The 57,671-nt window shown below is 35.0% G+C and carries 59 protein-coding genes and 1 pseudogene (2 of these 60 cut by a window edge); 30 read left to right on the forward strand and 30 right to left on the reverse strand.

The genetic code is table 11. The annotated features are described in order from the left end of the window. The 7 genes from PGH12_RS11955 to PGH12_RS11985 all read right to left on the reverse strand — a co-directional run. Positions 1 to 425, reverse strand: partial view of an RNA polymerase sigma factor gene (locus PGH12_RS11955; RefSeq protein ID WP_267596695.1) — the 5' portion only. Its footprint begins 136 nt before the window's first position; 425 of the gene's 561 nt are visible here — the first part of the coding sequence; it begins with the start codon at positions 423 to 425; its stop codon lies beyond the left edge, outside the window. Between the two features lie 170 nt (positions 426 to 595). Further along, positions 596 to 1,309: an ABC transporter ATP-binding protein gene (locus PGH12_RS11960; RefSeq protein ID WP_267596694.1), complete on the reverse strand. Its 714-nt coding sequence runs from the start codon at positions 1,307 to 1,309 to the stop codon at positions 596 to 598. A 4-nt stretch (positions 1,310 to 1,313) separates the two neighbouring features. Then, on the reverse strand, positions 1,314 to 2,780 hold the full coding sequence (locus tag PGH12_RS11965) for a DUF5687 family protein (protein WP_267596693.1): 1,467 nt from the start codon (positions 2,778 to 2,780) through the stop codon (positions 1,314 to 1,316). A gap of 323 nt (positions 2,781 to 3,103) precedes the next feature. Further along, positions 3,104 to 3,262: a bacteriocin-like protein gene (locus PGH12_RS11970; protein WP_267596692.1), complete on the reverse strand. Its 159-nt coding sequence runs from the start codon at positions 3,260 to 3,262 to the stop codon at positions 3,104 to 3,106. Between the two features lie 10 nt (positions 3,263 to 3,272). Then, complete coding sequence (locus PGH12_RS11975; RefSeq protein ID WP_267596691.1) at positions 3,273 to 3,419, reverse strand: bacteriocin-like protein; 147 nt, start codon at positions 3,417 to 3,419, stop codon at positions 3,273 to 3,275. Between the two features lie 33 nt (positions 3,420 to 3,452). Further along, positions 3,453 to 3,596 (reverse strand): bacteriocin-like protein, encoded by a 144-nt coding sequence (locus tag PGH12_RS11980; RefSeq protein WP_267596690.1) that lies wholly within the window; start codon positions 3,594 to 3,596, stop codon positions 3,453 to 3,455. A 100-nt stretch (positions 3,597 to 3,696) separates the two neighbouring features. Then, on the reverse strand, positions 3,697 to 5,199 hold the full coding sequence (locus tag PGH12_RS11985) for a vitamin K epoxide reductase family protein (protein WP_267596689.1): 1,503 nt from the start codon (positions 5,197 to 5,199) through the stop codon (positions 3,697 to 3,699). 162 nt (positions 5,200 to 5,361) lie between these two features. Here PGH12_RS11985 and PGH12_RS11990 point away from each other — a divergent pair, with 162 nt between their 5' ends. Next, positions 5,362 to 5,526, forward strand: a complete 165-nt coding sequence (locus PGH12_RS11990; RefSeq protein WP_267596688.1) for a bacteriocin-like protein — start codon at positions 5,362 to 5,364, stop codon at positions 5,524 to 5,526. A gap of 39 nt (positions 5,527 to 5,565) precedes the next feature. Here PGH12_RS11990 and PGH12_RS11995 read toward each other — a convergent pair whose 3' ends face one another. Further along, a complete protein-coding gene (locus PGH12_RS11995; protein WP_267596687.1) occupies positions 5,566 to 6,609 on the reverse strand; it encodes a PA0069 family radical SAM protein in 1,044 nt (347 codons plus the stop codon). 128 nt (positions 6,610 to 6,737) lie between these two features. After that, on the reverse strand, positions 6,738 to 6,929 hold the full coding sequence (locus PGH12_RS12000; RefSeq protein ID WP_267596686.1) for a hypothetical protein: 192 nt from the start codon (positions 6,927 to 6,929) through the stop codon (positions 6,738 to 6,740). 176 nt (positions 6,930 to 7,105) lie between these two features. Here PGH12_RS12000 and PGH12_RS12005 point away from each other — a divergent pair, with 176 nt between their 5' ends. Then, positions 7,106 to 7,459, forward strand: a complete 354-nt coding sequence (locus tag PGH12_RS12005; RefSeq protein WP_267596685.1) for a hypothetical protein — start codon at positions 7,106 to 7,108, stop codon at positions 7,457 to 7,459. Positions 7,460 to 7,486: 27 nt separating this feature from the next. Here the strand turns inward: PGH12_RS12005 and PGH12_RS12010 are convergent, their stop codons facing one another. From PGH12_RS12010 to PGH12_RS12020, 3 genes are read right to left on the reverse strand one after another with little or no spacing between them, the layout of a single operon-like run. Beyond that, positions 7,487 to 10,168, reverse strand: coding sequence for an AsmA family protein (locus tag PGH12_RS12010; protein WP_267596684.1), 2,682 nt, complete (start codon positions 10,166 to 10,168; stop codon positions 7,487 to 7,489). A 15-nt stretch (positions 10,169 to 10,183) separates the two neighbouring features. Beyond that, entirely contained in the window at positions 10,184 to 10,981 is a 798-nt protein-coding gene (locus tag PGH12_RS12015; RefSeq protein ID WP_267596683.1) for a DUF2797 domain-containing protein, read from the reverse strand. A gap of 36 nt (positions 10,982 to 11,017) precedes the next feature. Beyond that, positions 11,018 to 12,076, reverse strand: a complete 1,059-nt coding sequence (locus tag PGH12_RS12020) for a DUF389 domain-containing protein (protein ID WP_267596682.1) — start codon at positions 12,074 to 12,076, stop codon at positions 11,018 to 11,020. Between the two features lie 77 nt (positions 12,077 to 12,153). On the opposite strand from PGH12_RS12020, the gene PGH12_RS12025 reads away from it, so the two are divergent. The 7 genes from PGH12_RS12025 to msrA all read left to right on the forward strand — a co-directional run bounded on the left by PGH12_RS12025 (position 12,154) and on the right by msrA (position 22,223). After that, the gene (locus tag PGH12_RS12025; RefSeq protein WP_267596681.1) at positions 12,154 to 13,176 is read left to right on the forward strand and encodes a GDP-mannose 4,6-dehydratase; all 1,023 of its coding nucleotides are present in this window, start codon (positions 12,154 to 12,156) and stop codon (positions 13,174 to 13,176) included. Between the two features lie 138 nt (positions 13,177 to 13,314). Further along, on the forward strand, positions 13,315 to 13,536 hold the full coding sequence (locus PGH12_RS12030) for a DUF2795 domain-containing protein (protein WP_034709134.1): 222 nt from the start codon (positions 13,315 to 13,317) through the stop codon (positions 13,534 to 13,536). 113 nt (positions 13,537 to 13,649) lie between these two features. Continuing rightward, positions 13,650 to 16,721 carry a preprotein translocase subunit SecA gene (gene secA, locus PGH12_RS12035; protein WP_267596680.1) on the forward strand — a complete coding sequence of 1,024 codons (3,072 nt, stop codon included), beginning with the start codon at positions 13,650 to 13,652 and terminating at the stop codon, positions 16,719 to 16,721. A 153-nt stretch (positions 16,722 to 16,874) separates the two neighbouring features. Further along, entirely contained in the window at positions 16,875 to 19,034 is a 2,160-nt protein-coding gene (locus tag PGH12_RS12040; protein ID WP_267596679.1) for a TonB-dependent siderophore receptor, read from the forward strand. A 138-nt stretch (positions 19,035 to 19,172) separates the two neighbouring features. Beyond that, the gene (locus tag PGH12_RS12045) at positions 19,173 to 20,381 is read left to right on the forward strand and encodes a PepSY-associated TM helix domain-containing protein (RefSeq protein ID WP_267596678.1); all 1,209 of its coding nucleotides are present in this window, start codon (positions 19,173 to 19,175) and stop codon (positions 20,379 to 20,381) included. Positions 20,382 to 20,470: 89 nt separating this feature from the next. Beyond that, positions 20,471 to 21,439: an ROK family protein gene (locus tag PGH12_RS12050; RefSeq protein ID WP_267596677.1), complete on the forward strand. Its 969-nt coding sequence runs from the start codon at positions 20,471 to 20,473 to the stop codon at positions 21,437 to 21,439. 226 nt (positions 21,440 to 21,665) lie between these two features. Continuing rightward, the gene (gene msrA / locus PGH12_RS12055; RefSeq protein WP_267596676.1) at positions 21,666 to 22,223 is read left to right on the forward strand and encodes a peptide-methionine (S)-S-oxide reductase MsrA; all 558 of its coding nucleotides are present in this window, start codon (positions 21,666 to 21,668) and stop codon (positions 22,221 to 22,223) included. 35 nt (positions 22,224 to 22,258) lie between these two features. Here the strand turns inward: msrA and PGH12_RS12060 are convergent, their stop codons facing one another. Together PGH12_RS12060 and PGH12_RS12065 are read right to left on the reverse strand one after the other, a co-directional pair. Further along, a complete protein-coding gene (locus PGH12_RS12060; RefSeq protein WP_267596675.1) occupies positions 22,259 to 23,089 on the reverse strand; it encodes a hypothetical protein in 831 nt (276 codons plus the stop codon). 50 nt (positions 23,090 to 23,139) lie between these two features. Continuing rightward, positions 23,140 to 23,481 carry a hypothetical protein gene (locus PGH12_RS12065; protein WP_267596674.1) on the reverse strand — a complete coding sequence of 114 codons (342 nt, stop codon included), beginning with the start codon at positions 23,479 to 23,481 and terminating at the stop codon, positions 23,140 to 23,142. Between the two features lie 9 nt (positions 23,482 to 23,490). Here PGH12_RS12065 and PGH12_RS12070 point away from each other — a divergent pair, with 9 nt between their 5' ends. The 21 genes and pseudogenes from PGH12_RS12070 to PGH12_RS12165 all read left to right on the forward strand — a co-directional run bounded on the left by PGH12_RS12070 (position 23,491) and on the right by PGH12_RS12165 (position 39,962). Continuing rightward, positions 23,491 to 23,673, forward strand: a complete 183-nt coding sequence (locus tag PGH12_RS12070; RefSeq protein WP_267596673.1) for a hypothetical protein — start codon at positions 23,491 to 23,493, stop codon at positions 23,671 to 23,673. Positions 23,674 to 23,736: 63 nt separating this feature from the next. Beyond that, on the forward strand, positions 23,737 to 25,389 hold the full coding sequence (locus PGH12_RS12075; RefSeq protein ID WP_267596672.1) for a tetratricopeptide repeat-containing sensor histidine kinase: 1,653 nt from the start codon (positions 23,737 to 23,739) through the stop codon (positions 25,387 to 25,389). Beyond that, the gene (locus PGH12_RS12080; RefSeq protein WP_267596671.1) at positions 25,382 to 26,044 is read left to right on the forward strand and encodes a response regulator; all 663 of its coding nucleotides are present in this window, start codon (positions 25,382 to 25,384) and stop codon (positions 26,042 to 26,044) included. The genes PGH12_RS12075 and PGH12_RS12080 overlap by 8 nt, the downstream gene beginning before the upstream one ends. Before the next feature lie 362 nt (positions 26,045 to 26,406). Beyond that, complete coding sequence (locus PGH12_RS12085) at positions 26,407 to 26,742, forward strand: YegP family protein (RefSeq protein WP_267596670.1); 336 nt, start codon at positions 26,407 to 26,409, stop codon at positions 26,740 to 26,742. A 73-nt stretch (positions 26,743 to 26,815) separates the two neighbouring features. Continuing rightward, positions 26,816 to 27,142: pseudogene (locus PGH12_RS19155) on the forward strand (DUF6232 family protein). 26 nt (positions 27,143 to 27,168) lie between these two features. Then, positions 27,169 to 27,453, forward strand: a complete 285-nt coding sequence (locus tag PGH12_RS12090) for a hypothetical protein (RefSeq protein WP_267596669.1) — start codon at positions 27,169 to 27,171, stop codon at positions 27,451 to 27,453. Between the two features lie 38 nt (positions 27,454 to 27,491). Continuing rightward, a complete protein-coding gene (locus tag PGH12_RS12095; RefSeq protein WP_267596668.1) occupies positions 27,492 to 27,854 on the forward strand; it encodes a DUF6804 family protein in 363 nt (120 codons plus the stop codon). A 5-nt stretch (positions 27,855 to 27,859) separates the two neighbouring features. Further along, entirely contained in the window at positions 27,860 to 28,267 is a 408-nt protein-coding gene (locus PGH12_RS12100) for a hypothetical protein (protein ID WP_267596667.1), read from the forward strand. A 5-nt stretch (positions 28,268 to 28,272) separates the two neighbouring features. Next, positions 28,273 to 29,616, forward strand: a complete 1,344-nt coding sequence (locus PGH12_RS12105; RefSeq protein ID WP_267596666.1) for a beta-carotene 15,15'-monooxygenase — start codon at positions 28,273 to 28,275, stop codon at positions 29,614 to 29,616. A gap of 9 nt (positions 29,617 to 29,625) precedes the next feature. Continuing rightward, positions 29,626 to 30,516, forward strand: a complete 891-nt coding sequence (locus PGH12_RS12110) for a hypothetical protein (RefSeq protein WP_267596665.1) — start codon at positions 29,626 to 29,628, stop codon at positions 30,514 to 30,516. Positions 30,517 to 30,621: 105 nt separating this feature from the next. Next, positions 30,622 to 31,326, forward strand: a complete 705-nt coding sequence (locus PGH12_RS12115; protein ID WP_267596664.1) for a response regulator transcription factor — start codon at positions 30,622 to 30,624, stop codon at positions 31,324 to 31,326. Positions 31,327 to 31,329: 3 nt separating this feature from the next. Next, positions 31,330 to 32,739, forward strand: a complete 1,410-nt coding sequence (locus PGH12_RS12120; protein WP_267596663.1) for a sensor histidine kinase — start codon at positions 31,330 to 31,332, stop codon at positions 32,737 to 32,739. A gap of 131 nt (positions 32,740 to 32,870) precedes the next feature. Continuing rightward, complete coding sequence (locus tag PGH12_RS12125; protein ID WP_267596662.1) at positions 32,871 to 33,368, forward strand: hypothetical protein; 498 nt, start codon at positions 32,871 to 32,873, stop codon at positions 33,366 to 33,368. Between the two features lie 31 nt (positions 33,369 to 33,399). Beyond that, complete coding sequence (locus PGH12_RS12130; RefSeq protein ID WP_267596661.1) at positions 33,400 to 34,248, forward strand: YoaK family protein; 849 nt, start codon at positions 33,400 to 33,402, stop codon at positions 34,246 to 34,248. Between the two features lie 133 nt (positions 34,249 to 34,381). Further along, positions 34,382 to 34,585 carry a hypothetical protein gene (locus PGH12_RS12135; RefSeq protein WP_267596660.1) on the forward strand — a complete coding sequence of 68 codons (204 nt, stop codon included), beginning with the start codon at positions 34,382 to 34,384 and terminating at the stop codon, positions 34,583 to 34,585. 85 nt (positions 34,586 to 34,670) lie between these two features. Further along, on the forward strand, positions 34,671 to 36,449 hold the full coding sequence (mutL, locus tag PGH12_RS12140; RefSeq protein ID WP_267596659.1) for a DNA mismatch repair endonuclease MutL: 1,779 nt from the start codon (positions 34,671 to 34,673) through the stop codon (positions 36,447 to 36,449). Between the two features lie 4 nt (positions 36,450 to 36,453). Next, entirely contained in the window at positions 36,454 to 37,179 is a 726-nt protein-coding gene (locus PGH12_RS12145; RefSeq protein ID WP_267596658.1) for a rhomboid family intramembrane serine protease, read from the forward strand. Between the two features lie 6 nt (positions 37,180 to 37,185). Continuing rightward, positions 37,186 to 38,178, forward strand: coding sequence for an endonuclease/exonuclease/phosphatase family protein (locus PGH12_RS12150; protein WP_267596657.1), 993 nt, complete (start codon positions 37,186 to 37,188; stop codon positions 38,176 to 38,178). A 59-nt stretch (positions 38,179 to 38,237) separates the two neighbouring features. Further along, positions 38,238 to 39,221 (forward strand): endonuclease/exonuclease/phosphatase family protein, encoded by a 984-nt coding sequence (locus PGH12_RS12155; protein WP_267596656.1) that lies wholly within the window; start codon positions 38,238 to 38,240, stop codon positions 39,219 to 39,221. A 4-nt stretch (positions 39,222 to 39,225) separates the two neighbouring features. After that, entirely contained in the window at positions 39,226 to 39,567 is a 342-nt protein-coding gene (locus PGH12_RS12160; RefSeq protein WP_267596655.1) for a hypothetical protein, read from the forward strand. A gap of 20 nt (positions 39,568 to 39,587) precedes the next feature. Then, positions 39,588 to 39,962: a hypothetical protein gene (locus tag PGH12_RS12165; protein WP_267596654.1), complete on the forward strand. Its 375-nt coding sequence runs from the start codon at positions 39,588 to 39,590 to the stop codon at positions 39,960 to 39,962. 31 nt (positions 39,963 to 39,993) lie between these two features. On the opposite strand, the gene PGH12_RS12170 is transcribed toward PGH12_RS12165, so the two are convergent. The 16 genes from PGH12_RS12170 to PGH12_RS12245 all read right to left on the reverse strand — a co-directional run. Then, positions 39,994 to 41,511, reverse strand: a complete 1,518-nt coding sequence (locus tag PGH12_RS12170; protein ID WP_267596935.1) for a GH3 auxin-responsive promoter family protein — start codon at positions 41,509 to 41,511, stop codon at positions 39,994 to 39,996. A gap of 103 nt (positions 41,512 to 41,614) precedes the next feature. Next, on the reverse strand, positions 41,615 to 42,025 hold the full coding sequence (locus tag PGH12_RS12175; protein WP_267596653.1) for a BrxA/BrxB family bacilliredoxin: 411 nt from the start codon (positions 42,023 to 42,025) through the stop codon (positions 41,615 to 41,617). A 475-nt stretch (positions 42,026 to 42,500) separates the two neighbouring features. Then, positions 42,501 to 42,947 carry a GatB/YqeY domain-containing protein gene (locus PGH12_RS12180; RefSeq protein ID WP_267596652.1) on the reverse strand — a complete coding sequence of 149 codons (447 nt, stop codon included), beginning with the start codon at positions 42,945 to 42,947 and terminating at the stop codon, positions 42,501 to 42,503. A 95-nt stretch (positions 42,948 to 43,042) separates the two neighbouring features. Further along, positions 43,043 to 44,953, reverse strand: a complete 1,911-nt coding sequence (gene ftsZ / locus PGH12_RS12185) for a cell division protein FtsZ (protein WP_267596651.1) — start codon at positions 44,951 to 44,953, stop codon at positions 43,043 to 43,045. Between the two features lie 103 nt (positions 44,954 to 45,056). Beyond that, entirely contained in the window at positions 45,057 to 46,445 is a 1,389-nt protein-coding gene (ftsA, locus tag PGH12_RS12190) for a cell division protein FtsA (protein WP_267596650.1), read from the reverse strand. A 60-nt stretch (positions 46,446 to 46,505) separates the two neighbouring features. After that, entirely contained in the window at positions 46,506 to 47,477 is a 972-nt protein-coding gene (locus tag PGH12_RS12195) for a cell division protein FtsQ/DivIB (RefSeq protein WP_267596649.1), read from the reverse strand. A 40-nt stretch (positions 47,478 to 47,517) separates the two neighbouring features. After that, positions 47,518 to 47,829: a hypothetical protein gene (locus PGH12_RS12200; protein ID WP_267596648.1), complete on the reverse strand. Its 312-nt coding sequence runs from the start codon at positions 47,827 to 47,829 to the stop codon at positions 47,518 to 47,520. Between the two features lie 2 nt (positions 47,830 to 47,831). Continuing rightward, the gene (gene murC, locus PGH12_RS12205; protein WP_267596647.1) at positions 47,832 to 49,208 is read right to left on the reverse strand and encodes a UDP-N-acetylmuramate--L-alanine ligase; all 1,377 of its coding nucleotides are present in this window, start codon (positions 49,206 to 49,208) and stop codon (positions 47,832 to 47,834) included. A gap of 74 nt (positions 49,209 to 49,282) precedes the next feature. Next, a complete protein-coding gene (murG, locus tag PGH12_RS12210; RefSeq protein ID WP_267596646.1) occupies positions 49,283 to 50,383 on the reverse strand; it encodes an undecaprenyldiphospho-muramoylpentapeptide beta-N-acetylglucosaminyltransferase in 1,101 nt (366 codons plus the stop codon). Between the two features lie 9 nt (positions 50,384 to 50,392). Further along, on the reverse strand, positions 50,393 to 50,635 hold the full coding sequence (locus PGH12_RS12215; RefSeq protein ID WP_267596645.1) for a hypothetical protein: 243 nt from the start codon (positions 50,633 to 50,635) through the stop codon (positions 50,393 to 50,395). Positions 50,636 to 50,647: 12 nt separating this feature from the next. Continuing rightward, entirely contained in the window at positions 50,648 to 51,886 is a 1,239-nt protein-coding gene (locus PGH12_RS12220) for an FtsW/RodA/SpoVE family cell cycle protein (protein WP_267596644.1), read from the reverse strand. Between the two features lie 25 nt (positions 51,887 to 51,911). After that, positions 51,912 to 53,246, reverse strand: coding sequence for a UDP-N-acetylmuramoyl-L-alanine--D-glutamate ligase (gene murD, locus PGH12_RS12225; RefSeq protein ID WP_267596643.1), 1,335 nt, complete (start codon positions 53,244 to 53,246; stop codon positions 51,912 to 51,914). 55 nt (positions 53,247 to 53,301) lie between these two features. Next, positions 53,302 to 54,543, reverse strand: coding sequence for a phospho-N-acetylmuramoyl-pentapeptide-transferase (gene mraY / locus PGH12_RS12230; RefSeq protein ID WP_267596641.1), 1,242 nt, complete (start codon positions 54,541 to 54,543; stop codon positions 53,302 to 53,304). Positions 54,544 to 54,563: 20 nt separating this feature from the next. After that, a complete protein-coding gene (locus PGH12_RS12235; RefSeq protein ID WP_267596639.1) occupies positions 54,564 to 54,929 on the reverse strand; it encodes a hypothetical protein in 366 nt (121 codons plus the stop codon). 21 nt (positions 54,930 to 54,950) lie between these two features. After that, a complete protein-coding gene (locus PGH12_RS12240) occupies positions 54,951 to 56,411 on the reverse strand; it encodes a UDP-N-acetylmuramoyl-L-alanyl-D-glutamate--2,6-diaminopimelate ligase (RefSeq protein ID WP_267596637.1) in 1,461 nt (486 codons plus the stop codon). 18 nt (positions 56,412 to 56,429) lie between these two features. Beyond that, a protein-coding gene (locus tag PGH12_RS12245) for a penicillin-binding transpeptidase domain-containing protein (RefSeq protein WP_267596635.1) crosses the window boundary here: on the reverse strand, positions 56,430 to 57,671 show its 3' portion. It continues 750 nt past the right edge of the window; the window shows 1,242 of its 1,992 coding nt (coding positions 751-1,992); its start codon lies beyond the right edge, outside the window; the stop codon is at positions 56,430 to 56,432.

A 57,671-nucleotide genomic window follows, 5' to 3' on the forward strand; every position in this document is an offset into this window, starting at 1 on the left:
TCTTCAATCACATAAAGGTTAAAAACCATTCTGTAAGCATCCGGAAGCTGATCAAGAAGTTCCTGCGCATTAAAATCGAAAACAATCTGCTCTTCATAAATTTCTTCGAGAACAGAAGCATGAACGTCGTCGAGATAAAAAACTGTTTTGTGGCTTTTAATAAAATTGAGGCATTCGTTCACCACAATTTTTCTCGCCCAACCTTCAAAATTTCCTTCTCCGCGAAAGCTTTCGATATGTTTAAAAATTTTACAGAATGCTTTGATCACGCAATCTTCTGCCTGATAAATATCGCTGATGTAGCTTTTTGCCACACTCAGGAATTTCTTTACACTCTGATCATAAAAGATTTTCTGCGCAGCCGGATCCTGTTTTTTCAAACGACTTAGCAAATCTTCTTTTTTATTATTAAACAAAAGCTTCATGGTTATTCTGTTTCTACTATAAAGACAAGAAAAGTTTAAAAAAGTGACAAAATATTTTATTTTTCTATAAACAAATTGATAACTGACTGAAAATGAATATTAAAAATTTGAATTTAATTTAAAAAAAAATCCACTTCCTGATAAAGAAAATGGATTTTTTTTGATTTTTATTAAACCGGAACATTCACCTGATCGGCAAAGTATTGTTCCAGATCTCTCAATGTTTCAGGATTGGTTTTGATATCTTTTACCTGAAGACCTTTGTTGACAACAACAATTCGGTTGCAGACTTCTGTTGTATGGGCAAGATCATGACTTGAAATTAAGAATGTAACTCCACTTTGCTTTGATAATTCTTTAATTAAATTTTTAAGCTTGATTTGCGTGGAAGGATCGAGATTGGCAAATGGCTCATCCAAAATAACGATTTCAGGATTTCCGATGATAGCGCCTACAATTCCTACTTTTTTCTGATTTCCTTTGGACAAATCTCTTACATATTTTCCTGAGTTTACAATTTCACCATTAAAAAGATCATGAAACTGTTCTAGAAATTCATCTACAGAAGCTTTGTTTTGCCCTCTCAACTCACCAATAAAATAAAAATATTCTTCCGGAGTTAAATATCCGATCAGAAAAGTATCATCTACAAAAGCTGCAACTTTGGATTTCCAGGCTTCAGATTCGTTGACTTTGATTCCGTCTATGCTTACAAAACCTGTTGTTGGTTGTATTAAATCAAGCATTAAACTGAAAAGTGTGGTTTTTCCGGCTCCGTTGTTTCCTACCAAACCGAACGTTTCGCCTTTTGGAATTTCCAGATTTTCAATATTGAGAACGGTTGCGTTTCCGTACGTTTTAGATAAATTATTTATAGTAATCATTGTATTAATTTTTAGATTTAAATGCTTCTAATGTGCTGTACTTTTCACTTTTGTAGTGCTTTACAATCGTATCAAAAATTTTCTCTCTGAATAAAAATCCGATTAATCCCAGAATCGCAATACTGATAACGGCTTCTGTCATTCCGAAGAAATATTTGGTAATGCCAAACACTGCCATCGGCAAAAGCATTTTTGGAATTAATAATAAAAGACTTTTCAGATTAAAACTGTTTTTCTGTCCCATTACTTTTTCTTTTGAATTAAGATCAATCTGCGTTTTGTTGAATGCTCCCGACCACAAAGTGAACTGAGAATTGACACCAATATTATACAAACCTGCGGCGAAAAACGTAAAATAAGTTTCCCAACTTATGATCGCATAAAATAAAGCGACGACAATAGAAACGGCTGTCACAATATTCATGAGCCACCATTTTGCTTTTAGATATTCTTTGTAGGGAACATTTAAAGTCATCATTAACGGATAATAAGAACTGTCGAAGGACGGAACTCTCTGCCCAAATAAAAACTGAAAACCACCCGTTACAAATAATCCCATAAACATCATCATGTAAGGCGTGGTGTAAACTTTCGATGAAAACATGAGCAGACCATAAAAAATAAACATGAAACTCCCAATAATGATTCCTTTGGTTACTTTATTCCGACGCATCATTTTGATGTCGTTATTGATAAAACTACCGATAGCGCCATATTTATTGAGGAAGGCAATATTTTCTGTTTTTCCGATTGTTTTTTTATCTTCTAAACCTTTATCGAGATAAAATTCTTGTTTTACATGATTGTAGCAAATCTTCCACAATGCAGCAAATAAGGCAATTGCAAACAAGGTAAAATAAGGATTGTCATAAAAGGAATAAAACAATCTTTCAGAATAATCTAAAACAGGAACAATATCATAATATCCCAAACCTGCAATTGCTGCGATTACGATTCCTACTGCGATGGCAATATTTTCTTTATTGTTAAAAAGAATATTGATGAAATTATTAAGATAAAACAACAACGAAAGCGCAATCAGCCAGCATAAACTCCCTAGAATTCCAAAACCGCTGAACATACAAATAAGCGCAAAAGTAACGAAGAAAAAAGAATTCATCCAGCTAAATGGCGAAAGGAAAGTCTTGATTAACATATAATTGACCAGAGTTTTCTTAGGAATATTAAGCGTAAGAAAAGGCTTGATATTTTGCGTTGACATCTGCTGCATGAGATATTTAAGAATCAAATCTACAACCCACAAAATAATCATAAATCTGGATACTATTTTCACCGGATCCTGTTCCATTTCTTCTCTTACATAGAAAAATGCCAGAAAAGCCGCTCCTATACAATATGCTATAAAAGAGAGGATTCCGATGAACCGGAAGATCTTCATTGCCAGATTGATTCCGACAGAAGTGCCCCGAAAAAAACTTTTGATTTCTAACCTTAAGAACTTTAAAAACATCGTTATTTTTTTTATATTAGTCAATATAATAATGTTTTTGTTACAGAATTTGAGCGAAAACAGAGTATTGATGAGATTTTAATGCAATATCTTATCAGTTATACTAAAACAATGCTTCGAACTGGATAAGCTTAGTACATAAAAAAGCAGACGTGCTATAATAAATTGCACGTCTGCTTCTGTGATGATCCTTTTACGGAATTTGGCATAGTAATTAAGCAATTATTGAGAAATTTTAATGATCATAAATAAAAAAAATTGAAGATCATCACCAGAACAAAATTCTGAAATTACAAATTACTATATTTAGAAATATGTTTCCGTTACACATACTGCGGGCAAACTACTGCCGGACAGACAATTCTAGGACATCTTGGTCTGCCATCTGTAGGGCAGCAAGCCGTAGAGCAACCGATAAGCATTGGTCCTGATCCTAAAATATCTTTCATTTCGTTTCTTGCTAATTTTTTTAAATTTTTCATATTCTAAAATTTAAGATTCTACGGGACATGGTATGATACAAATAATATTCGGACATCTTTTAATTCCCGGAGGTGGGCAACATGCCTGAGAGCAACCTGCAGCTCCACCACTGATGTCTTTCATTTGATTTCTTGAGATTTTTTTTAAATTTTTCATAATACTGTAATTTAGTTTGATTTGATGATTAAATTATGGTTGGTTTCCGCCACCGCATCCGTCGTAAGCGGTGCATTTCCATTTTCCGTCGACCAGGCAAAGTTGTCCGCCTTTGCAGGTAAGACCGCCCTGGATCGTTTTCATTTCCTGTCGGTTGATTTTTTTTAAATTTCTCATAAAATTGAATTTGGTAATTCCTACTCTATTTTAAGCTTTTCGGATCCCGCTTTTATTAATTTAAAATTAATAAAATTTAATTAAATGAAAATAATCACCATTAAAAATCTTCATCTTCAATCAATTCACTGATAAAATAATGAATATCTTCACGATCATATTTATCCGGAAACTGGTAACCATTAATGATAAAGACGGGTGTGAAAGTAATTCCGGCAGAACTGTTTTCGGAAGTCATTTTTATAATATCGGTAAGATCTTCAGAATTTCCGCTCCCCGATTTTGTCCTGATTTCGCTTTCATCTTTGTTTTTAAACCAAATATCAACAGATTTTAGAAATTCTTTATGTGATTTATTTCTGTAAATACTCAAAAAATCTGACATGAGCTGCGTGTACTTTTCATCAGCTCTCTCGGAAGAATAATTAAATCTCATCTGAGCAGAAATTGCATCGGGATATTGCAGCAACAAATCTTCAATAATTTTATGAGCATCTTTACAAAACCCACAATAAGGATTCGAAACGACAGAGATGTGAAGTTTTGCATCTTTATTTCCTACAAAAAATGTCTGCTGATCTGTAAATGTGATTTTTTCCTGATCTAAAAGTTCCCGTTTAAACAGATCATAATTTCTTTTAAATCTTAAATTCTTTGCATTAGATTTTTTGAGTTCTTCTTTTTGATTCATCAGGTGATTTAGAAAAGCAACTGTAAAAAAAACTGAAATAAAAAGGATGAGACCTGTAAAGACAACCGGTGAATTTATTTCCCAACTGAAATAAAACGAGCTGATTGCAATCTGAGCAAGCAAAACCAAAATGATCACCAAGCAAACCCGGCAAAGCGATTTTTCAATAAAACTCTGAATGTAGATCGAATAAAAAATCACCATAATAGAAAGTATTGCTGCAATTCTCAAAACAAACTGAGACTGCGGAAAAAAGAGTCCGACGAATGAAATTCCCAAAAAATAAATTAAACTAAAATCCGAAAGTTTAAGTCCCAAAACATCAGTTTTATCGGAAGAAAAAATCTTTGAACATGAACTTTGAGAAGAACTATTGGCTGCACCTCCACAAATATTACTGACAACAGTAGATTCCTGTCCGAATTTTTGGTTAAATAGTTCTAACGAAATATAAACTCCTCCCAATGATAAGATGTTGAAAACACTTTCGTACCAAGTAAATTGAAGAAGTGAATAGAGAATAATAAGTCCAAAAACTAAGTAGATTACGGGCTTAAAATTGAAAAAAGATTTTGTTTTTATATTCTCAGTTTTCTCAAAAAGAAGCACAAAATCGCCGGAATTACCGTAAAGTTCTTCCTTATTAAGTGTTTTTACTTTATCAGAATAAATTGTAAAATCGCTACCTTTCTTTTTTACTAAAGAAAACGAATTATCTACCAATGCCATATATTCATCAGGCAATTCGTCCCAATATTCTTTATCTAATTCATAAGCATCATTTTTTAACCCTAAAAAATTGAGTGTATCACTGAAAGCCAAAGCCGACGGATAATTTGGATGAGAATTGAACTGGAAATAAAATTCCTGCTTGTCGAGTTTGAAGTGGTCTATGAGTTTATCGAAATTCATATTGATTTGGTGTGTGAATATTTGATGAAGATAATATTTTTTTCAATGTCCATCAAATTTCTACGAAAATTTAAGAACTTATAAAACTTAAATAAATTTAAAGATCACTTTACAAAATTTTAATTATCTTTACCATATCATCAAATTAAAAAACAAAGCATTATGAAAAATTTAAAGAAACTGAACAAAGAGCAGTTAAAGTCTATTACTGGAGCAGGAGGAATAAAAGGACTTCCAGAGCCGGATTTCTGCATGTATTACTGCAATGGCGTTGTCGTTTGTGCAACGTGCAGTAACGATTTTAAATGCCCGGATGATTCTCTGTAAAATTATCAGAAACCGCTCTTTACAGGAGCGGTTTTTTATTTAAAACAACCTCAACTGCTGTTCTCTGGTTCCGGTAAAGTTATCAACTGAAAGTTTGGGAAACTCTTTACCGTCGAAGTATTTTTTTCTTCCTATTTTAAAGGTGTTGTGTATCATTTCTGCGATATTTCCTTCCCCTTTCTGCCGATCAAAATATCTTTTTTCACCCAATTTACCGCCTCGCATCGATTTAATTAAATTTAAAACTTTCTGCGCTCTATCGGGGAAAGCATCTTCAATCCATTTTACGAAAACAGGTTCTACCGTATCATTTAGTCTCACCAAAGTGTATCCGAAGCTTTGTGCTCCCGCATCAGAGATTGATTTTAATATTGTAAGAGGCTCATCACTATTTAATCCGGGAATAATCGGAGCAACCATAACGTGAGTCGGGATGCCGTTTTCAGAGAGAATTTCTATTGCTTTCAGTTTATTTTTTGACGAACTTGTTCTTGGTTCCATTTTTCTGCGCAGATCTTCGTTAATCGTAGGAATACTTAATGACACAGAAACCAAATTCTGCTCAGCCAAAGGTTTTAAAATATCCAGATCTCTTAAGACTAGAGCATTTTTTGTCAGAATATTAACAGGATGTCTGTAATCAAGAAACATCTGGAGCAACTGTCTGGTAATTTCAAACTGTCTTTCGGCAGGCTGATAACAATCTGTGTTCCCTGAAAGCAAAATCGATTCCGGTTGGTAGCCTTTTTTTCTAAAGAATTTCTCTAATAATTCCGGCGCATTTTTCTTCACCATTATTTTTCTTTCGAAGTCTACTCCTGCGCTGTATCCCCAATATTCATGAGTTGGTCTTGCAAAACAATACGCGCATCCGTGCTCGCAACCTTGGTAAGGATTCATAGAATATTGCATCGGTAAATCTTCACTTTTCACTTGGTTGACAATAGTTTTCGAAAAAACTTCCGTAAAGGTGGTTTTTACATTTTCCAGATCCTCATCGTCCGGCTCAAAAGTAAACCTGTCGAAACGGTTGATAACATTTCGCTGAGCTCCCTGACCTTTAATGATATTATCGTTCTGCATGTACACTGTAAAATTATGAAGCTTTGGTTGGAAAATAATTAGTTTTAACACTAAAGTTCTCCACAAAAAAATCCGTCATCAAAATTATGATGCCGGATTTTTTTAAATTTAATTCTCTTATGACTTATTTATTTGAATGCATAGAACTCAATACCGTGATCATCATCATCGTATTTTTTATCAAAATGCCTGTGATGGTCAGAATAATAGTCGGTATATTTTCTATGTTTTTTACTTAATATTTTTTTTACGCTTAAAAAGCTAAGCACTGCCAAAAGACCTACTCCTCCTGCCAGTAAAACTCCTACCTCTTTTTTCATATTTAGTACAATTTTGTAAATAGATTAAGCAAATAGTATACCTTTTTGCAGTTGTGACATGCTAAATTTTGTTAATATAAAATAGTGTTCTGATGTCTTCAAATGAATGTAAAGAATCATTGTGGTTTGAAAATTGTACTAAATTTATTAACCTAAACCAATCAATAAATAATATTATGGAAAATCCGCACAACATCGACAGAATGACCACTCTAAGTCAGGTAATGGAAAGATTGAGAGAAAGAGGTATTCACAGAGAATTCAGAATGAACGAAGACCATGAAATGAAATATGAAGATTCTGAAAAAAATTATAAACCAGACGAATTGACGATTTTGAAAACGTACAGATTCGAAGGAGACAGCAATCCCGATGACAGCGCAGTACTTTATCTGATAGAGGATAACACAGGAAACAAAGGTATTCTCATCGACTCTTATGGCGCAGACAGCAACTATTCGGGGCAGGAATTTGATACATTCTTAAGAGAAATACCGATCAACGAAAGTGATGAATATAACTTCGATTAGACCACATTAAGATGTAAAAACCGAAACTTATTGAGCTTCGGTTTTTTCTTTTTTATTAAATACTTTTCTGAAAATCCCTTTTCTTTTTTCAGGTTTTTCAGACTTATTTTCTGACGGTGAAACCGATTTTGAAATATCTTTTTCTGCTTCATTTACAGATTTCTTAACATCTTTTACAGTAGCTTTCACTTCCTGTACAGATTCTTTTGTTTTTTCCACGGTCTTCTTAGCTTTATCCACATCAATACCGATTAAGGTTTTCTTTAGGCCGTCTTCAATTCCTTTCCAGAAGAGATTAAAGAATGATTTAGTAGGATCTCTTTCCACATCTTCAACTACAACTGACTCTGGAAATTTACCTGAATCAGATTTTACAAAAATATTTACAACAGCACTCAGAACTCCTTTTTTTTCCTTACTGTCTTTATCTAAAATTGAAACTTTCAAGTCTTTATGCTTAAGATTAAAAGTACCGCCAATTCCTTTGGGATTTCCTTTAAAATTAAAAAGCATTTCCTGAATCGTCCCAGTCGCAGTGACACTCATATACGGAACAACAAAAGCATTCAGCGCAACCGCCGGAATATTATTGAGCTTACCCGAGATTGTAAAATGATCACTCTGATCTGCTGTATTGAATCCCCAATTAACAGAAAGCGGAGAAGAATTCATAAACGTACAGTCTATTTTAATGTCAACCTTTGTTGGCTTGCCTTTCATTTTTGCAGAATTCAGGTTTTTTACATTCATATTAAAATTGGTGAACGTAAGTTTTCCCGGTCCGCTGCTTTTCGGTGTATCTTCTTCATATTCTAAAACCGAATTTTTTAGCTGAAGCAGATCAATAAACATCGGAATTTTAATATTTCTTAATAATCTGGAATACAACAATTTTTCTTTAGGATCATCCGCCGGAACTTTACTTCTGAAAATATTGGCATTTGCCGCGAGAAGTGTCATGTTTGTCGCATGAAAAAACTTACTTTCAGAGAAAAAATCCCAATTTCCATTTGCCGTTATTTTACTGACTTTCAGATCATACAGGTCGCTTTCTACAGGTATCATTTTAATAAACTGAGCTCTGGAAACGAGAGGCTTCATCGCAAACTGATTAATATCAATCTTACTGTTATCAACCTGCAAAGACGTTCCTGTCATGTTATAAAACTGTGTTTTGTAAGCGAAATTTTTTGACCTCAATTGATAATCTTTTACTTTTACCGCCAAACCTCCATTTCTCGCTTTTTCTTCTAATTGAATGTTTTCAACAGTTGCATCAAGATCTGTAAATTGTAATGGCTGATTGTTTGACGCGTAGATTAAATTTGAACTCGTAAGCTTTACATTTCTTATTAAAATAGGAAACTGAATCCCATTATAGTTTGATTTTTTATCAGATTTTATCGTTCCGGAAGTTATTTTGCCGTTAAACTGATCTATTAAAACATCTCTTACATCTAGATTTAGCTTTTTATCGATAATCTCCCATTTATTGATATTAAAAGCAATCTGATTAGCCTTCAAATCCATTGTAGTTTTGCCTGATCCCGATAGATTTGGAACAATCGACACTTCTCTGATGTCTCCTTTTTTTGGAGTAATGGCAATACTTTTAACTTTTATATCCTGATGATTAAAATACTCAATTTCCCTTCCCGAAAGACTGAAATCTTTGTATCGTAAAGGAATCATTTCTTTCGCAGTTTCTTTACTGAACTCAAGATTTTTAATATTTAAATTAACCTCTTTTGCAAACGCAAGTCTCTTCCCATCAGGCTTATTGACCTGTATTTTAGCTTTGCTTAATTTAATATTATCTAAATCAATTTCAAAATTAAATGGCTTTTTTACTTTATCCGGAACTGCATTTGTTGTATAAACCAGTAGATCCGGATTTTGAATGGTTGCATTTGCAAGTGAAACTTTATTCTTCGTCAGAACTATATCTTGAAAGTCCATCCGCTGAATATTAAACTGATAAAGCTGAGGTTTTTTAGGATATAATTTTTTAAACTGCTCAAAACCAACGATCGGCATGAGCTGAAAATTCTCCACAGACATCTGTCCGTTTTTCGTTGTTATCTTATTGATTTTTAACTGATAAACCTTATCGGGCTGAAAGAAAAAATCTTTTCCTTTGATGCTGTACTTATCAAAAACTACGGGAAGCTGATCTTCGACAGACTCTTCTGTCATCTGCAGATTTTCAACAAAAAGATCAAGACTTTTTACAGATAAAAATTTTTGCTTGGTATGCTTGAAAATATTGATTGTTCCATCATTAATTCTGATGTCATCAAATTTAACGGGATTCGGCTTCTTACCAGTTTTTTTATCCACTGGTTCTGCGAGAATGATATTGAGATTCGGTCTTGCCAGAAGCAAATCGTCTGAACTTATTATTTTATTAAAAACAGCATCGTAAATCCCGAATCGACTTATTTTCAGAGTATCAATCGTGCCTTGTAAACCAATAACTTTTATGTTTTGAGGATTTTTATTGTTGACGCTGATTCCGGTAGCAAAAATATTTCCTGTTCCAAGATCTACACTCAAAGACTTGTAAGAAACTTTATAGTCTGTGTTTTTTTTAATATAATCCGGAAGCTGGGTTTTGAGCCAGATATTGATTGCCAGATTTGCAATCAGAATAAGTCCGAAAAAGATTCCAAGACCTATTAAAAGCTTTTTAACCCAAGGTTTTTTCATGATTATATTTGAAATTTAATTTTTCACGTTCAACTCTATAACATATCCTTCATGTCCTCTCACATTCATGAAATTTCCGCCTTCGAAACTTAGATACTGACCTTTAATTCCTACAAGTCGGCCTGTAAATTCCGGTTTTTTATCTAATGTGAAAGAAGCAATTTTTCCAGGTTTTGAAAAAGGATAATCAAACTTCCACATATTTTCACCTTCAGAATAAAATTTCTGGAAATCTTCAGGAAAATATTCCTTTATTTTCTGTTGGAAATCTGCTAAATCCACATCATCTTCAAAATCATCCTGAAGCATTTTCCGCCAGTTTGTTTTATCGGCAAGATGTTCTTTAAGAGCAACTTCTATCATTCCGGCTTCGTAGCGATTTTCTGTTCGCGCAATCGGTAAAGCAAATGTTGCGCCCTGATCGATCCATCGGGTAGGAATTTGTGTATTTCTCGTTACGCCTACTTTCACATCGCCGGTATAAGCTAAATATACGGTATGTGGCTGCAATTGGATTTGCATTTCAACATCAAGGTCACGTTCGCCGATACCCAAATGAGCGGTAGAAAGCTCCGGACGAATAATCGTATCGCTGGCATACGGACTTTCAAAAAAACAGCTTTTACAAAAGCCCATACGATAAATCGTTTTATCTAAACCACAATTTACACATTGAAATCCTGTGTGTTTAATGCTCAGTTCTTTGCCTAAAAGCTCGTTCATATGAATTAAATCTCCTGAAAGATTCAGATAATATTGAATCGGCTGATCGTTGAAACTGGTCATTTTTAAAATTTGTCCTTGAAACTGCATGGGTGGTAACTTTTTAGTAAATATAAAATTTTAGAATCACTTATTATTATTTTTAGTCTTCATTCGCTGTATTTCCAGTTTTAATTCTGAAATCTGCGTTTGCATATCTTTCATTTTCGGAGATTCGGCATTTTGTTGGCTTGGAGAATACTGCCAAATAAGATGAATATCTTTTACAATGCTGTTATGTTGATCTAATCGACCTTTACTGATCGTTGCGCTGTCATTTAACAATGTGATCTTCAAATATTTTTCTCCGTTTTCTTCAAAAATTTCGTGGCTTATAATTGCCAGTTCCGGATGATTTTTCTTGATGGTTTTAATATAACTTTCAGATCTTTCATTAAACTTTTCTTTTTCCCACTTCTTTTTTGTCAGCAGAATGCTCGGAATAAGAATTAATGCAGAAATTAAACTGATAAAAAGAGACATTTTTTGGTTTTTGATCTTGTTTTTCTGAAGATAATATTTTTGATAGCCCAAAATGATGCTGAGAATCCAGGTGCCAACTGCGATAAAAAAACAGTTGATTAAATAAAAATAAAAACCTCCCCAGAAATACTCCCAATTGCCATTGGCAATCCCAAACCCTGCCGTACAAAGTGGCGGAATACAGGCGGTAGAAACGGCAACTCCCGCAATCACTTTAATTGCTTCTTTTCTTACAATGCCCAAAAACCAAGCAAAACCTCCTAATAGCGCAAGAAAGCAGTCGAAAATAGTAGCTGTTTTAAAACTTTCTAACTGCGCAGTTTCTGAGTGAAAAGGTGTGATTAAAAAATATAGTGCTGACGATGAAAGCGCAACTACAATCATTAAAGCCCAATTAACAATGCCCAAGCGCATCAAATGCCTGTTACCAATTGAAAAGCCGAATGCTGCACCCACGATTGGCCCCATCAAAGGAGAGATCAGCATTGCACCTATAACCGCGGCAGAGCTGTTAATATTAAGACCTACACATGCAATGCCCATTGAGATAACCAGCAGCCAAAGATTGTGCCCACGAAAGTAAATTCCTTCTTCAATTTCATTGAAAGTAAAATCTTCTTCCTCTTCTTTAGGCAACTCAAAAAGTTTCTGAAAACTAATCATCTATCTTATTTAAAAAAACAAAAGTATGAAAACAGCTTTCAACTATTATTAATAAATTTGTGGTCTAAAAAATACACATGATATATCTTGTTACAGGAGGAAGCGGATTTATAGGTTCTCATTTGGTAGAAAAATTATTGAAAGAAGGACATTCTGTCATAAACATTGACAATTTTGATGATTTCTACGATTATCAGGTTAAAATTCAAAATACTCTGGAATCGATTCAAAATAATATAGATTTTAAGTTTTCTAACAAGCAAAATGACATTGAAAATTTAGTTACCAATTCAAAATCAGAACATTATACATTACACTATCAGGATATTAGAGATAAAAAAGGTTTAGAAAAAATATTTGAAAATCATCAGATAGATTTGGTTATTCATTTAGCCGCACTTGCCGGAGTGAGACCATCTATTGAAAGACCTTTAGAATATGAAGAAGTCAACATTCGCGGAACGATGAATCTTTGGGAATTGTGTAATCAGTTTGGAATTAAAAAATTTATCTGCGCCTCATCATCAAGCGTTTACGGTAATAACGACAAAATTCCGTTTTCAGAAACCGATAATGTAGATCAGCCAATTTCACCTTATGCAGCAACTAAAAAGTGTGGAGAGATTCTTGGCCATGTCTATCACAGTTTGTACAATATCGATATGATTCAGTTGAGATTCTTTACTGTTTACGGCCCAAGACAAAGACCTGATTTAGCGATACATAAATTCACGAAACTCATATCAGAAAACAAAGAAATTCCTTTTTACGGCGACGGAAGTACTGCTAGAGATTATACATATATCGACGATATTGTGGATGGAATTTTAAAATCTATCAAGTATTTGGAAAATAACTCGAAGGTTTACGAAATTATAAATCTTGGCGAAAACGAAGTCATCACGCTATCTGAAATGTTGTCAGTTATTGAACACAATCTTGACAAAATTGCCATAAAAAAAATACTGCCATTACAACAGGGAGATGTACAGAAAACCAATGCTGACATTACCAAAGCCCGAAATTTAATTGGTTACAAACCAACCACAAACTTCCAAAATGGCACAAAAAAATTTGTGGAATGGTTTTTGAGAAAATGACATCAATCTACCGCAATGCCGATGATAAAAGCATTTGCAGTAAGTATAGACGAAATTTAATAAAAGAATTGAAAATCAAGTTATAAAAAAAGTTTATAATATAACCTATTTTTATACTTTTGCAAAAAAAAATAAATTATGTACTGGACATTAGAATTAGCTTCATATCTAAGCGACGCACCTTGGCCGATGACGAAAGCAGAACTTATCGACTACGCAATCAGAACTGGTGCACCCATGGAAGTTGTAGAAAACCTTCAGGCAATTGAAGACGAAGGTGAAGTTTACGACGCAATTGATGAGATCTGGAGCGACTATCCTACAGACGAAGATTATCTTTGGAACGAGGACGAATATTAATAAAAGCATTAGGCTTTAGGCAATACGCTTAAAGCTTTTTCAATAATAACATACACCATCGAGTGTAATTTAATATGCTTGAAGCCTGAGGTTTTGAGCTTAAAACAAATTCTATGAGTTTTTTAAATAAAGTTCTTAAAGGGTTTTTGGGAGACAAAAAAGCGCAGGACCTGAAGGAAGTAAAAAAAGTTGTAACAAAAATCAAAGCTATTGAGCCAGCAATCGGAGAATTATCTGATGATGGTTTGAGACAAAAAACTGCTGAATTTAAATCTAAGATTAAAGAAGCAACCAATACCATTACAACTCAGGTAGAACAAATCAAAGAGCAGATCAAAAACTCAAAGAATGTTGATGAAAAAGAATCTCTTTTCGCAAAAATTGAAGCTTTGAAAAAAGATTCTTACGAGATTGAAGAGAAAGTTCTTTTACAGGTTCTTCCCGAAGCTTTTGCATTGATCAAAGAAACATCAAAAAGGTGGGCTCAGAACGGAGAAATTCGTGTTACAGCTACTGATTGGGATAGAGAACTTGCTGCAACTAAAGATTTCGTTGAAATTCAAGGTAATGAAGCAGTTTGGAAAAACTCATGGAATGCAGCCGGAACTCCTATTTTGTGGGATATGGTGCATTATGACACTCAGTTTATTGGTGGGGTAATTCTTCACAGCGGTAAAATTGCCGAAATGGCAACTGGTGAAGGTAAAACATTGGTAGGAACACTTCCAATATACTTAAATGCTCTTCCCGAAAGAGGTGTGCACGTCGTAACGGTGAATGATTATCTGGCGAAACGTGACTCGGCGTGGATGGGACCTTTGTATCAATTCCACGGTATGTCTATCGACTGTATCGATAATCACCAACCAAATTCAGACGGAAGAAGAAAAGCATATAACTCAGATATTACTTACGGAACCAACAACGAATTTGGTTTCGATTACCTGAGAGACAACATGGTAACTTCACCTACAGAATTAGTACAAAGAGAATTAAACTTTGCGATTGTAGATGAGGTTGATTCTGTATTGGTAGATGATGCGAGAACGCCTTTGATTATTTCCGGACCGGTTCCTCAGGGAGACAGACAGGAATTTGATGTTCTAAAACCATCAATCGACAGAATTGTTGAAGTTCAGAAAAAAACGGTTTCAGGAATTTTTAATGAAGCTAAAAAATTAATCGCTGCAGGAAATACTAAAGAAGGCGGATTCAAATTACTTCAGGCTTACAGAGGTTTACCAAAAAACAGACAGCTGATCAAGTTCTTATCTGAAAGCGGAAACAGAGCGCTACTTCAAAAAGTAGAGGCTCAGTATATGCAGGATAACAACCGCGATATGCCGATTGTTGATAAAGATCTTTATTTCGTTATCGAAGAAAAAAACAATCAGGTTGATTTGACGGATAAAGGTGTTGAATATATGTCTCAAGGAAATTCGGACAACAACTTCTTCGTTCTTCCCGACATCGGAACTGAAATTGCTGAAGTAGAGGCTAAAAATTTATCTAAAGAAGAAGAATTTGAAGCTAAAGAAAAACTTTTTGCAGAGTTTGCCGAAAAATCTGAGCGTGTTCACACGATGAGCCAATTATTAAAAGCATATACATTGTTCGAAAAAGATGATGAGTATGTAGTAATTGATGGCGAAGTAAAAATCGTTGATGAGCAAACAGGCCGTATCATGGAAGGAAGACGTTATTCTGACGGTCTTCACCAGGCTATTGAGGCTAAAGAAAGTGTAAAAATTGAAGCGGCTACTCAGACATTTGCAACAGTTACTCTTCAAAACTACTTCCGTATGTACAACAAACTTGCGGGGATGACGGGTACAGCAGAGACTGAAGCTGGCGAACTTTGGCAGATTTATAAATTAGACGTTGTGGTAATTCCTACCAACCGTCCGATTCAAAGAGATGACAAACAGGATTTAGTTTTCAAAACCAACAGAGAAAAATACAACGCAGTAATTGAAGAGATCGAAAACTTAACGGCAGCCGGAAGACCTGTATTGGTGGGTACCACATCTGTTGAGATTTCACAGCTGCTTTCAAAAGCACTTCAGTTAAGAAAAATTCAGCACCAGGTATTGAATGCGAAACTTCACAAAAAAGAAGCAGAAATCGTTGCCGGAGCAGGTCAGCCAGGAGTTGTAACCATTGCAACTAACATGGCAGGTCGTGGTACCGATATTAAGCTTTCAAAAGAAGTAAAAGAAGCGGGTGGTTTAGCGATCATTGGTACAGAAAGACATGACTCAAGACGTGTTGACAGACAGTTGAGAGGTAGAGCGGGTCGTCAGGGAGATCCTGGAAGTTCTCAGTTCTACGTTTCTTTGGAAGACAACTTGATGCGTCTATTCGGATCTGAAAGAATTGCTAAGATGATGGACAGAATGGGTCATAAGGAAGGTGAAGTAATTCAGCATTCTATGATTTCTAAATCTATCGAAAGAGCTCAGAAAAAGGTGGAAGAAAATAACTTCGGAACAAGAAAGAGACTTCTTGAGTACGATGATGTAATGAATAAGCAGCGTGATGTAATCTACAAGAGAAGAAAGAACGCGTTGTTCGGAGATCACCTGAAATACGATATTACCAATATGATTTTTGATGTTTCGAACTCGATCGTAGCCAAAGGTAAAGCAACCGGAAACTACAAAGATTTTGAGTTTGAAGTGATTAAAAACTTCACAATGGAATCTCCGGTTTCTGAAAATGATTTTAAATCTAAACAAATTCCTGAATTGACAGATATTCTTTTCAAAGCAGCTCAGGCTGACTATGATATGAAGCTGAATCTTCTGAAAGAAAAATCATTCCCGATAATTGAGAATGTTTATCAGAACCAGGGGTCAATGTTTAAAATGATTCAGGTTCCTTTCACAGACGGTGTGAAGACATTAACAATTGTTACAGATTTGAAGGAGGCTCACGATACCAATTGTGACAGTTTAATCAACGATTTCGAAAAGAACATCACTTTATCAATCATCGATGAAAACTGGAAACTTCACCTTCGTGAAATGGATGATTTGAGAAAATCTTCTCAGGGAGCTGTGTACGAGCAGAAAGATCCTTTAGTGATTTACAAACAAGAATCTTTCCACTTGTTCAGCGAAATGGTTGACAAAATGAACAAAGAAATTATTTCATTTTTATACAGAGGAGAAATTCCTGCATAAGAAAATAATTATAAATATGACAAAAACCGCTTCACTTGAAGCGGTTTTTTTGTTATTCATTGAATAGTATTTCGAAAAACAATATGACAAAAATCAATCACATTATTTATTTAGAATAATTAAAAACAATATATTTGCAAAAAAATAAGCTTCATGAAAAAATTATTGGTTTGCGCATCGCTTTTAGGTTCTATGATATCGTTTGCACAGGAAAAAGATTCTGCACTAACAAAAAATATTGAAGAAGTGATCATCAGTACAATATCAAAGAAAGACAGTGATTATTCCAACAAAATGCCTTTAAGAGCCATTGAAGATCCACAGGTATTATCTTCAGTTAATAGAGTCGTTCTCGAAAATCAGGCAATTTTTACGGTAGATGATGCTTACCGAAATGTAACAGGTCTACAGAAAATGTGGTCGGCAACAAGCAGAGCCGGCGACGGAGGTGCTTTTGTTGTTTTAAGAGGTTTTGTCTCCAGTAGCTCCATGAGAAACGGTTTGGTATCTCCGGTTACAACAACGATTGATGCAGTAAATCTAGAGAAACTTGAAGTTTTGAAAGGACCTTCAGGAACTTTGTACGGAAGTAACGTTGCATCTTATGGAGGACTCATCAACAGAGTTACTAAAAAACCGTATGAAACTTTTGGAGGAAACGTTTCTCTCATGGGAGGAAGTTACAATACATTCAGAGCGCAGGCTGACCTGAATGCTCCACTTACAAAAGATAACAAACTTTTATTAAGATTAAATACTGCTTATACCAACGAAGGAACATTCCAAAAGATGGATGCGAAAAATTCTTATTTTGCATTTACACCAACCATTACATATAATGCATCAGACAGATTACAGTTTAATGTAGAATACGAAATGTTCAATACAAGAGCTCTTGGTGAACAATTATTCTTTTATCTTTCTCCTGATACATTAGGTGGTATTAATAATATGAAAGACCTTGAAACCAAAGGTTTAGACTACAGACAGTCTTATGTAGGTGATGACTTATACACAACAGCAAGAGTCAACAATATTTTTGGTCAGATCAATTATAAAATTAATGATCATATAAAATCGTCCACCAATATTAATAATTCTCATAGTTATTCCGATGGTTTTGGGCCATACTTTTCTGTAGGTTTAAATGCCAACAATGCTTTAACAGTTTCTAGATTTGATCAGGGAACAAGAGACAGTAAGAAAAACTGGTTCCAGATTCAGCAGAATTTCAACTTAGATTATACTTTTGGAAACGGAATGAGAAACAGAACGGTAGCTGGTTTTGATTTCTTGAAAACGAAAGACAGATCAAGATTTATCTATCTAGCAGTCACAGGAGAAGAATCGTTCAATAATCCTGTACCGGCAAATGGTGGAAATTATTCAGACTTCAATGGTTCGACGCTAGGTAATCTTTATGCAGATCCTGCGAACATAGGAAATTATGATATTGATGCGGATCTTAATACTTACAGTGGTTACATTTCCAACGTTTTCACGCCGGTTACAGGTTTAAATTTAGTGTTAGGAGTTCGCTACGAAAGTAATGATTTTCAAGGTGGAGAAATCTTCAAGGTACCTACTGCTAGTTACAACCAGTCGGCTTGGTCACCAAAAGCAGGATTAGTATATGAAATTTTGAAAGATAAATTCTCTGTTTTCGGAAATTATCAGAACAGCTTCAAAAGTAATGGATATTTCGTTTATAACACTGCCGGTGACATCGCTTTATCTGATCCTGAAAGAGCAAATCAATTCGAAGGTGGTTTTAAGACAAATATCATTAACGGAAAAATAAACGCAACGGTAAGCTATTACGATATTAAAGCTAAAAATTATCTTGTAACAACAGGATATACAAACAACAATAGAGCAATACAAAATCAAACAGGTGAAATTCACAGTAAAGGAGTGGAACTCGAAGTAAACGCTTACTTGGTAAAAGGTTTCTCTCTTATCGGAGGTATTGCTTACAATGATACAACTGATTTGTCAACAGGTCTCAGACCCACAACGGCAGGTTCTTACTGGTTAGGCAACTTTAATGCAAGTTATCAGTTTTTAGACGGCGGGCTTAGAGGTTTAGGCTTTGGCGTTGGAGGAAACTATGCGAGTGACAATAATGTAACAGGAAACTTTATTCTTCCTAAATATTTTGTGATGAATGCTAATGCATTTTATGATGCAAAAAAATTCAGAATAGGGGTAAAAGTGGATAATTTCACTAACGAACATTACTGGACAGGTTATTCTACAGCGAATCCGCAGAAGCTGATTAACGCTTTGGGAACCGTAACTTACAAGTTCTAATCACAAAAGAATCAAAATTATGCTGCCAAACTTCGCGAGTCGTTTGGCAGATTTTTTTACTCCAAATTTTCGCATTCCTTAATTGTATTTAATCTAAATAAAAACGGAAAGCATATATTTGCACAACTTTAAGAATTCATGAGGAAAAAACATCACCACAAAAAGAAACCGAGTTTTTTTAAAAAATGGACTGGCAAACTGCATTTATGGTTTGGTTTGGGAATCGGATTTTTGATTTTCATTATTTCCATTACCGGAGCTTTATATGTATTTAAAGATGAGGTGGAGAATTTCACCAGAAAAGATGTAATTTATCATAACGAAAAAAATATTGATCAAAAACAGATTCTTCCTATCAGAATTCTGGAAAAAAAAGTGGTAGATCAGGTACATGAAGAATATCCGATTCATTGGGTCAATATTCCTATTGATAAAAAAATGTCTTACCAGTTTTATTGGTATGAGCACAATCCTAAAGCCTGGCATTATTTTGAAGAATTTCCTATTTATAAACTTGCTTACGTAAATCCCTACACCGGAAAAGTTCTGAGAACCTACGACGAGAAAAATGGTTTTTTCCAGATCGTAAAAATGATCCACTGGAGCTATTTATTGAAGCAGGAATGGGGAACTTATGTGGTCGGAATTCCCGTCATTATCTTCGTAATCATGTTGATTTCCGGAATTATATTATGGTGGCCAAAAAATAAAGCAGCCAGAAAACAGCGTTTCTCTTTCAAATGGCAAAACGTAAAAAACTGGAAGAGGAAAAATTATGATCTCCACAATATATTAGGATTTTATGCATCCATATTTGCTTTAGTTTTCTCATTAACAGGATTATTTTATGCATTCTTTGTCGTTCAGGCGGCATTCTACTTTGTTTTTTCCGGCGGAAGCACTACGTATCCCGACTTTTCAGCAATTAAGACAAAAGCTCCCACAGAGTTGCGAACTGAAGATACTTTAGATAAAATCAGCAATACGGTAAAAGAAAAATATCCAACTTCTTACGGTTTTGCGATCGATCTGGGTCATCCTCACATCGACGATCACGAACATCCGAATTTTGAGGTTTTTGTAAAACATCTCTCTTATTCTTACCACAAAAGCAGCAGTTTAATTTTTGATGAAAACTCAGGAGAACTGCTTCACACGCACGATATGAAAGATAAAAATTTTGGTGAAAAAGCCGTTGGAGCCAATTACGATATTCATGTAGGTTCCATTTTAGGCTTGCCAACGAAGATTATTGCATTCATTGTTAGTTTAATCTGCGCTTCGCTACCCGTGACAGGATTTTTGGTTTGGTGGGGAAGAAGAAAGAAAACCAAAAAGGCCGTTTAATATTTATTTTTTAAATTATTATTGGCCGAAATCATTATTAATACAATCTTTTTTATAAATTTATTGCCTCGAAATTATACAATAAGAAAATGTCAGTAGTAGATTTGTCAAAACAGGTTGCATTAGGTATCGATATCGGTGGAACCAATACTAAATTTGGTTTAGTAAATCACAGAGGCCAAATTTTAGCAAAAGGTTCAATTCCAACAGACCAATATGCGACTCCGGAAGAATTTATTGATGCCTTGCACAAAGAAATTCAGCCGCTGATCGATGAGCATGGTGTAGAAAAAATGATTGAAGGAATCGGTGTAGGTGCGCCCAATGCAAACTACTACAGAGGAACAATCGAGCAGGCTCCTAATCTTCCGTGGAAAGGCGTAATATATTTTGCAGATTTAATGACCGAGAAATTCGGGCAGCCCTGCAAAATGACCAACGATGCCAACGCTGCTGCTCTTGGTGAAATGATGTACGGCGCTGCAAGAGGAATGAAAGATTTTATCATGATTACTTTGGGAACAGGCGTAGGAAGCGGAATCGTTTCCGGTGGTCATTTGATCTACGGACACGACGGTTTTGCCGGAGAACTTGGTCATACGATCGTAAAACCGGGAGGAAGAAAACATTGGAGCACCGGCTCTGAAGGAAGCCTAGAATCTTATGCATCAGCAACAGGAATTGCCATAACCGCAAAAAAAATGAGAGCAGAATTTCCGGATTCTATGCTTAACAGATACCCTGAAGATACCATCAATTCTAAAACCGTTCACGAATGCGCCTTGAAAGGAGACCCTGTAGCCATTGAAGTTTTCAGGTATACTGGTCAGAAATTGGGCGAGGCTTTAGCGAATTTTGTGATGTTTTCATCTCCGGAAGCAATTTTATTGTTCGGCGGAGTGATCAAAGCAGGAGATTTTATTTTAAATCCTGCGAAACTGCACATGGAACGAAATCTTTTACCGATTTTCAGAAATAAAGTGAAACTGGTTTTCAGCGAACTTGATGAAGCTGATGCTGCTATCTTGGGCGCAAGTGCTTTAGTTTGGGAAAAATAAATTCAGACAGATAAAATATATTGAGCATTCTCTTTTGGGAATGCTTTTTTATTTAAAAAATTCAATTGAGTTGCTTACATATTATTTGCTAAATCTATCATCGCTATTTGCGTTTAAACCTTTCCTAAGATTAGTTTTGGCTCAATTTTTTCTTACTTTTGAAGAGTTTTTTAGCAAGCTTCAATCAGTTTGCAGAGAAACTATTCGAACATAAAATCAATTTAAAATGGATAATAATAATTTACAGCAAATTACTTTCGGAGGCGGATGTTTCTGGTGTCTAGAAAGCTGTTTCACTATGTTGAAAGGCGTAAAATCTGCAATTTCAGGATATTCCGGAGGTCATAAAGACAATCCTACCTATGAAGAAATCTGCACCGGAACGACAGGGCACGCAGAAGTGGTTCAGATAACTTACGATCCTTCAATTATTTCTTACGATCAACTGATGGATGTCTTTTTTTTCCTCCACGATCCTACGCAGCTCAACAGACAGGGAAATGACATTGGAACTCAATATCGTTCTGTAATTTTCTATAAAGATGATGCAGAAAAGCAGAGAGCAGAAAATGCCATCAAAGAATCAGAAACTTCAGGAAAATGGTCAGGAAAATATGTAACAGAATTGGCACCCTTTGAAAAATTCTGGGTGGCAGAACAATATCACCAGGGATATTATCATGTAAACCCGAATCAGCCTTACTGCAGCGCAGTAGTTGGCCCTAAGATTCAAAAATTCAAAAAACATTTCGGAGAATTGGGAATGTTGACAGATTCAGAATAAAGAAAAGCGAAGAGAAATCTTCGCTTTATTTGTTTTTACTCGTCCTGAATTCCTGCGTATTTTTCAATAATATGAGCGGTCGAACTCCGCAATTCTCTTCCGTTATCGGGATCTTCACCATCCAAAGTGAAAAACTCTACTACTCCATTATATTTTGAATACCATGTTTTTCCTGCTGCATTTTCAACTGTTAATGTATCTTTTCTTGTAATTTTTTTAAAATATTTCAGCCGATAAGGATCTACCCGTTTCATCTCTAGATTGGGTCTGTCGTCTTCACAGTCAATAAGTCTGTATTTAATTTTATCCCAATACATACATTTTTTTTCTTTCGCAGGTTCTGTACCTCCAAATAAGCCTAAAGTTTTTTCAATTCCTATTTTCTTGTAATTCCCTGAAACAAAGCTTCCGGTAAGCAAAACTGCAACGAAAGCGAGTTCTACTATTCCGAAACCATTTTGTTTCATAAATTCCGGCATCTTAAAATTTTGTTCGTTGGTAATATTAACAATGATATTTGTAAGCTTTTCAGTTAAGGATTCTTCATCCTGATCCACACTTATTTTTACCGTTGTTTTGTTTGCATCATCATCTGCTTTTACAAAAGTTCTGGTAAAATCAGAGAAATCATTGTAACCCAAGTATTGACTCAACTTATTCAAAGTATCAGAATCGATATTTATTTCTTTATTATCTCTAATAAACGCGTCGTAATATCTTATAAAAGTCTTATCTGAGATACTTGGCGAAAAATGGTCATCAAAATAAGACCATAGATAAGCTGCTATTCCACTCTTTGCATCTTTCCCCGATTCTCTTTTTCCTTGCTTAAATACCTCATCGATTAGTAGTTTTCTTTTGGACATAATTAGTTTTTAAGAGTATTACAAAATAGGTGATTTCCAACCATTCTTCATTACGGTTTTCCGTAATCCAATCCCACCCATTTATTGTCCATCGATGTCTCTGTTTTGTCTAACACCTGCGTCACCATTTGTCGCAAATTTGCTAAAGAAATCAGTGACAAACAAACAATTACAAAAAACAAAGTTACAAAACTGATTTCAAAATCACCAGATAAAACGGAAGAAAACTCCGGGTTGGGAAGCAGATGTTTCTCTTCCGTTTTTGAAGGTTTACTTCCCAAAAAATTTAGAAGCGCTTCAATTTTTTTTAAACGTGTAACACTGTCTGCGATCTGTTTCGCAGGGAAGAACACGAATGCTTTAACAATAAATTTTTTGACAAAATGATTCAAATACTTTTAATGCTACTAGGTTTAGCATTCGGAAACAATAACGGAAATGCAAATTGCGATAATAACAACGGAGGAACGGTAACAACTCAAGATTCCGGAGGAGGAACAGGAACGGGGATTGATCCGGGCGATACTGGTGGGCCAGTCGGTGGTAACTCAGGGCAATTGCCTCCACCTACTCCTCGACCTTAATTTATATTGAAGGACAGATTGTGTAAATCTGTCCTTTTTGTTACTTTGCACTAAACTATTACTATGAAAAGATTTTTAATTTTAATTTTATGTCTTTCATTATTTTCTTGTAAAAAAGAAAATAACCTGACACACGACAATTCATATTATAAAATAGCAAAGAGATATCGAGATTCTAGTGCAACTGACTCTGCGTTTTATTACTACAACTTAGCAAAAAATGATTTTTTAAACACTTCAGATTCTTTAGGTGTAGGTAACTGTTTGGTGAATATGGGAATTATTCAAACTAAAAAAGGAGATTTTTTTGGAGGTATAGAATCCTCATTAGAAGCAAATAAATTTCTTAAAAAACAAAATGATAGTGCATACAGGAGAGCATTGTCTACAAACTACAATAATATTGGTTTATCATTTCATTTTCTAAAAGACTTTGAAAAATCGTCATCCTATTATATTAAAACCTTGAAATATATTGATAGTGAAGAAGACAGATATTTATGCTACAACAATATTGGAGATCTATTAATAAGTCAAGGAAACTTTAATTCTGCAAAGTATTACTTAAAAAAAGCAGCAGCCACAAAAGACAGCAATACTCTTTCCAAGGTTATTAACAATCTTGCAAAAGCTAAATACCTTAGTAACAAGAATTATAATCCATTACCTGAATTTTATCAAGCTTTAAATATAAGAGAGCGCAGAAAAGATGCGTTAGGTCTAAATTCTAGTTTTGAAACTCTGTCAACATACTACCTTTATAAAAATGAAAATCTTTCTTTATCTTTTGCTGAAAAAATGTTAGAATATGCATCTGAAAATCAAAGCCTTGATGATAAAATAACAGCACTAAAGAGAATTATAACTTTAGATTCAAAAAACTATTTACAAAACTTTCAAAGGCTTGATTCATTAAATGAAAATCTACAAACAGAAAGAAATAAACATAAAAATCAATTTGCTGTTGTACGATATGATGTGGAGCAGAAAAATGCACAAAATCAAATTCTCAAGACACAAAGTTTTAAACAAATTGTTGGTATTGCTGCATTAGCTATTGCTTTAATCTCTGTTTTTTTCTGGAACGAAAAAAGAAAAAAACATATAAGACAGGAAAAAGAAAAAGAAAAAGAACTCGAAGTAAAAAACACAGAACTTCGATATTCTAAAAAAGTACATGACGTTGTCGCCAACGGACTTTATCATCTGATGATTGACATCGAAAACAAACCTGAAATCAATAAAGTAAAAATCTTAAACGACATGGAAAAAATGTACGAAGAATCACGAGATATTTCGCATGACAGAATAACCGAGATTGATTTCCATGAGCGATTCGGTAAGATGATGAATTCATATTATACAGAAGAACAGAAAGTTATTCCTATAAAGTATGTAGAAAAAATATGGGAAAAGATTCCTCAAAACACACAGTCAGAAATGTTTTATGTGGTAAGAGAAATTTTGGTAAATATGAAAAAACACAGCGATGCAAAGATGGTAGTGTTAAAATTTGAAAGAGAAGGAGATGCACTACATATCACTTATACAGACAACGGAAAAGGAATTAAAAATTTAGATTCTCAAAGAGGTGCTGGAATAAAGAATACGGAAAACCGTATTGATACAATCGGAGGAGATATTATTTTTGAAGAAAATCCTAACGGAGGTTTAATTATTAAAATAACCATTCCAACACATTCAAAATATGTTTAAAAAAATCCTTATTGTAGAAGATCACGAAGTGAGAAATCTAGGTGTTATAAATGCGCTAACAGAATTACACATTGATCATTATGATTTTGTGAGTTATTGTGACGAAGCTTTGCAAAAAATAAAAACTGCAGATGCAGAAAAGAAATCTTACGATTTGCTCATTACAGATTTGTCATTTGACAAGGATCAATTTCAACAAAATATAAAATCAGGTCAGGAATTGATCAGAGAGATAAGAAACATTCATCCGAAACTCAAAATTATAGCTTTTTCGATCGAAAACAAACCTAAAATCATCGATGATCTTTTCAAAATTTTATCTATTGACGGTTTTGTAAGCAAAGGAAGAAACGATGCAAAAGAACTTAGAAATACTATTAAAAAAGTTTTTAATGGCGAAAAGGTAATTCCGCAAGAAATTTTGAATTCTATCAGAAATACTCCATCAAATATTTCTGAAAATGACGAATCTCTACTGAATCTACTTGCAAAAGGCTTTACACAAAGTGAAATTGAACAACATTTCAAACAAAACAAAATCGCTCCTAATAGCAAAAGTGCTATCGAAAAAAGACTGAATGAAATTCGTGAAATTTTTAGTGCCAAAAATAACATCGAATTGATCGTCATTTGCAAGGATCTCGGAATTATATAAATTTCATAAAGCATTACTCATACAAACCTTTCAATTTTTTTTGAAAGGTTTTTTATTTTACGGTTTTCCGTAATGTTTGCATTTCAAAGGGTTATACTTTTGGAGTATTAAACAATTAAAAAATTTTATTATGGAAAGTATGGAAACAATAACGGAGATTCTGGAATATCAGGATTTGAAATTGGACACAATTTTATTCAGGTTGAATTTTCAACAGGCAGTATTTATGAATATACATATTCAAGTGCAGGAGAAAATAATATTGAAACGATGAAAAGTCTTGCAAGATCCGGTAGTGGATTAAATTCTTTTATAAATACTTACGTCAAGTTTAAATATTCAAGAAAAATCAATTAATAGTTATGGGAAAATTTATTATCACAAAAAGAAAAAATGGTGAATACCAATTTAACCTTAAAGCAGGAAACGGACAAACTATTCTTTCCAGCGAAGGTTATGCAACAAAAGCAGGATGCAAAATTGGAATTACATCTGTAAAAACAAATGCGCCTATTGATAGTTGTTATGACAAACGAATTTCTTCAAACAGTCAATATTATTTTAATCTTAAAGCAGGAAATGGTGAAATTATCGGAACAAGCGAAATGTACACTACTTCCACCGCAAGAGATAACGGAATTGAATCTGTAAAAAGTAATGCTCCCGACGCAGCAATAGTTGATGAAACTGGCGAATAATCTCTAAAAAACTATAAGCATTGAAACTCAAATTCAAAATGAAACAACATTTTATCAAGATAGTTTAGTAACAGTGACACAATCACGATATATAACTCAGTCAAAAACCTACGCAATGAGAAACATCTCTTCTGTTCATGTTTTTGAAATTGAGAAAAGCAAAGTTACTCCTATTCTTATGATACTTTTTGGAATCCCTTTTCTCTTTTCTGGAAGTTTTTTTTGAATTGGACTAATACTTATTGGCTTAGGAATATTAATCGTTTTTAATATTAAAAATGAATATACAGTAAGAATAAGCACTAATTCAGGAGAAGCAGACAGCACAATACCAAAAGACAAAGAATACATTCAAAAAATAGTAAATGCGTTGAATGACGCAATGATCCATCGAGGATAAACTTTATAACTTAAATAATAATCACCATGAAAAAACTACTATTTACAAGCCTTTTAGCTTTAGGCTTATTATTACCTGCAACTTTCTCAGCATCAACAAATTACCCAACTTCAAAAACTGAAATTTTGACTCAAAAACAAAAGAAGAAGAAAACGAAGAAAAGAAAAGCAAGAAAATCAAAATCAACAGCGAATAGAGGTTGTACTTATAATGGACATACTCTGTATGTTGGTGAAAGAGGTGGCTGCTATTATATGGCTGGAAGCAGCAAAGAATATGTAGACCGATCATACTGTTCTGGATGTAACTAATTCACAATAAAAGTCCGACAAAAATTAAAACTAATAATATGAAATACCTCATCATTATAGCTGCATTATGCTGTTTCATCGGCATTGTCGATTTACCGATTGGTTATTATACTTTTCTTCGGATCATTGTTTCATTCATGTCATTCGTGATTATTGTGAATGAATTTAAAACCAGAAGATTTTGGTTTATCACTTTTGTTTTGATATTCATTCTTTTCAATCCTATTTTCCCGATTTACCTTTATCTAAAGCCAATTTGGATTTTTATTGATTGCATTGTCGGGCTTTTATTACTCTATTATTTTTACAGTTTAGTTCCGAAGAAAAAAATAAAAGAGCATGAAAATATGAATGTTCAGAGCCAAGAAATTCCACGCACAAGAGACCGAATAATTAAATAAAAACTATGGAAACCACACCAATATCAGAAAATCTTAAAGCTCATTTTTTAAGATTGTATCAAATGGCAATTTGCGATGACGATTTTAGTCCGCTTGAGTTGAAAATGCTTTATAAATCTGCCGAGGAAAGAGGTATTTCGTCGAAAAATTTAGATGAAATTCTTCTCAACCCTATCAATTCTAAATCATTAATTCCTGAAACAATCGAAGACAAAGTAGAATATCTCTACGATCTTACGGTAATGATTTGGGCTGACGGAATTGTCTCTGAAAACGAATATTCTGCCCTGAAAAAATATGTCGGAATGTTTGGTTTCATGGATGAAAATGTAAAAGATATTGCCGATTATTTCATAGAGGCAGTAAAGAACGGAAAATCCCAGACTGATATTCTTAATGACTTAAAAAACTGATCACCATGAATGCCATGACCACCAATATTAAAAATCTTTTCAGATTAAAAACCGTTCCGGCTGATGAAAATCAAAATCATTTTCCGAACATTGAACCTGCGGAGAACGAAGTAACAGAAGAAAGCCGAAAAAGAACCTATCACGAATCCGGCTACAGAGACGGAACAAGAAACAGCGGAAATCACACCGCTCTGTCAATCTGTCTCGACGCGATTTATTCTAAATTTCAAAATGAAGAAAAACAACTCGTTGAAAAACAGAGTAAACTAAAAGAACCTTATCTCAACGAACAGAAAAACAAGGAAACCGAAATCAAAGGACTCACGGTTTCCTTAGACAACAAAGAAGAAAAGCTCAACAATATCTCAGAAGACATCAAAAATGTTCAGGATAAAATTGAAGTACTGAAGTTTGAAATCAACGATTTGCCAAGAAATCCCGAAGCCTACAGTGTAAATGCAAAAAAGGGCGCTTCTACAAAATTCTGGATTGGTTTGATTCTCTTGATTCCGATCAGTTTGTATTTATTTACGTTCTATATTTCAACTTCATATTCAGCATTTTTCAAAAGTTTTGATGCCAATGGAAATATTATTCAAAGTGTCCTCGATGCACAGGCTTTCAACAAAGCTTGGGCTGAAGGTCCGCTGGAAGGTGCTTTTGTTACTTTAATTCCGTTTGTATTTTTAGGTTTGGGATATCTTATTCACATGTTTGGTGAAAATAAAAGCTTTGGAAATTATGCCAAAATTGCATTGTTATTCATTATCACATTTGTATTTGATGCCATTTTAGCCTACGAAATTGAATCTAAATTATATGAACTGAACAAAACTTTTGAGTCTCTTCCGTTCGATCTAAAAATTGCCTTTACCAAAAATCAGTTTTGGGGAATTATCTTCGCCGGGTTCATCGTTTATATTATTTGGGGATTGGTTTTCGACTTTGTGATGAAAGAACATAAAGAAAAGGACAAGATCAAAAACGAACAAATCAGAAGACAAAAAGATATTTTGATTCATCAGGAACGAATTCTTGATTTCGAAAAACAAAAAGAAGAAGTAAGAAACAGCATCGGAAGCATCAAAGAACTGATTGCCAAAGCAAAAGGCAGAATAGAAGAACTTCAGAATATTATTGACGGAGTGATTATTCCTACAAAAGATTATAAACTTTACGCATCAGAATATATGCAGGGCTGGATTACATTTATGAGTGAAAAATTAGCCGTTTCTCAATCCGTAAAACAGGAAATGATCGAAGAATGTAAGAAGCAATATAATTACAATCTCAATAAAGTCGGGGCAAATTCCGATAGTCAGAATTCTGTTTATATGTCCGTTTTATAAAAATTAATTATGAAAAAAATATTTTATCTCATCATTGCATCTTCGCTTTTTATTCAATGCGAAAAGCAGGAAAAAAAAGATTCCGACAATTCGATTCAGCTTAAAGACACTTCAAATTCAAAAAATTTAAATGTAAGTGTTTTGATTGATCTTTCAGACAGAATAGATCCCGAGAAAAATCCAAATCCAACGATGGAATATTTCCAGAGAGACACAGAATACATCAAGGCCATTGAAAAAGGATTTTTAGATCATATTAAAAGTAAAAAGGTAATTCAGCTCAACGATCAGATGCAGGTTTTCTTCAATCCTGAACCGTTGGATCCAAAGATGAACGAGCTTACAAAAGAATTAAAAGTTTCTTTTGATAAAAACACGACAAAAGAAAACATCAGCCTTGTCGAAAATAAATATTCTTCGCTGCCATTGCAGATTTACGAATCGGCCATTAAAGATAAAAAATATGTCGGTTCAGATATCTGGGAATTTTTTAAGAATAAAGCGAAAGATTACTGCATAAAAGATGATCACCGAAATGTACTTTTCATTTTAACAGATGGTTATATTTATCACAAAGATTCCAAATTCTCTGAAGGTCAAAAAACCTCATATCTCACTCCGGAACTCGTAAAATCTTTAAAACTAAATTCTTCGGATTTCAAAAATAAAATTCAGGAGAAAGGTTTAGGTTTTGTAAAAGCCAACGACGATCTCGACAATCTTGAAGTAATCGTTTTGGGAATCAATCCCGCAAAAGGAAATCCTTTCGAAGCCGATGTCATCAAAGAATACTGGGAAAACTGGTTCAAAGAGATGAAAATCAAAAACTATCAGATAAAATCTGCAGACTTGCCTTCTAACTTAGAACCCATTATTATAAAAGCAATTTCGGGTAAATAAAACACTCTTCAACATATCATTCATTCTAAAGGCGAAGTTTTCTTCGTCTTTTTTAGTTGAAGACATTTATTATCTTTTCCCTATTTTTGTGAAATTCGTTGCATTATGAAAAAAATTGTTCTGATCGAAGATGAAACCAGCGTTGTTTCTTTTATTAAAAAAGGACTTCAGGAAAAAGGATATGAAGTTTCGGTAGCTTTTGACGGTCGCACCGGCGTTAGTCTTGTGCAGGAAAATGATTTTGATCTGGTCATTTTAGACATCATGCTTCCAGAAATGAACGGATTAGATGTCTGCAAAGAGATTAGAAAAACCAACAAACATGTTCCTATTCTCTTTTTAACAGCTTTGGGAAGTTCAGAAAATATTGTTCTCGGTTTGGAAAGTGGCGGCGATGATTATCTGGTAAAACCTTTTAAATTTATTGAGTTGGTTGCCAGAGTAAAATCATTGCTGCGAAGAAGCGTTTCTACAGTACCAGAAGTAGAAGAAGAGGAAGAATACCATCAATATATATTTAAATTCTCTGATCTCACGGTGAATGACTACACCAAAAAAGTGACGCGCGGCAGTGAGGAAATTTCTCTTACAAGTACCGAATACAAATTACTGATGTATTTCCTTAATAATCCCGAAAAAGTAATCTCAAGAGCCGAAATTCTTGACGCTGTCTGGGGAGTCAACTACGAACTGGGAACCAATGTTGTAGACGTTTACGTTAACTATTTAAGAAAGAAAATCGATAATCACGATGATAAAAAACTCATTCATACGGTGATAGGAATGGGTTATGTCATGAAAAAACCATAGAAAATGGCTAGCAAAGTGATGACAAATCAAACCAAAACGATGGTGCTTTTAATGGTTGTTTTTATAACCGTCATCTCGCTGTTCGGTGGTTTGGTTTATTTCTCTATTGTTAATTTTTCGCATCAGAGGTTTTATGAATTATTAAAAATCCGGACTACTACGATTGTTCAGATTGAGAAAAGCAAACAGCGTCTCTACTTGCCGGAAAATCATATCCTCAACAGTCTCAACGACGAAGAACTTCCTATGGAGCGAGATTATGTTTTTGCAGTTCCGGCAGATTCTAATTTTAAGAGCATCTCGAAAGAAGTACATATTCCGGATACATTTTTTAAAAACATCATCCGAAAAGGTGAAGCCAACTATAACGACAACGAGTTTTATTATATCGGACAGTCTTTTAAATTTAATCAAAAAGAATACATCGCCATAGCATCTGCGAAGAATCACTATGTCGTTTATTACCTCGGGTTTCTGAAGAGAACAATCATTACCTGTATGGTTTTGGCTATCTTCTTCAGTACTATTTTTTCTTTTTATTTATCTAAAACTTTATTTAAACCGATTCTTAAGATCACCAAAAAAGTAAAGCAGATCAGCTCTGAAAACTTGCACTTAAGACTTGAACCTCAGCCTGATAATAAAGAACTCAACGAATTAGTTGATACTTTCAACACTATGCTGACGAGAATAGAAACGTCATTTGAAACTCAGAATCACCTTATTGGTAATGTTTCACATGAGCTCAGAACTCCTCTTACTTCGATCATGGGAGAAGCCGATGTTGCCCTTTCTATCAACCGTACCGCAGAAGAATACAAAGAAACGCTGGAGATCATTCTTGATGAAGCTGAAAAACTCGACAAAAAAATAAAAGCTCTTCTTATTATCGCTCAAACAGGTTTTGACGGGAAGATTCAGAAAATAGATAAGGTAAGAATTGATCAGTTGCTTTGGGATGTTATTGAAACCATCAGAAAAATCGATTCCCGAAATAATATTTTTCTGGACATCAGCATGCTTCCCGATAATCCCAAAAAGCTAAAAGTTCAGGGTAATGAGCAGCTTCTTCATCTTGCGGTTGCCAATATTGTGAATAATGGTTGTAAATATTCTAATTTCCAGCAGGTAAAAGTTTCGCTAGGCGCTACAGATACAGATGTTTATATCATTATTAAAGACACAGGCATCGGCATCCCGGAGTCTGAGATGGATAAGATCTATGATCCTTTTTTCAGAGCTTCGAACACCCGAAATTACGAAGGCTACGGTATCGGTCTTCCACTCGCACGAAATATTGTGAGAATGCATAATGGAGAACTGATTGTAAGTTCATACGAAAATCAGGGTACAACAGTTCAGCTCCGTTTTCCCACAATATTCGGAACCCAGCAGGAGGAAAAAAACTCTTAGCTTCGTAGTGAAGCAAAATTCTAATCTCATTTTAATCTCTCTAATTACATTTTAATTCTGTTCCAAAGATCTTCTAATCTTACAGATATAGTTTTGTATTATCAAAATAGGTAATCACTAAATCTAAAGATATGATCAAGACCATTTTAATTGCAACAGACTATTCTCTGGAATCTTTAAACATATTAAAGAAAGTATTAAAGGAGAAAAATGCGAAAGAAGAAAACACGCAATACAATATTTTACTGGTATCGGGTTATGATATGGGAGATTCTATCAGAGACCTTTTATTTAATACGAAAGGAACCGTTTTCAGTAAAATCAGATCAAAAGAATTCTGCGATGCATTCAGTATTATCAAAAACAAATATCCTCACCTTGTCAATAAAGTAATCTGCGATATTTTCACAGGAAGTTTCCAGAGAGCTTTCAATAATTATCTGAAGGCAGAAAATATTGAGGAAGCCTACTACGCAAACAATCTGAAAGATAAGAACAGCAATGGGAAATTTGATCTTGCACCCTTCATCAAAAAAGCAAAAGATATTCATGTAAGAGAGATTACTCTCGGCGCACCGGAATTTATGCCCGAAAGAGGCAGACTGGCAGAGGTTTTTGTTGAAGTTTAATCTTTACTATTAATTATTTAAATCTAAAAACATGTTAAGAAATTATAGTAACAGCAGGACATTGGGAGACAATATAAGACTGGGGACGCTGACTGCCTTTACGGCAGGAACTATAAATATAGCATCTCTATTAATATTTTTATCCTTTACCTCAAACGTGACAGGCCATTATGCCGTTTTTGCTGCAGAAATCAGTAAAGGAAACTGGTCGCAGGTGGCAGTCGTAGGCGCATGGATCTTTCTTTTCTTTTTCGGAAGCTTTACGGCCAATTTTTTCGTCATCAATTTCAATAAAAAAAGTAAATACTTTGCGCATGCAATGCCGCTGATCCTGGAAATCCTGTGTCTGGTCTCCGTAGGTTTTTATGGTCAGTTTTACTATCAGAAGACTTTAGAAGAAGCAGAATTTCTTGTAGCACTAATGCTTTTTGCGACAGGGCTTCAAAATGGTTTGACGGCAAGTATCTCCAACTTTTTGGTAAAAACAACTCACCTTACAGGTACTACTACCGATTTAGGAATACTGGCCTCTATGTTTACCCATAAAAAATACAGGAAAAACCCTGAGCTGATCGCCAGAGCAAAGCTTCTAACAAGTATTATGTGTTCTTACGTTTTAGGAGCAGTTTTCTCAGGACTGGTTTATTATTCACTAGAATTCAGTGTGTTTTATGTGATCAGCCTTTGTTTACTTGTAGTAATAGGATATGATTTTTATAAAATCAACATCAGACACTTCAGAACCAATTACAGATATGCAAAAATCTATAATAAACCGAATGTAATGGCATTCATGTATGATAAAATACATGGCAATGGTGAGGTGATGATCAAAGAAACCAGAAAAGAAAAGTCTAAACTTGTTTTGGAGGAAACTTAAAAAGCTATTAATCAATTTGACAGCACAAATCATATATACTTAGTTTTTGTAGCCTCTGTTTGTTTTGCAAATGGAGGCTTTTTGCATCTGACTTTCGTTTTTGAAAAGCCGTCGGGATTCCCGACGAGCAGAAATGGTTTCGGTTCTTGCTGTCGGACTTTCCGACGGAGCAAATCCAAAAAAGGAAAGGCCGTCGGAAAGTCCGACGAGGCAAACCAAAATGGTTTCATGCCGTCGGGAACTCCGACAGCATGAACTGGAAAAAAGAAAGCCCGTCGGATGTTCCGACAGCCTGATCCCTTTTTTTTCAAATATTTTCTTCCGACAGACAACATAGATTTAATCCTTAATCTTTAATTCATGACCTAATTATTTTAATTCTTATTTGCTTTGACTATTTTTGTAAGTTCATTTACCTTTTTATGTCAGATATTATTCAGCTTTTACCGGATCATGTAGCCAACCAAATTGCAGCAGGTGAAGTGGTGCAGCGGCCTGCATCCATCGTAAAAGAACTTTTGGAAAACGCAATTGATGCCGGAGCTTCAAAAATAGAGCTGATTATAAGAGATGCGGGTAAAAACCTCATTCAGGTGGTTGATGATGGCAAAGGAATGTCTGAAACCGATGCTAGAATGGCCTTCGAAAGACACGCCACTTCAAAAATACGGGCAACGGATGATATTTTTAAAATTGCTACAAAAGGTTTCAGAGGCGAGGCTTTGGCATCCATCGCTGCAGTTTCTCAGGTCGAATTGAAAACTAAGCAGGAAGATTCTGCACTCGGAACCAATATTTATATCGAAGGTGGAATTTTCCAGTTTCAGGATCCTGTGCAGACTGCTGAAGGATCTAATTTTTTGGTTAAAAATCTTTTCTACAACGTTCCGGCAAGAAGAAAATTCCTCAAAAACAATAATATAGAATTCAGACACGTCATAGATGAATTTCAACGTGTGGCTTTGGCTCATGAGAATATAGAATTTTCTATGTTTCATGACGATGAGCCCGTTTTCAGACTGAGAAAAGGGACACAGATGCAGAGAATTGTAGATGTTTTCGGAAGAAAATTGCATCCGCAACTCATTCCTATAAAAGAAGATATTCTCTGGTGCAAACTTCACGGTTTTGTTGCCAAACCTGAAGGCGCAAAAAAAACCCGTGGTGAGCAGTTTCTTTTCGTGAACGGAAGATTTTTTAAAAGTCCATATTTCAACAAAGCAGTTCAGGAAGCTTTTGACGGACTTCTTTTACCAGGATATATTCCTACATTTTTTCTTTTTCTGGAATTAGATCCCGAGAAAATTGATGTGAATATTCATCCACAGAAAACGGAGGTTAAATTTGAAGACGAGCATTTAATTTTTGCTTTGATCCGCTCTACCATCAAAAGGTCATTAGGAATTTACAACATCGCGCCAAGTCTCGACTTTGAGAAAGATCCGCATTTGGATGAGATGATGCAGAAAAGTTTCCCAAGCAGAAGCAACAATACCGGAAATTTAAAAATGCCGGAAATTATTGTAGATCGCGATTATAATCCTTTTCTGGAAGAAAGAGAAGTAGGGAAAACGGAAATTCATAATCTTACAGAAATGTACCATCAGAATATTTCTGCTGAGCCTTCGAAGATCAATCTTTTTGAAGACGAAGATTTTGATGAAGATCTGATGCGACTGCCGAACGGATATTGGCTGTTCAACAAAGGTGACAGAACGCTGATGCTGGATCTTGGCAGAATGCACCGATTGCTGGTTGCCGAAAATAATAAGAACGTAAAAAAAGGAAACGCCAGCCATGCCTTACTTTTCTCACTAGAGTATCATATGAATGAAATTGAGAAGAATAAATATCGTTCTATCAAAAAATTTCTTCCCGAACTGGGATTTGACATGAAAATTGCACATGAGAACGTGCTGAGAATAGACACCGTTCCTGAAGGATTAAAAGAAACGCAGGTCATGAAATTCCTCGAAAACCTTTTTGATATTCTGGAATATAAAACTGAAGACGAATTTATGCAGTTCTACCACAATCAATGGGCGAAAATGCAGTCGAAATCGAGGTTTGATTTTATTTATAAAGCTGATGCGGAACAAGTGATTAAAGACTTTACGGCATTGGGTTTCCCGGAATTTTTACCCAACGGAAAAAGATGTTTTTATGAAGTTCCGTTTAATGATTTAAAAAATAAATTTTAAAAAGATGTTTAATAATATACCGCCGATTACACGAAATTTAATTATACTGAATGTTGTAGTATATTTGGCTTCTTTCATAATTCCTGAGATCAACTTTTATCTTGCCGGATATTTCCCTTATTCTCCATATTTTGAATCATGGCAGATTGTTACTCACATGTTTATGCACGCAAGTCCAATGCATATCTTATTTAATATGTTTACTTTATTTAGCTTTGGACCTATTTTAGAACAAAGTCTGGGAGATAAAAAATACCTGATTCTTTATTTTCTAAGTGGCTTAGGCGCTTTCTTTCTGTTTAATTTGTGGAATCTTATAGAATATCAAAGCATCTATAATCAACTTGACGCTATCGGATTTAATGTAAAAGACTATGTCAGTGATCCTACAGGTTATTTAGCTTCTACAAAAGCTGCGATTGGAAACAATAATGACTTATTGAATAAACTAAATTCAATTATATTTGGTCGTATGGTTGGTGCATCGGGAGCAATCTTTGGTGTCATTGCTGCATTTGCAACTTTATATCCTGATGCTAAAATCGGAATTCTTTTTATTCCGATTCCGGTAAAGGTAAAATATGTGCTGCCCATTATTGTGATCGGATCAATTTATCTGGGAGTTACAGGAAATGGAGGCGGAATTGCTCATTTGGCTCACGTTGGTGGTGCTATTGTAGGTTTTATCCTTGCCAGAATCTGGAGGAAACATTTATACAGATTTAATTAAAATATTGTGAAAATCATTCGGCTCGTCCTTCTTATCCTGCATTTTGGAATATTATTTTTGTTAATCGGTGTTTTGCTGAATGCTTATATCCCGCCAAAAGTATTTCCATGGTTTAATCTACTGTCTTTAGTATTTCCTCTTTTAATAACAGGATATATTCTACTCACATTTTTCTGGATTTTCTCATGGAAAAAAAGAGCCTTTGTGTTTATGTTTGTGGGATTGTTTTTCTTAAATCCCGTGAAACGGTGGGTTAATTATTCGACAGATAAAAAGGAGGTTGCTAATCTAAAAATCGTTACTTTTAACATAAAGGGCGGAAAATTTGGTCTCGAAAACATCAACAGGTTTGTGAATGATCAAAACGCTGACATTGTTCTTATTCAGGAAGATGCAGACTTCGAATATCATTTTAATGGTCTTAAAAAAGATTTTAAAAATCCCATCGTCGGCACATATTCAAAATATAAAACGGTAGCACACAAAGAACTGTTTCAAGGAATGTACAGCGAAGAGTTTAACGCGTTTGCAGAGTATACCGATATTGAGATCAAAGGAAAAACATACCGTATCATCAACACCTATTTGCAGCCATTTAAATTTGAAAAAAGCATGGTAAAGCTTAATGGAAACAGTCAGCAGGACGAGCAAAAGGTAAAAGGTATTATTAGAAGGCTTATTCCGGCCTTTAAAATGCATCAGGAGCAGATAGCAATCATCAGAAGAAGTATTGACGAATCGCCTTATCCCGTAATTTTAACCGGAGATCTAAATTCTGTTCCCAATTCCTACGAATACTATCATTTGGGTAAAGGTTTAAATGACGCTTTCTTTGAAGCCGGAAAAGGAAGCGGTACCAGTTTCCATGATTACAAATATCCTTTGCGAATTGATTTTGTTTTCGTCTCACCATCAATAAAACCCGTCAGTTATCATGTAGACCGATCAGTAAAGCTTTCTGATCATTTTCCTGTGATTGCTACCTTCAGGCTAGAGTAAAAGCATTTAAAACGAAGCTTGGCAGAATTTTTGATACGCACCTCTCATATTAGAGATTTATGAAGCGTGCATATGTGTTTTTGTCTGTCCACATTTTTGTGATATTACTTTTGATGTGTACATTTGCTAATGCATGGATTGCTCCGCAATATTTCAGCAAACTCAATTTACTGTCTTTAGGCTTTCCTTATCTCATTCTCCTTCACCTTATTTTCACAATAGTCTGGGTTTTGAAAAAGAACAGAATTGCCATTGTATTTGCACTTTCTACATGTATGTTCTACAATCCTATACGCCGCTGGGTGAATTTCACGCCACAACAGACTTCACAGGTAAACAAAAATGACATAAAAGTTTTAACTTATAATGTAAAATACGGCAGTTCAGGATGGCCGACTATGAGAAAATACATTACAGACCAGAATGCAGACATCATTCTCGTGCAGGAAAAAGATACAGCCAGAGCTTTAAGAAAAGATTTGGTAAAATATCCTTTGGTCATCTTAAAGACCAAACATAAAATTCTGAGACAACAAGATCTATTTAACGACAAATCTAAAGGCAATTCTTTTTATGCTGATATCAACATCAACGGCAAAATTGTACGCGTCATCAATGTTTACCTGGAACCTTTCCGTTTAAACAAAAATATGCTCGGCATGAAAGATGAAGAGAATAAAAGGAAGGAAAAAAATAAAATCGCTTTACTCTTTTCAAGATTGATTCCGACTTTCAAAACCCATGAAGATCAGGTAAAAAAAATAAGACGAGCCGTCGACAGATCACCTTATCCTGTAATTTTAGCGGGAGATTTTAATTCGGTTCCCAATTCGTGGGAATATTATAATTTAGGAAAAGATCTTGATGACGCTTTTGTGGAAGCAGGAAACGGAAGCTCAACAAGTTTCCACGATTATAAATTTCCGTTGAGGATAGATTATATTTTTACTTCAAAAAGCATTAAATCATTAAGCTACAAAGTTGACTATTCTGTAAAATTATCAGATCATTATCCTGTAATTGCAGAATTTCTATTAAATTAGTTCCATGAAAAAATTTTTGGCCGCGGGATGTGTGAGTTTTGTTTTTTTGATTGCATGTTCAAAGAAGGAGCCTGCTAATCTTGAACAGACTCAAGCTGTGCAACCTCATTATGACACAACGGCTATTGATTCATTTTCTTCCGGAGCGACAACAGTAGATATCGTCCGGCAGATAAGAATGTCATCTCAAAAATATCAGGATTCGTTGAAGGAAGCCATAAAAGTTGAGCAGGAAGAGAAAAGAATGGAAGCAGAATTAGAAAAAGAAAATAAGAAAAAACAGGAGGACGAAAAGAAACAGAAAATAAAAGATAACAAAGACGTTTCTTCTCCTGTTACTCAATAATTATATTTAAAATATACACAATGAAAAAACAAATTATCGCAGCTTTTGCTGTATCAGCATTGATCGTAAGTTGCACGCAGTCGACTTCAAAAACGGAAAAGATTGAAAACCCGGACGGATCTGTAACCACAACAACCACTACCGAAAGCCATACAGGTTTTGTAGACACAGCAAAAGTAGATAAGGCTAAATCTGATGTAAAAACGACCGTTAACAAAACCGGAGAAAAGATCAACGAAGCCGGAAAAGACATTAAAGAAGAGGCCAACAAAGTTGGAAAAGACATCAAATCCGGTGCTAAAGAAGTGGGCGAGGATGTGAAAAGTACCGCCGCAAAAGGTGCCCAGAAAGTAGAAGAAGCTGCAAAAAAGCTGAAGGAAGATCTTAATAAATAAACAAAAACCGCAGATATCTCTGCGGTTTTTTTTATGACTGATTCATCTCCAATAGAGGATCAATGTATTCTCTGTCATTGCTGAGGCGCGGCACTTTGTTTTGACCGCCCAATTTTCCTTTAGACTCCAGCCAGCAATAGAATAAATTAGGTTTAGCGATGTGGATCACAGGTTTTTTCAGCGTAATGTTATTGTATCTTTTGGCTTCATAATCAGAATTGATTGCTTTCAGGTGCTGATCAAAAACATCTGTAAATTCATCAAGATTTTGTGGCTTTTCGCTAAATTCAAAAATCCATTCGTGTGCGCCGCTTTCATTTTCTTTCATAAAGATAGGAGCTCCCGTAAAATCTGTCACAGCTGATTTTGTTGCTTCACAAGCTTTAGTCAATGCAGATTCTACATTGGTAATCATTAGTTCTTCACCAAAAGCATTGATGTAATGTTTCGTTCTTCCTGTTATTTTTATTCTGAAGGGGTTGGTGGAAGTGAAAATAATGGTATCACCAATTAAATATCTCCATAAACCGCCATTGGTTGTGATCACCATTGCGTAATTTTTTCCGATTTCAACATCTTCAAGACTTACTACTTTGGGATTTGAACAGTAAAACTGATCCATCGGAATAAATTCGTAGAAAATACCGTAATCCAGCATCAGAAGCATTTCGTCGCTATTCGGTCTGTCCTGAATTCCGAAAAAACCTTCAGAAGCGTTGTAAATTTCGTAGTAATTGATATTCTTACCAATGATCTTTTTGTATTGATCTTTGTAAGGTTTAAAACTGATTCCACCATGAAAAAAAACTTCCAGGTTTGGCCAAAGTTCAGAAATACTTTCGACATCAGTTTCATTCAAAACTCTTTGTAAAAGTACCATCATCCAGCTTGGAACTCCCAAAATACTTCCAACATCTTCATTCTTGACTTCAGAAGTAATCGCTTTCAACTTGCTTTCCCACTCTCCCATCAGGGAAACTTTCTTACTCGGTGTTGTGGTAATTTCAACCCAAAAAGGCAGATTATCAATTAAAATTGCTGAAAGATCTCCGAATTTGGTGTTAAAATCTGCATACAGTTCTGAACTTCCGCCTAAGCGTAAATTTTTATTAGTAAATAGCTGATTTTCAGGATGATTATTAGCATAAATAGAAACCATGTCTTTGCCAGCTTTCATGTGGCAATATTCAAGACTTTCTGCGGAAATCGGGATGAATTTGCTTTTGGCATTCGTAGTTCCGGAAGATTTAGCAAAATGTTTGATGTAGCCAGGCCAGCTTACATCTTTATGCCCTTGTCTGGCTCTTTCAATATAAGGTTCAAAATCTTCGTAGGTCACTACAGGAACTTTATTTTTGAAATCCTGATAACTAGAAATGGTATTGAAACCGTATCTTTTACCATATTCCGTATCTTCTGCATGAAACAACTGTGAAAACAGAATTCCGTTTTGCGTTTCGATAGGATGATCCATAAAATTCTGTATCTGATCTATCCTTTGCCTGATAAACCAATTGACTACCGTATTGAAAAGTGCTTTCGTTGCCATTTCAACAAATATAATCATATTTGAATTTCCTGCGAATGATTTAAACAAAAAACCGTCACAAAATTTGTAACGGTTTCTGTATAAAGTTTTTAATTACTTGCGATTAGCAATATTCGTCATAAGCAGCCTGAAGGTTTGCAGCAATTGCTCCTGCAGGATTTCCTTCAATGTGATGTCTTTCTAACATATGAACCAATTCTCCGTCTTTGAAAAGAGCCACACACGGTGAGCTTGGAGGAAACGGTGCTAAATGTTTTCTTGCTGCATCAACTGCGTCTTTATCGAAGCCTGCGAAAACAGTTGTTAAATGATCTGGCTTTTTTTCGCCAGTCAAAGAATAAACAACTCCCGGTCTTGCTGCTCCTGCCGCACATCCGCATACAGAATTGATTACTAATAGAGTGGTTCCAGACTGCTTCAAGGCATCTTCTACCTGTGATGGAGTTGCTAAATCCTGAAAACCTTTATCTGTAAGTTCAGCCTTCATAGGCATTACTAAATCTGATGGATACATTTCTTGTAATTTTTAAATTATTTACAAATTTACAACATTTATAAATTTATCTCAATTAATAAAAACTATTGCGCAATTCGGCTGATCATATGAAAACAACGGCAGTTATGTAAATATTTCAGTGCATTATAATTATTATTAAAAAAAAATTGTTAATATTTAATAAATTTTTATTAATTTTGAAATAATTCTAAAAGCTAATACTCGTGAGAAAAACTTTATTCATGAAGATTTTTCTAATGCATACCACTACAATGACGTGAAGTGCATTACAGTTCCCGTCTTATAAAATTACCGAATGAACAGTTTTTTTGAACTAATCACTTTAATTTTAGAAAGTCAGCCAAATTGTGAAGCCCGAAACATAAGTTCCGGGCTTCGTTAATCAAATCGATATGCAAAGGTTGAATATCCAAAAATATGACTGATAATTTATAATAGATGAATAATGAATTCATCTATTATTGTTCAATCTTTATGAAAGTAACTTCTTAGCCATCTCGGAAATACTTTTTCCGTCAGATTTTCCAGCTAAATTTTTTGAAGCTAATCCCATAACTTTACCTAAATCTTTTACAGATTCGGCTCCTGTATCTGCAATAATCTGCTTGATCTCAGCTTCCAGTTCTTCGGAAGATAACTGTGCAGGTAAGAATTTCTCAATTACTTTCATCTGAGCCTCTTCCACTTCTGCCAGATCATTTCTTCCCTGAGCGGTAAATTGCTCGTAAGAATCTTTACGCTGTTTGATCATTCTCTGCAAAATTGCAATTTCCTGCTCAGGAGAAACTTCTGCTCCCAGAGCTTCAGTTTTCAGCAATAATATCTGTGACTTTACAGCTCTTAGAGAATCTAAAGCCACTCTGTCTTTTGCTCTCATTGCTGTTTTTATTGCTTCGCTTATGGTTAATTCTAAACTCATATTATTCGGCTTTAAGCTTTTGGCAATGAAGCCCTAAGCTCAATCAACTTTCGATTAAGAAAGCCTATAGCTTAGTGCTTATCGCTTATAGCAATTTAATCTACATCTTTATTTAAAAATCTGTTTTCTCTGATCTGCATGTTTCCGTTGTTATCAGACAAATAAGTATTTATATTTTGGTCTGAGGCATTAGAACCGTCAATTGAAATATTTTTTCTCTTGAACGCAGGTACAGATTCAAACTCATTCACATGATCAAAATTCTGATAACGTGAATTGAATTCTTTTAGTTTATTTCTTCTTTCACTCGCTCTCTCCTGTTCTGCAGGTTTGTTGACGAACGTAAATTCAGATTCGGTATGTCTTGTAGTTTCTACTTCTATTCTTCTTTCAGGAATTGGCTTTTCGTCTGCTTTTGGCTTTTCTGGAGTCTTATAGAATGTTTCTACTTTATGCGTTGTTTCTTCTATTTTTGTTTCGATTACCGTAGAAGATTCGATCTCATTTTTTGGCTGTTCAAAATCATATTTAGGCTCAGCAATCGGCTCATTAACAGTAAAGTTAAATTCAACCGCTTTTTCGTTAGCGTAATTATTGCTAAAACTATTGTCGTTTTGCTCCTGTTTTTTATTTTCAAAATCAAATGAAAAAGATTGAATTTCAAGATCATTAGGATCGTCATCAAAAGAAAACAAACTAGCAGTGTCATCATTGTGAGATTCTTCATTTCTCCAGCTGTTAATAGGGCTTTCTAATGTATCATCCTCTCTGTCAGAGAATTTCACCTGAGTTTTCACATCCTCATCTTCGATAATCATTTTTTTTTCAGAAGCCGACATCTTAAATTGAGGCGAGTCTTGCTCTTCATCATCCAGTCTGAAGAGATTTTTTCCTCCGAAGTCATATCCTTGTTCAGGAGAAACCTCTCTTTCGTCTCTTGTTTTAAACGGTGAAGCTTTAGGAGTTTCCAAAGCATCATTCAAACCAATTCTGATTTTCTCAGTAGGACCTGCAAATTTTTGATTATCATTAGAAAAACCGGTAGCAATCACCAAAACGCTCACTGCATCTCCTAATTCTTCATCAGCACCAACTCCAAAAATAATATCTGCAGTATGACCTGCTTCTTTCTGGATATAATCCATGATGATACCGATCTCATCCATTGTAGCTTCCTCTACACCACTTCTGATCAATAACAATACATTTCTTGCGCCTGTAATTTTGTTATCGTTCAATAATGGCGAATCAAGAGCTTTTCTCACTGCTTCTTCAGCCTTGTTTTCGCCTGAAGCCATTCCTGTAGACATCAAAGCCGTACCTGAATTCTGAAGTACAGATTTAGCATCTCTAAAGTCAATATTCACATCAAAGTAACCCGTAATAACTTCTGCCATTCCTTTCGCAGCGTTTGTTAAAACTTCATCGGCTTTTGAGAAACCTTGTTTGAAACCTAAATTTCCAAACTGCTGTCTCAATTTATCGTTATTGATTACAATTAATGAATCAACATTATTTCTTAATTTTTCAAGACCCAGTTCTGCCTGTTCCAATCTTCTTTTCCCTTCAAAACTGAAAGGAACGGTAACAATACCTACCGTAAGAATTCCCATATCTTTGGCAACTTTTGCAATAACAGGAGCTGCACCAGTTCCGGTTCCACCACCCATTCCTGCAGTGATGAAAACCATTTTGGTGTTTTGCCCCATAGAAGCTTTAATATCTTCTATGCTTTCAATAGCTGCTTTTTCGCCAACTTCAGGATCTGCACCAGCTCCAAGTCCTTCAGTAATGGTAACTCCCAACTGAACCTTATTCGAGACCGGATTGTTATCTAAAGTCTGTGCATCAGTATTGCAGATCACGAAATCTACCCCGTGAATTCCCTTTTCGTACATGTGCTTCAAGGCGTTGTTTCCACCGCCACCAACACCGATAACTTTAATAATCGAAGAATTTCCCTTTGGCAGATCAAATGAAAACCCTTGTGTGCCTATATTTTCCATACTTATATTTTTAATAATTGATAATTGATGAATGATAACTGATGAATGACGAGTAATCTGTGTGCGATTATCTATTATCATTAATCTTTTATCGTTTATGTTTCTATTCTACTTCTTCAAAGAATTTTTTTACTTTTTCCATCAGAGACTGCCCGAAAGTCAATCTTACCTTTCTCTGTTGCTGCTGAGCAGGTGTTTCATATTCCTGCGCAGATTGTTGAGATATTTGCGTATGAGATTCTGTTGTAGAAACTATTTGCTGCTCAGTTTGTTCAGCTTTGGTTTCAATCTCGATTTCAGCTTCTTCCTCAACGGCAACTGTTTTCTTATCTCTGATTTTCAAACTTTCCATCAGCAAACCGATAGAAGTTGCAAATTCCGGTCCTTTAAGATACTGGTTTTTATCGTTTGCAATATATTCATTTGCGAAACCAATTCTACTATCGAATCCTGTAGTATAATTTGCCAATTGACGAAGATGTTTCAAGTTTGAACCACCACCCGTCAAAACAATTCCTGCAATCAGCTTTTTCTTTTGTTCAAATGCTCCGTAAGCTTTTAATTCTGTATTGACCATTTCCAAAATTTCCTCCACTCTCGCATTGATAATCTGTGCTAAAGTTTTAAGAGAAATCTCTTTATCCGGTCTTCCGTGAAGTCCCGGAATCGTTACAAATGTGCTGTCTTTTTCCAATTCAGGAACTGCAGAACCGAACTTAACCTTTAATTGCTCGGCGTGCTTTTCAATAATTGAACAGCCTTCTTTGATGTCTTCCGTGATAATTCCGCCTCCATAAGGGATGACGCAAGTGTGACGAATGATATTATCTTTAAAAATAGCAATATCCGTCGTTCCACCACCGATGTCTACGATTGCTACTCCTGCTTCTTTTTCTTCTTTAGTTAAAACAGCTTCAGAAGATGCTAAAGGCTCCAAAGTAAGCGCTTCCATCTCCAAACCTGCTTCTCTTACGCATCTTGCGATGTTTCTGATGCTTCCCATCTGTCCAACAACAACATGAAAATTGGCTTCCAGACGTTTTCCGTGCATTCCGACAGGCTCCTGAATTTCTCCTTCAGAATCAACCTTATATTCCTGCGGCAAAACATGAATAATTTCTTCACCCGGTAACATCACCAGTTTTTTCACTTGGTCTTTCAACGCTTCGATGTCATCATCCGTGATGAATCTGTCGGGATTCTCACGCATAATGTAATCTGAATGTTGCAGCGAACGAATGTGTTTCCCCGCAATTCCCACGGTGACCTTATGAATAGGTACACCTGCGCTTGACTGTGCTTCTGCCACAGCCGCTTTGATGGAGTTGATGGTTTGTGAAATATTATTCACAATACCTTTATGAACTCCAAGACTTTTGGCCTTACCAACACCGAGAATTTCTATTTTCCCGTGTGCATTCCTCCTTCCGACAATGGCGACAATCTTGGTTGTCCCGATGTCAAGACCTACTGAATACTCTTGATTTTCCATTGTTTTTATATCGATTTGATTTATTTACTTGTTTAAATTAATAGGTTTTCCCACCTATTTCTACTCTATTTTCACCTTTGCTTTTGTCTTAGGCTTTGCTGCCGGTTTCTTTTCAGGAGTTTTCTTTTTCTCCTTTGGTTTGACGACAACTTTTGGATTAGCCGATTCTTTTGGTTTTAAAGAAGTTGAGCTCGCCTTTTTCACAGTTGGCTTCAAATTGACTTCTGCTTTTTTAACATTAGCCGCTGCAATCGGAGTTTTTGCTAAATCTTTATGTCCGGCTTTTAAAATACTGTCGTTTTCCTTAAAATTAGGATTCAATGTTGTAACAATCTGATTCTGATATTTCACAGAAACCATACTGTACTTTTGAGGATCCTGAAACACGAGATATTTCTCTACAAAAGTTTTAAAACCTTTTACTTTTAGTTCAATATTATCTAAATCTCCAATCTCCACTTTGTAGTTGCCTTCGCTCGTGAGAAGATTGTAACTGTCTTTATATTTTGAAATTCCGATGAAATATTTTTTGCTGAAATCGTCTTTGTCAATTTTGTCAACCAGTTCAGCCAGCTTTTCGTATTCATCTTTTTTTACGTTACCCGTTACCAGCATACACGGATGAGAATATGTTCTCGAAATCGGAAACTCGGTTCCTTTTTCATCTACATAAAAATCTTTATCGTTATAATTTAACCTGAAAACCGGAACTCTCTGTTTGATCTCTAAATTCAGTTTTCCATTTAAATTTAAATACACATTGGCACTGTCAATAGCCGGAAGTGCATTGATTTTCTTTTCCAATTCCGGAATATTCAAATCTCCCACTTTACCTGATGGATTTTCTTTAATGACAATTTGTTTAATATCTTTTTCGTCAATAAAGTACACCGGAGTTTTCTCATTCATTTTTACAGAAATCTTCTCATCCGTAATCTTCTGACCACTAAATTTCTTCAAAGAGAAACTCAGCAGTAAACCAAGAATGATTACTGTGATTGCAATTTTTAAAATTCTGTATTTGTTTTTCATTTATCTTTTTTTTGAACACAGAGTGCACAAAGGTTTTTTACTAATCTTTTTTTAAAATTGTTTTTACATGAGTAAAATCCTCAGTTAAAAAAATTTCATAAAGAGATATTATTTCATTTATATTTTTAAAATTCCTTTTGTACTGCAAATTTTCATTATCCTCAAAAACCCCAATTACATCAAAATTTTTGTGCATTTCCAAAACGTTTTCACCTTTAATCATAATACTTACCCAGAACGCTCCATGCTCATCGCCCATTTTGAGGGTTTCTTTAATAGCTTCTTTAATATCATTAATGTTGACATTATCAAGATTATCTCCCCAAACTTTTTGTAAATAATTTTCTGACATGATTATTTATTTCCAATCAACCACTCACAAATCGGATCGTACAGCGTATCAATATTTCCTGCACCTACCGTCAATAAAATATCAAAATCCTTTTCTTTTATCTTATTAAAAGCTTCAGACAAACCTGAAATTTCCTTTTTATCTAAAGTCACTTTTTCTAAAAGCCAATCCGAAGTAATTCCTTCAAAATTTTCCTGAAGTTCTCTCGCCGGATAAATGTCGAGCAAAATCAACTCTTCAGAATTGCTTAAACTTTCAGCAAATCCATCCACAAAATCTCTCGTTCTGCTGAATAAATGCGGCTGAAAAACAACCAATAGTTTTTTATCCGGATAAAATGTTTTAATCGAACCCACCACCGCATTTATTTCTGTCGGATGATGTGCATAATCGTCAATATAAATTTTACCGCTCGAATAAATATGTTTTGTATATCTTCTTTTTATACCTTTAAAATTGGCAATGGCTTTCTTCAAGGTTTCAAAATCAACTCCCAGATTATGCAGAATTGCTAATGCAACCGTCGCATTTTCTACATTGTGAATTCCCGGAACATCCCACACAAACTCTTCGACGAGCTCAGAGTGACGATCATTAGCTGGCGTATGAAAATCGAAGTAGATTTTATCATAATCCATGCGAAGATTGTCTGAATAATAATCAGCAACTTCGTTAACGGCGTAAGTTTTATGAGCTCTTCCTATTTCAATTCCTTTTCTTACAAAAAGCTGTTTGTCTTCAGGAACTAAAGCCGCAAACTGTCTGAAACCTTCTTCAATCGTATTTTTATCTCCGTAAATATCCAAATGATCTGCATCTGTTGAAGTAATCACTGCCCAGTCTGGAGAAAGGTTGAGAAAACTTCTGTCATATTCATCTGCTTCTACCACAGAAAATTCTTTTCCGTTAAACAGGAAGTTTGATTTAAAATTCTCAGAAATTCCACCTAAAAAACATGAAAATGGCAAATCTGCTTCTTTGCACAGATGAGCGACCAAAGTAGACGTTGTGGTCTTCCCGTGAGTTCCTGCAACTGCTATGCAGTCTGTGCTTTCGGTGATTAAGCCTAAAACTTTTGCTCTTTTTTTTACTTTAAAATCATTTTCATTAAAATAATCTAAAATCCCAAGCTTTTTGATTGCCGGAGTATAAATGACCAATGTCTTCTCTTTCTGAAGAGAAGTAATTTTATCATCGATCACATCTTCAAAAACAATATCAATTCCTTCGCTCATCAGCAATTGAGTCAGTTTTGTATTGGTTTTATCGTAGCCCAAAACTTTCTTTCCCGAAGCATGGAAGTAGCGCGCCAAAGCGCTCATCCCGATACCTCCAATTCCGACGAAGTAAAAATTTTGATATGTTTCTAAATTGTTCATTCTTTTCTCTTGTATTGGTGTAGTATGTACAAAGTATTTACAATTTTCTTTAATACATTTTACAATTATACTTTTTACAGTTGATTAAATATCTCATCCACAATCTCTTTCGCCGCATTAGGTTTGGCAAAGTATTTCAGATTGTCTGACATTTCTTTTCTCACATTTTCATTTTCGCAGATTTCTGATAATGTATTCCAGAATTTCTCCTGCATTTCAGAATCTTTTACCATTTTGGCCGCGTTTTTTTCAACTAAATTCATCGCATTTTTCGTTTGATGATCTTCCGCTGCAAATGGAAACGGAACCAAGACAACAGGCTTTTTTGCCACCGCCAATTCTGAAATCGCAATTGCGCCTGCTCTGGAAACAATGACATCTGCAGCAGAATACGCGGTTTCCATATCTTTAATAAACTCCTTCAATTGGATTTGAGTTCCCAAATTTGCAATTCGGGATTCTTTACTCAACTCATTATAATCGAGTTTTCCGGTTTGCCAGATTAGCTGATAGCCTTTTTCTTTTAATTTATCTAAATTGTCTTTCCAGCCGTTGTTTAATGTTCTCGAACCTAAAGAACCGCCAACTGACAGAATCGTGAGTTTATTTTGATCTAAACCCATTTTTTCTTTTGCCTGAGAAGTTTCCTGCATTCCTGAAATGATATTCTCACGAATCGGATTTCCCAAAAATTTTATTTTTTCAGCCGGAAAACCTTCCACTTTCGGATAGGCTGTAAAAACGGCTTTTGCTTTTTTACTTAAAATTTTATTCGTAACACCTGCGTGTGCATTCTGTTCCTGAATAAAAATCGGAATTCCCATTTTACTTGCCTCGTACAAAGCAGGTCCGCTTGCAAAACCGCCTGTTCCGACCGCAAAATCCGGAGCGAAATCTTTAATTATTTTTTTTGATTTAGACAAACTTTTAAAAATCTTAAATGGCAGACCTAAATTCGATAAAATATTTCCTCTGTTTATTCCCGCAATGTCAATCCCTTCAATCTTATAACCAGCCTGCGGAACTTTCTCCATTTCCATTTTTCCGTTGGCACCAATGAACAAAAATTCTGCATCAGGAAATCTTTTTTTGATTTCGTCTGCAATCGCGATCGCAGGAAAGATGTGGCCACCTGTTCCTCCTCCGCTTAATAATATTTTCAGTTTTTTGTTCATTACGCTGATTTATGCTGTAGGTTGATTTTCAATTAAATCGATAAATTCTACCTCTACCGAAATTTCATTTTTACCTTCAACCTCTTTTTCCGATATATTTTTCACCTTATACATCGCATCTTTGAGTTCTATAACTTCACCAACTTCCAATCGAAAAGTTTCAAGAAAATTGCTGATATTTTCTTTGCTGTCAAAAACCACTTGTTTTTCTGAATTTCCGTTATCGGTGAATGTAATTTGTTTGATCTCCATTATATTTTGTTTTTATGCGATGTCGTTTATTTCAACAATACTTTGTTTTCTGCCCATTCCTTCTTCATCATATATCTGAATTCTTGAGCTTATATTTAAAATAATTCCTAACTGTAAATAGGTAACCAACATTGAGGTTCCACCATAACTTATCAAAGGCAATGGCTGTCCCGTAACCGGAATCAGATTGACTGCAACCGCGATGTTTACCGCCAACTGAATAAAGATCATCACCCCGAGACTTAGCACAAGCAGCGATCCGAAAAAAGCAGGCATTTTACTGGCAATCATCACAATTCTGATAATCATAATGAGATACATACTTATAAGGAATACGGCACCGATTGCTCCATATTCTTCAACGATTACAGCAAAAATAAAATCTGACGCAGATTGGGGAAGCATTTGCTTTAAAGCACTTTTCCCAGGTCCCATTCCGGTAATCCCACCATGCACGATAGCTGCTTTTGCCTGCATCACCTGGTAGTTTTTTGCCTTTACACTTTCATCATCTACGTCTGCAGTTTTTGCTTTGCTAGAAGTAAATGTCTCGATACGGCTCATCCATGTATGAACACGGTTTCCACCTATCAGATTGGTATTTAATGCTATAATTAAAAACAAAGCAATCGCTACAAAGGATGAAGAAATAAATCCTGCGATGTACTTCCAATGAAGTTGTCCGATAATTAAAACTACTACAGAAACCATTAAAATCATCAAGGCTGTAGAACCATTATCCTTTGCTACCAGCACGAAAACAAGCAAGATTGGCCCGAAAATATACATGATATTCTCAATCGGCAGTCTTTCTCTTGTAATTTTCTTGGTTAAATATCTGCACAGATAAATAATCAGCATTAAAAATGCAAACGAAGACGGCTGAAATGAAATCGGCGTACCCGGGATTTTCAACCATCGGGACGCACTCGCTCCATCGATAGTCTGCCCCGTAAACATGGTAATCACCAGCAAAACAATCATTAAACCAAGCAAGATGCTGCTGAGTTTTCCGATATATTCGTATTTCACCGTCCCTACCAGTCTCATGATACCTAAACCTAAGACAACAAAGAACATGTGCTTGATCACGTGACCTGTTGTAGTACCGTTATTAACAATATACTCTAAGTTTGAACTTGCAGAATATACCGGGAAAATAGAGAAAATGGAGATCACAATAATGACCATCCAAAGCACTTTATCGCCCTTTAGAAATTCAAATCTGCTTTCTGTATCTTGTTCGTTCATATTTTTTGCTCTTAGCTTTTGGCTATTAGCTATTTACTTTTAAAATCTGTTCTTTAAACTGTCTGCCTCTGTCTTCATAACTTTTAAATAAATCGAAGCTTGCACAGCACGGAGAAAGTAAAACCGTATCTCCTTTTTTTGCTAAAGACTGTGAAATCTCTACAGCATCTGCCATATTCGAAGTATCGTAAATAAACTCTTTTTTATCTTTAAAAAAATCTATAATCTTTTGATTATCAACCCCCAGACAAACTATAGCTTTTACTTTTCTTTTAACTAAATCTTCAATTTCTGAATAATCATTTCCTTTATCTTGCCCACCAACAATCCAGATTGTTGGGGTTTTCATACTTTCTAAAGCGTAATAGGTTGCATTCACATTGGTAGCTTTACTGTCGTTGATGTATTTTACACCATCGATTTCTGAAACAAACTCCAGCCTGTGTTCAACAGCCTGAAAAGTCATTAGAGAATTTCTGATACTTTCATTGTTGATTTCCAATATTTTACCTGCAATCGAGGCTGCTAAACTGTTGGCAACATTATGGTTTCCCATCAAAGACAATTCGTCTAATTTCATAGAAAATTTATCTTTTAGCTTTACAATTAATTGATCATCACCAATATAACCTCCTTCACTCAATCTCTCTTTCGTAGAAAAAGGGATCATCTTCGCTTTAACTTCAAATTTTTCTAAAATATTTTTACTCATTTCATCATCTTTATTGTAGATGAAAAAATTGTCATTTTCCTGATTTTCAGTTATCCTGAATTTTGCCAAAGCATATTCTTCGTAGTTGTAATTATATTGATCGAGGTGATCTTTAGATAAATTCAACAATAACGAAATATACGGCCTAAAGTTCTGAATATCATCCAATTGAAAAGAGCTTACTTCCAGAACATAATATTCATGATTTTCGTCGGCAACCTGCTTGGCAAAACTGTACCCGATATTTCCTCCTAAACCTACATTCATTCCGTCACTTTTCAGAATATAGTAAATCAAAGAAGTCGTTGTTGTTTTTCCGTTACTTCCCGTGATCGCAATAATTTTGGCATTTGTAAATTCCGAAGCAAATTCTATTTCCGAAGAAATTCTGATTCCCTTCATATGAATTTTATAAATAATATCTGCCTTTTTGGGAATTCCCGGGCTTTTCACGATCCAGTCTGCGCTTAAGATTCTTTCTTCATCGTGGTTTCCTTCTTCAAAATCGATTTCATTTTCTGTCAGAAACTTTTTGTAGTTATCCTTAATGGCTCCTTTGTCTGAAAGAAACACTTCCAAACCTTTCTTTTTAGCCAAATAAGCAGCACCACAACCGCTTTCTCCACCTCCTAAAACAACTATTTTCATATAATTTGCTTTATGCATTAGGCTTTAAGCTTAAAGCTTATCGCTTACTGCTATTCTATCTCATTTTCAATGTAATAAGACATACAATTGCCAACATAACACCAATGATAATCATTCTGTTAACGATTTTACTTTCGTGAAAACCATCTTTCTGATAATGATGATGTAATGGGGACATTTTAAACAATCTATTATTCTGGGCGTATTCTAACCCAAATTTTCTTTTTCTGTATTTAAAAACAACTACCTGCAACATCACCGAAACATTTTCTATCAGAAAAATTCCGCAAAGCACAGGAATCATTAATTCTTTTCTTAAAATAACCGCTAAAACTGCAATGACGCCGCCCAACATCAAACTTCCCGTGTCACCCATGAAAACCTGAGCCGGATAAGTATTGTACCAGAAAAATCCGATAACAGCTCCCACCATTGCGACGACAAAAATTGTAGTTTCACCCATGTTTGGGAGGAACATAATATTCAGATAATCAGCAAAAATTATGTTCCCGGAAACGTATGTAAAAAAGGCCAAAGTCAGTAATATAACCGTACTGGTTCCTGCAGCTAGTCCATCAATTCCGTCTGTAATATTGGCTCCGTTTGAAACCGCTGTTACGATAAAAATTACAATAGGGATGAAAACAATCCAAGCCCACTCATGAGCATCTTCGTCACTCATCCAAAATAAAACTCCGCTGTAATCAAACTCATTATTTTTAGCAAAAGGAACAGTAGAAACCGTAATTTTCTCGGCAGGCATGAAGTTTTGCTCTACGTTGTTTCTGTTGACCACTTTTGTATCTGCATATTTTCTTTTAACTGTAATATCGGGATGAAAATACATTGTTACTCCGATGATTAACCCTAAACCAACTTGTCCGACAATTTTAAATTTTCCGCTTAAACCGTCTTTATTTTTCTTTATTTTCTTTAAATAATCATCTAAAAAACCAATAGCTCCCATCCAGACCACCGTCACAATCAAAAGAACGATGTAAATATTGGTAATTCTTGTAAATAATAAGACCGGAATCAATGTTGCAATAATGATGATGAAACCTCCCATTGTAGGTGTTCCTTCTTTTTGTTTTTGTCCGTCTAATCCTAAATCACGAACCAACTCGCCCATCTGTTTTCCTCTCAAATAATTGATGATGCTTTTTCCGTAGATAAGCGCTATCGTCAAAGACAACAAAACCGCCATCCCAGCTCGGAAAGAGATGTACCTCAACATTCCTAATCCCGGAATGTGGATGCCTTGGCTCGTTAGATATTCGTATAAGTAGTATAACATTTTTATTTTAATTTTAATCCTTAGAGATTAAACATTTTGGTAAAAACTGCATTTCTATGTTTGCACAAAGAATCAATATTTTCCTCAGGATTTTCAATAACTAATCTCATCCCGCCAAAAGGTTCATAATATAATTTTATAATTTCTTTTTTATACTTTTCATCTTTATTTTGAAGATACTTTTCGCAAAGGCAAGTTGCAACATCAACTTTTGCATTTGATTCAGAAACTTCTAAAAACCCCGGCTTTGGCTCATTCAACTTATAAAGTTGTTCACAATCTAAAATCTTAATTTTCTTTTTCGAGGCATCTTTTAAAAGAAAAACTATCAATATTCCCAATCCAACAATTAGAGAAATTATTAATATGATTTTTAAAGTTTTCATTTAAATTAACTTTTCAAACAATTACTTCGACATTAGCTTCCAGAGCTCATTTATTACTTCTTTATCATCAAAATGATGTTTCACACCATTTATTTCCTGATAGTTTTCGTGGCCTTTTCCGGCAACCAAAACGATATCTTTCGGTTCAGAGAACTTAATGGCCATTTTTATTGCTTCTCTCCTGTCAGGAATTGAAGTGTATTTGCTGAAGTTTTGAGGCTCAACACCTGCTTCAATTTCTTTTATAATCTGGTTAGGATCTTCCGTTCTCGGATTGTCTGATGTGATGATTGCCAAAGTTGATTTCTTCGAAGCAATGTTTCCCATTTCAGGTCTTTTCGAATGATCTCTGTCTCCACCGCAGCCGAAAACTGTAATCAATCTTTCATTTTTTGTTCGGATGTCATTAATGCTGTCCAACACATTTTCCAGTGCATCCGGAGTGTGTGCGTAATCTACGATGAAGAAAATTCCGCCATCGGATTTAAAAGTTTCAAATCTTCCGTTGACTCTTTTCAAAATGCTGATTGCCTGAAGAATTTCATCCTGCTCGAAACCTAATTCAGTAGCAATTCCGAAAACAAGTAACAAATTGTAGACATTAAATTTACCTGTCAAAGTCGTCCAGAATTCTTTTCCGTTGAAGTTTAACAGCATTCCGTTGAAATCTACTTCCAACGTTCTACCGTGATAATCAGCCATCGCCTTCAAAGCATAAGACCTTTTTGCAGCCTTCGTGTTCTGAAGCATCACGTTTCCGTTTTTATCGTCAACATTGGTGATGGCAATTGCATTTTCATTTAATTCATCAAAAAATCTTTTTTTAGTTTTAAGATATTCGTCGAATGTTTTATGATAATCTAAATGGTCGTGGGTAAGATTGGTAAAGCCGCCAATTTTGAAAGTGAGACCTTCAATTCTGTTTTGGGCAATTCCGTGTGAACTTACTTCCATAAAGGCAAATTCGCAACCTTTATCGACAGCTTTTGCTAAAATTTTATTAATTGTAACGATATCCGGAGTGGTGTGCGTTGCCGGAATGATTTCGTCGCCAATTCTGATTTCAACCGTTGAAAGTAAAGCAGAATCGTAACCTAAATTTTTAAACACATCAAAAAGCAAAGTAGAAACTGACGTTTTTCCGTTGGTTCCGGTAACGCCAATCAGTTTTAATTTTTCTGAAGGATTTCCATAGAAATTGGAAGCCAGATGTCCTAAAGTTTTAGAAGAATCTTTAACTTTAATGTAGGTAATGCTTTCATCTAAATTTCCCGGAAGATCTTCGCAAACAATTGTTTTCGCGCCTTTTTCGATTGAAGATGCAATGAATGAATGTCCGTCTGCAACCGTTCCTCTCAAAGCGATGTACAAAGAGTTTTCGGATATCTTTCTGCTGTCGAAAACCAGTTCTGAAACCTCACGGGTATTTTCACCGTGAATTTCTATTACTGGAATTCTGTTTAATAATTCAACTAATTGCATTGCTTTGATGCTTACTTTTTAATTTTGCAGAGTCAAATAAATTCTCTGATTTTTACTGATTTTTGTGCCTTCTAAAGGAAACTGTTCCTTAATTCTCCCGACTCCTTTAAAGTCTACACGATAACCCAAATTCTCCAATTGAGGGATTGCGTTTTTACCGATCAATCCTACTACGCTTGGCATTTGTTTATTATTAACTGCTATTTTGACGTTGCGCTCAACCATTTTATTGAGGTTAACTTTTCTATCGACAAGCATTTCTTTTTCAACATTCTGAGGTGTTTTCAGAAAAGTCTTCCCCGCGATTTCTTTAAAAACCGGAGCTGAAACCGTTCCTCCATAAAATCCTTTCGATACATTTGGCTCACTAATCATTACGTAGCAAGTATATTTAGGATTATCTGCAGGATAAAACCCTGCAAATGATGCTCTGTATTTCATCGGACCAGGCAACCAATATTCAAATCTTGCTGTTCCTGTTTTTCCGGCCATTTTTAGATTGGGTGTAAAAATACTTCTACCAGTTCCCTTTTCAACGGCTTTTGTTAAAGCACTTGTCATCATCTGAATCGCTTTATCAGAAGCCATTTTTTTCACCATCACTTCTTCTTTGGCTTCGAAAATAGTTTTGCCGTCTTTCATGATTTTGTCTATGAAAATCGGTTTTAGCATTTTTCCTTTATTGGCTACACCATTGTAAAAAGTCGTCAGTTGTAGAAGGTTGATGTTCGTTGCGTAACCGTAGCCAATAGATGCTAATGTCGCAGCATTCCATGATTTGCTTTTTGGTGTCAAAATTCTCGGTTTTGTAATTCCGGGAAGTTCAATATCCATTTTATCAAATAATTTCCATCTTCTTAAGTGATCAAGAAAAATTTCAGGTTTGTCTGCGTAATATTTTGTGATCAATTTTGCCGTTCCTACGTTGCTAGATTTTGCCAAAACATCACTAATATCATAGGTTCCGCCACCGTGACCGTCAGAAATTCGCTGCTTTGCATAAACCCAGATTCCATTCCCAACATTTACCGTTGTATTTTCATCGATAAAACCGTCATCCATTGCAGCCAGAAGCGAAATTGTTTTAAAAGTAGATCCAGGTTCAATATTATCTTTTAGACCGTAATTATATGCGTCTTCATAAATTCCCGGCTCTATTTCTCTCAAATTAACCATAGCACGCACTTTTCCTGTTGCAACTTCCATCACGATTACCGTACCGTGTTTTGCTTCAAAATTGATCAGTTGCTTTTCTAATGC

It is taken from the genome of Chryseobacterium sp. CY350 (genome assembly GCF_027945075.1).
In the GTDB taxonomy this organism is placed as follows: Bacteria; Bacteroidota; Bacteroidia; order Flavobacteriales; family Weeksellaceae; genus Chryseobacterium.

Coding starts and splice junctions, on each gene's coding strand:
- PGH12_RS11960 (WP_267596694.1), bottom strand. CDS start 1,309: ATGATTACTATAAATAATTTATCTAAAACGTACGGAAACGCAACCGTT.
- PGH12_RS11965 (WP_267596693.1), bottom strand. CDS start 2,780: ATGTTTTTAAAGTTCTTAAGGTTAGAAATCAAAAGTTTTTTTCGGGGC.
- PGH12_RS11970 (WP_267596692.1), bottom strand. CDS start 3,262: ATGAAAAATTTAAAAAAATTAGCAAGAAACGAAATGAAAGATATTTTA.
- PGH12_RS11975 (WP_267596691.1), bottom strand. CDS start 3,419: ATGAAAAATTTAAAAAAAATCTCAAGAAATCAAATGAAAGACATCAGT.
- PGH12_RS11980 (WP_267596690.1), bottom strand. CDS start 3,596: ATGAGAAATTTAAAAAAAATCAACCGACAGGAAATGAAAACGATCCAG.
- PGH12_RS11985 (WP_267596689.1), bottom strand. CDS start 5,199: ATGAATTTCGATAAACTCATAGACCACTTCAAACTCGACAAGCAGGAA.
- PGH12_RS11990 (WP_267596688.1), top strand. CDS start 5,362: ATGAAAAATTTAAAGAAACTGAACAAAGAGCAGTTAAAGTCTATTACT.
- PGH12_RS11995 (WP_267596687.1), bottom strand. CDS start 6,609: ATGCAGAACGATAATATCATTAAAGGTCAGGGAGCTCAGCGAAATGTT.
- PGH12_RS12000 (WP_267596686.1), bottom strand. CDS start 6,929: ATGAAAAAAGAGGTAGGAGTTTTACTGGCAGGAGGAGTAGGTCTTTTG.
- PGH12_RS12005 (WP_267596685.1), top strand. CDS start 7,106: ATGGAAAATCCGCACAACATCGACAGAATGACCACTCTAAGTCAGGTA.
- PGH12_RS12010 (WP_267596684.1), bottom strand. CDS start 10,168: ATGAAAAAACCTTGGGTTAAAAAGCTTTTAATAGGTCTTGGAATCTTT.
- PGH12_RS12015 (WP_267596683.1), bottom strand. CDS start 10,981: ATGCAGTTTCAAGGACAAATTTTAAAAATGACCAGTTTCAACGATCAG.
- PGH12_RS12020 (WP_267596682.1), bottom strand. CDS start 12,076: ATGATTAGTTTTCAGAAACTTTTTGAGTTGCCTAAAGAAGAGGAAGAA.
- PGH12_RS12025 (WP_267596681.1), top strand. CDS start 12,154: ATGATATATCTTGTTACAGGAGGAAGCGGATTTATAGGTTCTCATTTG.
- PGH12_RS12030 (WP_034709134.1), top strand. CDS start 13,315: ATGTACTGGACATTAGAATTAGCTTCATATCTAAGCGACGCACCTTGG.
- secA (WP_267596680.1), top strand. CDS start 13,650: ATGAGTTTTTTAAATAAAGTTCTTAAAGGGTTTTTGGGAGACAAAAAA.
- PGH12_RS12040 (WP_267596679.1), top strand. CDS start 16,875: ATGAAAAAATTATTGGTTTGCGCATCGCTTTTAGGTTCTATGATATCG.
- PGH12_RS12045 (WP_267596678.1), top strand. CDS start 19,173: ATGAGGAAAAAACATCACCACAAAAAGAAACCGAGTTTTTTTAAAAAA.
- PGH12_RS12050 (WP_267596677.1), top strand. CDS start 20,471: ATGTCAGTAGTAGATTTGTCAAAACAGGTTGCATTAGGTATCGATATC.
- msrA (WP_267596676.1), top strand. CDS start 21,666: ATGGATAATAATAATTTACAGCAAATTACTTTCGGAGGCGGATGTTTC.
- PGH12_RS12060 (WP_267596675.1), bottom strand. CDS start 23,089: ATGTCCAAAAGAAAACTACTAATCGATGAGGTATTTAAGCAAGGAAAA.
- PGH12_RS12070 (WP_267596673.1), top strand. CDS start 23,491: ATGCTACTAGGTTTAGCATTCGGAAACAATAACGGAAATGCAAATTGC.
- PGH12_RS12075 (WP_267596672.1), top strand. CDS start 23,737: ATGAAAAGATTTTTAATTTTAATTTTATGTCTTTCATTATTTTCTTGT.
- PGH12_RS12080 (WP_267596671.1), top strand. CDS start 25,382: ATGTTTAAAAAAATCCTTATTGTAGAAGATCACGAAGTGAGAAATCTA.
- PGH12_RS12085 (WP_267596670.1), top strand. CDS start 26,407: ATGGGAAAATTTATTATCACAAAAAGAAAAAATGGTGAATACCAATTT.
- PGH12_RS12090 (WP_267596669.1), top strand. CDS start 27,169: ATGAAAAAACTACTATTTACAAGCCTTTTAGCTTTAGGCTTATTATTA.
- PGH12_RS12095 (WP_267596668.1), top strand. CDS start 27,492: ATGAAATACCTCATCATTATAGCTGCATTATGCTGTTTCATCGGCATT.
- PGH12_RS12100 (WP_267596667.1), top strand. CDS start 27,860: ATGGAAACCACACCAATATCAGAAAATCTTAAAGCTCATTTTTTAAGA.
- PGH12_RS12105 (WP_267596666.1), top strand. CDS start 28,273: ATGAATGCCATGACCACCAATATTAAAAATCTTTTCAGATTAAAAACC.
- PGH12_RS12110 (WP_267596665.1), top strand. CDS start 29,626: ATGAAAAAAATATTTTATCTCATCATTGCATCTTCGCTTTTTATTCAA.
- PGH12_RS12115 (WP_267596664.1), top strand. CDS start 30,622: ATGAAAAAAATTGTTCTGATCGAAGATGAAACCAGCGTTGTTTCTTTT.
- PGH12_RS12120 (WP_267596663.1), top strand. CDS start 31,330: ATGGCTAGCAAAGTGATGACAAATCAAACCAAAACGATGGTGCTTTTA.
- PGH12_RS12125 (WP_267596662.1), top strand. CDS start 32,871: ATGATCAAGACCATTTTAATTGCAACAGACTATTCTCTGGAATCTTTA.
- PGH12_RS12130 (WP_267596661.1), top strand. CDS start 33,400: ATGTTAAGAAATTATAGTAACAGCAGGACATTGGGAGACAATATAAGA.
- PGH12_RS12135 (WP_267596660.1), top strand. CDS start 34,382: ATGGTTTCGGTTCTTGCTGTCGGACTTTCCGACGGAGCAAATCCAAAA.
- mutL (WP_267596659.1), top strand. CDS start 34,671: ATGTCAGATATTATTCAGCTTTTACCGGATCATGTAGCCAACCAAATT.
- PGH12_RS12145 (WP_267596658.1), top strand. CDS start 36,454: ATGTTTAATAATATACCGCCGATTACACGAAATTTAATTATACTGAAT.
- PGH12_RS12155 (WP_267596656.1), top strand. CDS start 38,238: ATGAAGCGTGCATATGTGTTTTTGTCTGTCCACATTTTTGTGATATTA.
- PGH12_RS12160 (WP_267596655.1), top strand. CDS start 39,226: ATGAAAAAATTTTTGGCCGCGGGATGTGTGAGTTTTGTTTTTTTGATT.
- PGH12_RS12165 (WP_267596654.1), top strand. CDS start 39,588: ATGAAAAAACAAATTATCGCAGCTTTTGCTGTATCAGCATTGATCGTA.
- PGH12_RS12170 (WP_267596935.1), bottom strand. CDS start 41,511: ATGGCAACGAAAGCACTTTTCAATACGGTAGTCAATTGGTTTATCAGG.
- PGH12_RS12175 (WP_267596653.1), bottom strand. CDS start 42,025: ATGTATCCATCAGATTTAGTAATGCCTATGAAGGCTGAACTTACAGAT.
- PGH12_RS12180 (WP_267596652.1), bottom strand. CDS start 42,947: ATGAGTTTAGAATTAACCATAAGCGAAGCAATAAAAACAGCAATGAGA.
- ftsZ (WP_267596651.1), bottom strand. CDS start 44,953: ATGGAAAATATAGGCACACAAGGGTTTTCATTTGATCTGCCAAAGGGA.
- ftsA (WP_267596650.1), bottom strand. CDS start 46,445: ATGGAAAATCAAGAGTATTCAGTAGGTCTTGACATCGGGACAACCAAG.
- PGH12_RS12195 (WP_267596649.1), bottom strand. CDS start 47,477: ATGAAAAACAAATACAGAATTTTAAAAATTGCAATCACAGTAATCATT.
- PGH12_RS12200 (WP_267596648.1), bottom strand. CDS start 47,829: ATGTCAGAAAATTATTTACAAAAAGTTTGGGGAGATAATCTTGATAAT.
- murC (WP_267596647.1), bottom strand. CDS start 49,208: ATGAACAATTTAGAAACATATCAAAATTTTTACTTCGTCGGAATTGGA.
- murG (WP_267596646.1), bottom strand. CDS start 50,383: ATGAACAAAAAACTGAAAATATTATTAAGCGGAGGAGGAACAGGTGGC.
- PGH12_RS12215 (WP_267596645.1), bottom strand. CDS start 50,635: ATGGAGATCAAACAAATTACATTCACCGATAACGGAAATTCAGAAAAA.
- PGH12_RS12220 (WP_267596644.1), bottom strand. CDS start 51,886: ATGAACGAACAAGATACAGAAAGCAGATTTGAATTTCTAAAGGGCGAT.
- murD (WP_267596643.1), bottom strand. CDS start 53,246: ATGAAAATAGTTGTTTTAGGAGGTGGAGAAAGCGGTTGTGGTGCTGCT.
- mraY (WP_267596641.1), bottom strand. CDS start 54,543: ATGTTATACTACTTATACGAATATCTAACGAGCCAAGGCATCCACATT.
- PGH12_RS12235 (WP_267596639.1), bottom strand. CDS start 54,929: ATGAAAACTTTAAAAATCATATTAATAATTTCTCTAATTGTTGGATTG.
- PGH12_RS12240 (WP_267596637.1), bottom strand. CDS start 56,411: ATGCAATTAGTTGAATTATTAAACAGAATTCCAGTAATAGAAATTCAC.